This window comes from Rhizobium centroccidentale, from assembly GCF_030182565.1.
Classification (GTDB): domain Bacteria; phylum Pseudomonadota; class Alphaproteobacteria; order Rhizobiales; family Rhizobiaceae; genus Rhizobium.
Map to the genome: position 1 here is coordinate 1 of NZ_JAQJCG010000024.1, position 56,279 is coordinate 56,279.

At 60.8% G+C, this 56,279-nt stretch carries 54 protein-coding genes and 2 tRNA genes (1 of these 56 running past the window's edge); 34 read left to right on the top strand and 22 right to left on the bottom strand.

The annotated features are described in order from the left end of the window. Positions 1-271 precede the first annotated feature (271 nt). Both PH562_RS24930 and PH562_RS24935 read right to left on the bottom strand, forming a co-directional pair. Positions 272-1,180, bottom strand: coding sequence for an MBL fold metallo-hydrolase (locus PH562_RS24930; protein WP_285176409.1), 909 nt, complete (start codon positions 1,178-1,180; stop codon positions 272-274). Continuing rightward, the gene (locus tag PH562_RS24935) at positions 1,177-1,479 is read right to left on the bottom strand and encodes a cupin domain-containing protein (RefSeq protein WP_112341239.1); all 303 of its coding nucleotides are present in this window, start codon (positions 1,477-1,479) and stop codon (positions 1,177-1,179) included. Before PH562_RS24935 ends, PH562_RS24930 begins: the two co-directional genes overlap by 4 nt. Positions 1,480-1,637: 158 nt before the next feature. On the opposite strand from PH562_RS24935, the gene PH562_RS24940 reads away from it, so the two are divergent. From PH562_RS24940 to PH562_RS24950, 3 genes are all read left to right on the top strand, one after another. Beyond that, positions 1,638-1,712, top strand: a tRNA-Gln gene (locus PH562_RS24940). A 176-nt stretch (positions 1,713-1,888) separates the two neighbouring features. Beyond that, positions 1,889-2,962: a glycosyltransferase gene (locus PH562_RS24945; protein ID WP_285176410.1), complete on the top strand. Its 1,074-nt coding sequence runs from the start codon at positions 1,889-1,891 to the stop codon at positions 2,960-2,962. Then, positions 2,962-4,680 (top strand): hypothetical protein, encoded by a 1,719-nt coding sequence (locus tag PH562_RS24950; RefSeq protein WP_285176411.1) that lies wholly within the window; start codon positions 2,962-2,964, stop codon positions 4,678-4,680. The genes PH562_RS24945 and PH562_RS24950 overlap by 1 nt, the downstream gene beginning before the upstream one ends. Before the next feature lie 135 nt (positions 4,681-4,815). Here PH562_RS24950 and PH562_RS24955 read toward each other — a convergent pair whose 3' ends face one another. Continuing rightward, a complete protein-coding gene (locus PH562_RS24955) occupies positions 4,816-5,223 on the bottom strand; it encodes a hypothetical protein (RefSeq protein WP_113232305.1) in 408 nt (135 codons plus the stop codon). A 301-nt stretch (positions 5,224-5,524) separates the two neighbouring features. Between PH562_RS24955 and PH562_RS24960 the strand changes: the two genes are divergently transcribed. From PH562_RS24960 to PH562_RS24985, 6 genes are all read left to right on the top strand, one after another. Further along, positions 5,525-5,601 (top strand) — tRNA-Pro (locus PH562_RS24960). Between the two features lie 440 nt (positions 5,602-6,041). Beyond that, positions 6,042-6,746 (top strand): pentapeptide repeat-containing protein, encoded by a 705-nt coding sequence (locus PH562_RS24965; protein ID WP_440477616.1) that lies wholly within the window; start codon positions 6,042-6,044, stop codon positions 6,744-6,746. Positions 6,747-6,783: 37 nt separating this feature from the next. Continuing rightward, on the top strand, positions 6,784-7,281 hold the full coding sequence (locus PH562_RS24970; RefSeq protein ID WP_285176413.1) for a GAF domain-containing protein: 498 nt from the start codon (positions 6,784-6,786) through the stop codon (positions 7,279-7,281). 171 nt (positions 7,282-7,452) lie between these two features. Continuing rightward, the gene (gene msrB, locus PH562_RS24975) at positions 7,453-7,902 is read left to right on the top strand and encodes a peptide-methionine (R)-S-oxide reductase MsrB (protein ID WP_113232307.1); all 450 of its coding nucleotides are present in this window, start codon (positions 7,453-7,455) and stop codon (positions 7,900-7,902) included. After that, positions 7,899-8,426 carry a peptide-methionine (S)-S-oxide reductase MsrA gene (gene msrA / locus PH562_RS24980; RefSeq protein ID WP_112335537.1) on the top strand — a complete coding sequence of 176 codons (528 nt, stop codon included), beginning with the start codon at positions 7,899-7,901 and terminating at the stop codon, positions 8,424-8,426. Before msrB ends, msrA begins: the two co-directional genes overlap by 4 nt. Next, on the top strand, positions 8,423-8,839 hold the full coding sequence (locus PH562_RS24985; RefSeq protein ID WP_285176418.1) for a DUF6314 family protein: 417 nt from the start codon (positions 8,423-8,425) through the stop codon (positions 8,837-8,839). Before msrA ends, PH562_RS24985 begins: the two co-directional genes overlap by 4 nt. A 32-nt stretch (positions 8,840-8,871) precedes the next feature. Here the strand turns inward: PH562_RS24985 and PH562_RS24990 are convergent, their stop codons facing one another. The 4 genes from PH562_RS24990 to PH562_RS25005 form a co-directional block, all read right to left on the bottom strand. Beyond that, the gene (locus PH562_RS24990; RefSeq protein WP_285176419.1) at positions 8,872-9,930 is read right to left on the bottom strand and encodes a 3-deoxy-7-phosphoheptulonate synthase; all 1,059 of its coding nucleotides are present in this window, start codon (positions 9,928-9,930) and stop codon (positions 8,872-8,874) included. A 426-nt stretch (positions 9,931-10,356) separates the two neighbouring features. Then, positions 10,357-11,397: a porin gene (locus tag PH562_RS24995; protein ID WP_285176420.1), complete on the bottom strand. Its 1,041-nt coding sequence runs from the start codon at positions 11,395-11,397 to the stop codon at positions 10,357-10,359. A gap of 415 nt (positions 11,398-11,812) precedes the next feature. Then, a complete protein-coding gene (locus PH562_RS25000; RefSeq protein ID WP_285176421.1) occupies positions 11,813-12,160 on the bottom strand; it encodes a hypothetical protein in 348 nt (115 codons plus the stop codon). A 238-nt stretch (positions 12,161-12,398) separates the two neighbouring features. After that, positions 12,399-13,964: an MFS transporter gene (locus PH562_RS25005; protein ID WP_285176422.1), complete on the bottom strand. Its 1,566-nt coding sequence runs from the start codon at positions 13,962-13,964 to the stop codon at positions 12,399-12,401. Positions 13,965-14,144: 180 nt separating this feature from the next. Here PH562_RS25005 and PH562_RS25010 point away from each other — a divergent pair, with 180 nt between their 5' ends. Continuing rightward, the gene (locus PH562_RS25010; protein WP_285176423.1) at positions 14,145-15,068 is read left to right on the top strand and encodes a LysR family transcriptional regulator; all 924 of its coding nucleotides are present in this window, start codon (positions 14,145-14,147) and stop codon (positions 15,066-15,068) included. A 165-nt stretch (positions 15,069-15,233) separates the two neighbouring features. Beyond that, a complete protein-coding gene (gene hisC / locus PH562_RS25015) occupies positions 15,234-16,292 on the top strand; it encodes a histidinol-phosphate transaminase (protein ID WP_285176424.1) in 1,059 nt (352 codons plus the stop codon). Between the two features lie 143 nt (positions 16,293-16,435). On the opposite strand, the gene cysN is transcribed toward hisC, so the two are convergent. The 3 genes from cysN to PH562_RS25030 form a co-directional block, all read right to left on the bottom strand. After that, positions 16,436-17,938 (bottom strand): sulfate adenylyltransferase subunit CysN, encoded by a 1,503-nt coding sequence (cysN, locus tag PH562_RS25020; RefSeq protein ID WP_285176426.1) that lies wholly within the window; start codon positions 17,936-17,938, stop codon positions 16,436-16,438. Between the two features lies 1 nt (position 17,939). Continuing rightward, a complete protein-coding gene (cysD, locus tag PH562_RS25025; protein WP_285176427.1) occupies positions 17,940-18,893 on the bottom strand; it encodes a sulfate adenylyltransferase subunit CysD in 954 nt (317 codons plus the stop codon). A gap of 126 nt (positions 18,894-19,019) precedes the next feature. Then, positions 19,020-19,760: a phosphoadenylyl-sulfate reductase gene (locus tag PH562_RS25030; protein ID WP_285176428.1), complete on the bottom strand. Its 741-nt coding sequence runs from the start codon at positions 19,758-19,760 to the stop codon at positions 19,020-19,022. Between the two features lie 488 nt (positions 19,761-20,248). Between PH562_RS25030 and PH562_RS25035 the strand changes: the two genes are divergently transcribed. Continuing rightward, positions 20,249-20,695 (top strand): RrF2 family transcriptional regulator, encoded by a 447-nt coding sequence (locus PH562_RS25035; protein WP_285176430.1) that lies wholly within the window; start codon positions 20,249-20,251, stop codon positions 20,693-20,695. Positions 20,696-20,757: 62 nt separating this feature from the next. Here the strand turns inward: PH562_RS25035 and PH562_RS25040 are convergent, their stop codons facing one another. After that, the gene (locus tag PH562_RS25040; protein ID WP_285176432.1) at positions 20,758-22,119 is read right to left on the bottom strand and encodes a chloride channel protein; all 1,362 of its coding nucleotides are present in this window, start codon (positions 22,117-22,119) and stop codon (positions 20,758-20,760) included. Between the two features lie 192 nt (positions 22,120-22,311). On the opposite strand from PH562_RS25040, the gene PH562_RS25045 reads away from it, so the two are divergent. Next, positions 22,312-22,584 (top strand): YlcI/YnfO family protein, encoded by a 273-nt coding sequence (locus PH562_RS25045; protein WP_113232319.1) that lies wholly within the window; start codon positions 22,312-22,314, stop codon positions 22,582-22,584. Then, complete coding sequence (locus PH562_RS25050; protein ID WP_113232320.1) at positions 22,581-22,880, top strand: type II toxin-antitoxin system RelE/ParE family toxin; 300 nt, start codon at positions 22,581-22,583, stop codon at positions 22,878-22,880. The genes PH562_RS25045 and PH562_RS25050 overlap by 4 nt, the downstream gene beginning before the upstream one ends. A 12-nt stretch (positions 22,881-22,892) precedes the next feature. On the opposite strand, the gene betA is transcribed toward PH562_RS25050, so the two are convergent. The 4 genes from betA to betI all read right to left on the bottom strand — a co-directional run bounded on the left by betA (position 22,893) and on the right by betI (position 27,404). Continuing rightward, positions 22,893-24,545 carry a choline dehydrogenase gene (gene betA, locus PH562_RS25055; protein ID WP_285176434.1) on the bottom strand — a complete coding sequence of 551 codons (1,653 nt, stop codon included), beginning with the start codon at positions 24,543-24,545 and terminating at the stop codon, positions 22,893-22,895. Between the two features lie 162 nt (positions 24,546-24,707). Continuing rightward, a complete protein-coding gene (betB, locus tag PH562_RS25060; RefSeq protein WP_285176435.1) occupies positions 24,708-26,171 on the bottom strand; it encodes a betaine-aldehyde dehydrogenase in 1,464 nt (487 codons plus the stop codon). Then, on the bottom strand, positions 26,171-26,812 hold the full coding sequence (locus PH562_RS25065; protein ID WP_285176437.1) for a glutathione S-transferase family protein: 642 nt from the start codon (positions 26,810-26,812) through the stop codon (positions 26,171-26,173). Before PH562_RS25065 ends, betB begins: the two co-directional genes overlap by 1 nt. 4 nt (positions 26,813-26,816) lie before the next feature. Further along, positions 26,817-27,404 (bottom strand): transcriptional regulator BetI, encoded by a 588-nt coding sequence (gene betI, locus PH562_RS25070; RefSeq protein ID WP_285176438.1) that lies wholly within the window; start codon positions 27,402-27,404, stop codon positions 26,817-26,819. Between the two features lie 154 nt (positions 27,405-27,558). Between betI and PH562_RS25075 the strand changes: the two genes are divergently transcribed. The 4 genes from PH562_RS25075 to PH562_RS25090 all read left to right on the top strand — a co-directional run bounded on the left by PH562_RS25075 (position 27,559) and on the right by PH562_RS25090 (position 31,681). Then, on the top strand, positions 27,559-28,107 hold the full coding sequence (locus tag PH562_RS25075) for an HdeD family acid-resistance protein (protein ID WP_285176441.1): 549 nt from the start codon (positions 27,559-27,561) through the stop codon (positions 28,105-28,107). Between the two features lie 227 nt (positions 28,108-28,334). After that, positions 28,335-28,592, top strand: a complete 258-nt coding sequence (locus PH562_RS25080) for a ribbon-helix-helix domain-containing protein (protein ID WP_285176443.1) — start codon at positions 28,335-28,337, stop codon at positions 28,590-28,592. A 205-nt stretch (positions 28,593-28,797) separates the two neighbouring features. Continuing rightward, on the top strand, positions 28,798-30,603 hold the full coding sequence (locus PH562_RS25085) for a bifunctional diguanylate cyclase/phosphodiesterase (protein ID WP_285176444.1): 1,806 nt from the start codon (positions 28,798-28,800) through the stop codon (positions 30,601-30,603). Between the two features lie 79 nt (positions 30,604-30,682). Beyond that, on the top strand, positions 30,683-31,681 hold the full coding sequence (locus tag PH562_RS25090) for an NAD(P)H-quinone oxidoreductase (protein WP_285176445.1): 999 nt from the start codon (positions 30,683-30,685) through the stop codon (positions 31,679-31,681). Here the strand turns inward: PH562_RS25090 and PH562_RS25095 are convergent. Beyond that, entirely contained in the window at positions 31,662-33,086 is a 1,425-nt protein-coding gene (locus PH562_RS25095; RefSeq protein ID WP_285176447.1) for an MFS transporter, read from the bottom strand. The two genes, PH562_RS25090 and PH562_RS25095, sit on opposite strands and share 20 nt — an antisense overlap. Positions 33,087-33,187: 101 nt before the next feature. On the opposite strand from PH562_RS25095, the gene PH562_RS25100 reads away from it, so the two are divergent. Together PH562_RS25100 and PH562_RS25105 are read left to right on the top strand one after the other, a co-directional pair. Further along, complete coding sequence (locus tag PH562_RS25100) at positions 33,188-33,814, top strand: helix-turn-helix transcriptional regulator (RefSeq protein WP_285176449.1); 627 nt, start codon at positions 33,188-33,190, stop codon at positions 33,812-33,814. Positions 33,815-33,914: 100 nt separating this feature from the next. Continuing rightward, complete coding sequence (locus PH562_RS25105; RefSeq protein WP_285176451.1) at positions 33,915-34,922, top strand: asparaginase; 1,008 nt, start codon at positions 33,915-33,917, stop codon at positions 34,920-34,922. Positions 34,923-34,934: 12 nt separating this feature from the next. Here the strand turns inward: PH562_RS25105 and PH562_RS25110 are convergent, their stop codons facing one another. Further along, positions 34,935-35,423, bottom strand: coding sequence for a DUF2127 domain-containing protein (locus tag PH562_RS25110; RefSeq protein ID WP_285176453.1), 489 nt, complete (start codon positions 35,421-35,423; stop codon positions 34,935-34,937). An 80-nt stretch (positions 35,424-35,503) separates the two neighbouring features. Then, positions 35,504-36,259, bottom strand: coding sequence for a DeoR/GlpR family DNA-binding transcription regulator (locus PH562_RS25115; RefSeq protein WP_285176454.1), 756 nt, complete (start codon positions 36,257-36,259; stop codon positions 35,504-35,506). Positions 36,260-36,385: 126 nt separating this feature from the next. On the opposite strand from PH562_RS25115, the gene PH562_RS25120 reads away from it, so the two are divergent. Both PH562_RS25120 and PH562_RS25125 read left to right on the top strand, forming a co-directional pair. After that, on the top strand, positions 36,386-36,742 hold the full coding sequence (locus PH562_RS25120) for a DUF4406 domain-containing protein (RefSeq protein ID WP_168805012.1): 357 nt from the start codon (positions 36,386-36,388) through the stop codon (positions 36,740-36,742). Between the two features lie 154 nt (positions 36,743-36,896). Then, on the top strand, positions 36,897-37,517 hold the full coding sequence (locus PH562_RS25125) for a glutathione S-transferase family protein (protein ID WP_285176455.1): 621 nt from the start codon (positions 36,897-36,899) through the stop codon (positions 37,515-37,517). Between the two features lie 4 nt (positions 37,518-37,521). Here PH562_RS25125 and PH562_RS25130 read toward each other — a convergent pair whose 3' ends face one another. After that, positions 37,522-37,878: an MmcQ/YjbR family DNA-binding protein gene (locus PH562_RS25130; protein WP_285176457.1), complete on the bottom strand. Its 357-nt coding sequence runs from the start codon at positions 37,876-37,878 to the stop codon at positions 37,522-37,524. 28 nt (positions 37,879-37,906) lie between these two features. Then, entirely contained in the window at positions 37,907-38,092 is a 186-nt protein-coding gene (locus PH562_RS25135; RefSeq protein ID WP_285176459.1) for a hypothetical protein, read from the bottom strand. Positions 38,093-38,241: 149 nt separating this feature from the next. Here PH562_RS25135 and PH562_RS25140 point away from each other — a divergent pair, with 149 nt between their 5' ends. Further along, complete coding sequence (locus PH562_RS25140; protein ID WP_285176460.1) at positions 38,242-39,138, top strand: LysR substrate-binding domain-containing protein; 897 nt, start codon at positions 38,242-38,244, stop codon at positions 39,136-39,138. 2 nt (positions 39,139-39,140) lie between these two features. On the opposite strand, the gene PH562_RS25145 is transcribed toward PH562_RS25140, so the two are convergent. Then, positions 39,141-39,800, bottom strand: a complete 660-nt coding sequence (locus PH562_RS25145) for a glutathione S-transferase family protein (RefSeq protein ID WP_285176461.1) — start codon at positions 39,798-39,800, stop codon at positions 39,141-39,143. A gap of 304 nt (positions 39,801-40,104) precedes the next feature. Between PH562_RS25145 and PH562_RS25150 the strand changes: the two genes are divergently transcribed. The 7 genes from PH562_RS25150 (at position 40,105) to PH562_RS25180 (ending at position 50,514) form a co-directional block, all read left to right on the top strand. Beyond that, complete coding sequence (locus PH562_RS25150) at positions 40,105-43,578, top strand: indolepyruvate ferredoxin oxidoreductase family protein (protein ID WP_285176462.1); 3,474 nt, start codon at positions 40,105-40,107, stop codon at positions 43,576-43,578. Positions 43,579-43,664: 86 nt separating this feature from the next. Continuing rightward, positions 43,665-44,828 carry an isovaleryl-CoA dehydrogenase gene (locus PH562_RS25155; protein WP_285176463.1) on the top strand — a complete coding sequence of 388 codons (1,164 nt, stop codon included), beginning with the start codon at positions 43,665-43,667 and terminating at the stop codon, positions 44,826-44,828. A gap of 35 nt (positions 44,829-44,863) precedes the next feature. Then, the gene (locus tag PH562_RS25160) at positions 44,864-46,471 is read left to right on the top strand and encodes a carboxyl transferase domain-containing protein (protein ID WP_113232339.1); all 1,608 of its coding nucleotides are present in this window, start codon (positions 44,864-44,866) and stop codon (positions 46,469-46,471) included. 10 nt (positions 46,472-46,481) lie between these two features. Then, positions 46,482-46,865, top strand: coding sequence for a RidA family protein (locus PH562_RS25165; RefSeq protein ID WP_113232340.1), 384 nt, complete (start codon positions 46,482-46,484; stop codon positions 46,863-46,865). Positions 46,866-46,874: 9 nt separating this feature from the next. Next, positions 46,875-48,863, top strand: coding sequence for an acetyl/propionyl/methylcrotonyl-CoA carboxylase subunit alpha (locus PH562_RS25170; RefSeq protein ID WP_113232341.1), 1,989 nt, complete (start codon positions 46,875-46,877; stop codon positions 48,861-48,863). Beyond that, entirely contained in the window at positions 48,860-49,729 is an 870-nt protein-coding gene (locus PH562_RS25175) for a hydroxymethylglutaryl-CoA lyase (RefSeq protein ID WP_113232342.1), read from the top strand. The genes PH562_RS25170 and PH562_RS25175 overlap by 4 nt, the downstream gene beginning before the upstream one ends. Further along, positions 49,726-50,514 (top strand): crotonase/enoyl-CoA hydratase family protein, encoded by a 789-nt coding sequence (locus tag PH562_RS25180; protein ID WP_285176464.1) that lies wholly within the window; start codon positions 49,726-49,728, stop codon positions 50,512-50,514. The genes PH562_RS25175 and PH562_RS25180 overlap by 4 nt, the downstream gene beginning before the upstream one ends. Here the strand turns inward: PH562_RS25180 and PH562_RS25185 are convergent. Continuing rightward, complete coding sequence (locus tag PH562_RS25185) at positions 50,511-51,881, bottom strand: TIGR03808 family TAT-translocated repetitive protein (RefSeq protein ID WP_285176465.1); 1,371 nt, start codon at positions 51,879-51,881, stop codon at positions 50,511-50,513. The genes PH562_RS25180 and PH562_RS25185 overlap by 4 nt on opposite strands. A 207-nt stretch (positions 51,882-52,088) precedes the next feature. Between PH562_RS25185 and PH562_RS25190 the strand changes: the two genes are divergently transcribed. From PH562_RS25190 to PH562_RS25205, 4 genes are all read left to right on the top strand, one after another. Continuing rightward, entirely contained in the window at positions 52,089-52,823 is a 735-nt protein-coding gene (locus PH562_RS25190) for a carbon-nitrogen hydrolase family protein (RefSeq protein ID WP_285176466.1), read from the top strand. Between the two features lie 65 nt (positions 52,824-52,888). Continuing rightward, positions 52,889-53,899 carry a ligase-associated DNA damage response exonuclease gene (locus PH562_RS25195; RefSeq protein ID WP_285176467.1) on the top strand — a complete coding sequence of 337 codons (1,011 nt, stop codon included), beginning with the start codon at positions 52,889-52,891 and terminating at the stop codon, positions 53,897-53,899. After that, positions 53,899-55,536, top strand: a complete 1,638-nt coding sequence (locus tag PH562_RS25200; protein ID WP_285176468.1) for a cisplatin damage response ATP-dependent DNA ligase — start codon at positions 53,899-53,901, stop codon at positions 55,534-55,536. Before PH562_RS25195 ends, PH562_RS25200 begins: the two co-directional genes overlap by 1 nt. An 89-nt stretch (positions 55,537-55,625) precedes the next feature. Next, positions 55,626-56,279, top strand: partial view of an alpha/beta hydrolase family protein gene (locus tag PH562_RS25205; RefSeq protein WP_285176469.1) — the 5' portion only. It continues 330 nt past the right edge of the window; 654 of the gene's 984 nt are visible here — the first part of the coding sequence; its start codon is at positions 55,626-55,628; its stop codon lies beyond the right edge, outside the window.

Genomic DNA, 56,279 nt, shown 5'->3' on the forward strand with positions numbered 1-56,279 from the left:
GCCGTCAGGCGGATGAGGGGGTGCCCGCCAAGACTACGAAAATCCATGAATTCAAATCGATAGCCCCCTCATCCGACCCTTCGGGCCACCTTCTCCCCGCAGGGGAGAAGGAATTTCCGGTGCCGAGCCACCCCATATGCGATACCCCTGCTCCCCGAGGGGAGACGGAGGTCTGCCGCAACCACTTCATTCTCAATGGCCCAGGCGAGGAGAGGACGGTCGTAGCGCCTATTCAAACCTTGAGAAGCGACCGTAATTCTGCCGCTCTTGCTCAAGCCGGGCGATAAGCCCCCAGCAGCGCCGGCGGTCCATCGGTCTCCACCTGACCCTTCTCGACCAGATCTTCTAGATGCGCCAGCACCGAAAGTGCCGCCGCCCCATGCAGGCGCGGGTCCGTGTCGCGATAGATGGCTTTCACCATATCAGGGATCAGCCGGTCGCCGGCCTTGATGCGCTCCAGCACGGCGCGCTCGCGCATGCGGCGATGGGTTCTGAGGCCGCGCATGAAGGAGGCCGGCTCCTTCACGGGGCCGCCGTGGCCGGGCAGGAACAGCCGGTCCTCACGGGTAAGAAGCCGCTCCAGCGAAGCCATATAATCCGCCATCGAACCATCGGGCGGCGCGACGATCGAGGTCGCCCAGGCCATGACATGATCGGCGGAGAAGACGATGCCGGTGCCATCGAGCGCGAAGCAGGCGTGGTTGGCCGTGTGGCCGGGCGTCAGCAGCGCCGTCATCGTCCAACCGTCTCCGGAGACGCTTTGGCCATCGGCAAGAACGATATCCGGCTGAAACTCCATGTCGGAGCTTTCGGCAAATGGATTGACCTCGCCCTGATGGAGTGGGCGTGCGGCGCGGTGCGGCCCTTCGCCGACGGTCAGCGCCCCCGTCGCCTCCTTCAGCCGCTTCGCCAGCGGCGAGTGATCGCGATGGGTGTGGCTGACAAAGATATGGGTGACCTCGCGCCCCTTCAGCGCCGCCATAAGGGCGGCGAAATGTTCCTCGTTCTCCGGGCCGGGATCGATGACGGCGACGGAGGAGGTGCCGACGATGTAGCTGTTGGTGCCGTGAAAGGTGAAGGCGCTGGGATTGTTGACCGTCATCCGCTCGATGCCGAGCACAATGGGAACGGCGCGGCCATAGGCGGGTTCGAAGGCAAGATCGAAGTCAGGCGTGCTCATGATTGCTTGTATTCGATTTCGATAAAGGACATCGGCTCCGAGCCGGCATTGACGACATTGTGTTCGACACCCGCTTCGCGCCGATAGGCGGCACCCTTGGCGATATCGACACGCCTGATGCCGCCGGGCTCCTCCAGCAGAAACTGGCAATCGGTCATCGGCACCACGACATAGCCGAGGCCATGGACATGATGCCCGGTATCGGCGCCGGGCTCGAAATCCCAGCGCGTGATGCGGCAGACGGCATCATCGAGAAGCACGGTGGGCACGGCCGGCGGGCGGGCGCGAAACTGGCTCATCAAGCCTCCTCATTTCGAATGCAGTGCAGCAAGACCTATCATAGCCGCCCGAAAAGCACACAGAAATATGCGTCCGCGCATCACTTAGTCATTGTAGCGGCAAGCGACCTTTGCTAATCAGACGCCGATTTGGCTGGCATGACAGCCATTTTCTCTGTTGGGGCGTCGCCAAGCGGTAAGGCACCGGTTTTTGGTACCGGCATTCCCAGGTTCGAATCCTGGCGCCCCAGCCACACACCCTAATCCTAGAGTCCACCAACGCTCTGCTCCTTGGCGGCAACAATATCTTTGCTGCGTTGGAGATATTGCCCTGCGAAGTTCTCGGCTGGCAGCATCGTTATTTCATCCCTTAAATCTTGTTTGACCTTTCTCCTTCATTCTGACCGCCATCATCTCGATACAGGCGACCATGAACCACACTTCTCCCGAATTGCTGCTTTCCATCGTTGCCCCCTGCCACAATGAGGAGGAGGGGCTTGGCGAATTTTACCGGAGAGCGGTGGTGACGGCGCGGGGGATTGCCGGTGAGGCCTTCGAGATCATCCTGGTGGATGACGGGTCGACCGACGGTACCTGGGAGGTCATCACCGCGCTCGCGGCTGAGACGCCGCAGGTGCTTGGTGTACGCCTCATGCGCAATCACGGTCACCAGCTTGCGGCAACCGCCGGTCTTGCCGCCTCGCGCGGCGAGCGGGTGCTGCTGATCGATGCCGATCTTCAGGACCCGCCGGAATTGTTGCTCATGATGATGCCGATCATGGATCGCGGCGCGGATGTCGTCTATGGCCAGCGCATGCGCCGGCAGGGGGAAAGCTGGTTCAAGCTCGCCTCCGCCTCGCTCTTTTATCGGCTGCTGTCGAGGCTCGCCTCGGTGGCGATCCCGCGCGATGTCGGCGACTTCAGGCTGATGCGCCGCCGCGTTGTCGACATCCTGCTGGCGATGCCGGAGCGGGATCGCTTCATCCGCGGCATGGTGAGCTGGATCGGCGGCCGCCAAGTGGCGCTGCCCTATGAGCGCGATGCGCGCTTTGCCGGCACCACCAAATATCCGCTGCGCAAGATGATCAATTTCGCGCTCGACGCCATCACCAGCTTCTCCACCGTGCCGCTGCGCATCAGCACCTGGCTCGGCCTTGCCAGCGCCGGCTGCGCCGCCTTGCTGCTCGTCTACACGCTTATCCGCTGGTTTGCCGGCGAGACCATTGTCGGCTGGTCGAGCATCATGGCGGCGATCACCGCCTTCAGCGCTATCCAGCTCATTTGCATCGGCATTATCGGCGAATATGTCGGCCGCCTGGTGCAGGAGAACAAACGGCGCCCGATGTTCATGATCGAAAGCCTGCTACAGGGCGGCCGTTCGCTCGAGATTCCGAGCGACTTCTCCGATCTGGACGCGGCGGGCAAACGGCATGCGCTCAAACGCGCCTTGAGCGGCTCCGGCGAGACGGCTGATGGCGCGGAGCAGGTGAGGGCGATCCGCTGATGCCGCAGCCATCAGCAAGCGCGCCATCACCGGAAGATGCGGCTGTTTCCGCGACCGCGCGCGAAACAGCCGATACGGATGCCGCCATCGCCAAGCAGAAACCGGGTCTGGCGATTGCAGCCTTTCTGATCCTGGTCGCGATTTTCGTCGCCGTCTTCAAGTTTCCGCCGATCCTCGACTATCCCAACCATTATGCGCGCATGTGGCTGCTGGCCGGCGGCATCAACACGCCGCCCTTTCATGAGATCTATGCGATCGACTGGAACAGGACGTTCACCAATGTCGGCATCGATTTCGCCGCCTATTGGCTGGGGCCGCTGATCGGCGTTTCGCTGCTGGCGCGCGGCCTTCTTTTCCTGGCGATCGTGCTGCCGCCTCTCGGAGCGATCGCCCTGCACAGGCGTTTGTATGGCGGCGGCTATTACTGGCAGATCGGCATATTGTATTTCGCCTGGTGCGCGACGCTGATTGGCGGCTTCGTCAATTTTCAGATCGGGCTCGGCATGGCGCTGTTCTTCGCGACCGCCGACCACGCTTTGCAGTCCCGCAATGCAGCCGCATTGTTCGGCTGGCGTCTGCTGGCGGGTCTGCTACTGACCGTCATGCATCTTTTCTCGCTTGGCTTCTATATGGCGCTCGTCTGCGGTCTCGAGTTCTCGTCGACGACGGCGGCATTGAAGTCGCCCCGCGATTTCCTGCACCTGTGCGGCAGGCTTATTGCCGCAATGCTGGCTTGCACTCTGCCCGCGATCTGTCTTTTCCTTTACCAGCCTGTCTTACCCGGCGCCGGCAACAGTATCGATGCAGCCTGGAACGATACGCCGCTCCTGATCTTCGCCAATTTGGCGTCGGCGTTTTGGAGCTACATGCTATCGGCCGATATGCTGCTCCTGATCCCCTTCGTGCTTGTCGTCGTCAATGCCGTTTGCACCCGCCGGCTGCGTCTGCATGCAGGCCTGGCCGTCACCGTCATCGGCTTGCTGATCCTCTCCTGCCTTTCCCCGCGCCATGTTCTGGGAACGGGTTGGATCAGCTGGCGCTTCCCCATCATGGCAGCGCTTGCGGCCATGGTCATGGTGTGTCCTTTGCCAAGCCTGCCTCGGCGCCAAGCGGTTCTCCTGGCCGCCGTACTGGTAGCCGTCGCACTCGGCAGAACAATCTGGATCGGAGCCAACTGGTGGCATGGCGAGGCCGATGTCGTCGACATCCGTACCGTGCTTGCAAATGTTCCGGAGGGAGCGGCAATTTTGCCGATGGCTCATAAACCCGCGAATATGCCAACAGACATAAGCGCACGATATTATGCCTGGAACGAGGATACATTCCGGCACCTGCCGACCCTCGCGATCCCTTACGCCCATGCCTTCGTACCGACGGTTTTCACCGCTGCCGGCAAGCAGCCGCTGACCGTCATGCCGCCATGGCGGGATATCGCCGTGCCGGAGGGCAATCTCGTCTCCTCCGGCCTGCTGAATTGTCCCGCAGAGCTAAAGGCTTTCATCGAGGTAGCGCCGTATCTCGTCGATTGGCGGCGCCGCTTCGATTTCCTTTTGATTGTCAATGCCGATATGCCCGATCAATACAGCGACAAGCTTCCCGATGGCCTGAGGCTCGTTGCCGACACACGGTTTGCCAAACTCTATGCGATCGACAAAGCGTTTATGCCCGCAGCCGATGGTTCGTCATCGCAGGGCTGCTCGCCTCCGCCAAAGACCTGAAGCGCACTGCGGCCTTTAAGACCGCTTCGAGCGCTTCAGGTCCTTGATTGCGTAGCTTGTTCGCGGATTTCATAAACGCAACAGGCAGCCTTCGCAGACCGCCCGCTGGCATTGTTTCGTGATGAAGCTTCGCTGTCAGCTTGCCTTTTCCGGCGGCGCCAGAAGCTCGGCGCAGTAGGACGGGCCATTGACGCCGGGCTGGTCGCCGAGGATTTTAACCGAGCGGATTTCGTAGCTCTGGTTGGTGACGATGTCGGCCTTGCAGCTCAGGGAGCGCTTGCCGCTCTTCTTGCCGTCCTTGGTGACGATGGTCACGTTCTTGTAGCCGCCGCGCCAAGTATAGACGCGATTACCGCTTTCGTCGCGGTCGGAGAGCGGCGGGCCGTAAGCCGCGAAGAAGCGGCCTGCAGACTGGCCCTGCCAGCGATCCTGAACGGGGTTCTTGGCAAGCAGCGGAAGGGCCGCTGTCGTTGTTGTCGTCGTGGTGCTGCAACCGGCCAGCGCCAGCAACAGTCCAGCCGCGGTGATCATGCGGATATTCATCGTGTCGTCCTTGAGCTTCTGTCACGCATAAGGTTGCGGAAAAGCCGCTGTCCCACGACGTTTCCACCTGTCCCGCATAGGGCTTTAGCGCCAAAGCCGGCAAAAGAAAATTCCCATCCGCGTGTACAAACGGGATTTTACTTGATCTGTTGCGCCTTTTGCACGCTGGCATTTTCGACAGTTGTTTCCTGCCGATTTTACAGGCAGTTGAGGCTGTAATTTTTTCGTCAAAAATCAAAAGGTTTTTGAAATTGGTGCTTGTGCATCAAAAATGGCTGGTCTATAGAAGCGCCGCTGGTCACGGAGTGTAGCGCAGTCTGGTAGCGCACCACGTTCGGGACGTGGGGGTCGAGTGTTCGAATCACTCCACTCCGACCAGCTTAAAATATTGATCTTTTTCCCGAAAAGCCTCCCATTGAAAATGCCATTTGACGGATTTGTGCACGGTTCGGCCGTGTTTCGCCGATATGCGATAGCGGCGTTTCCGCCTCAATGTGTCAGTTGCTCAAGGCTGAGTATTTGTGGCTTGCAGAAGCCGTTCTGACACCGCTAAGCCATTCTCGATCCACATCGACCAAGATCTAAACCCGCTTCAAACATGCTTTTATAAAACCGGCTCTTTTTGTCGCCCGAAGCACCATATACAAGGAAGAGGGACGTGCATCCGACTCAGGCGAGGGTTCGGCTGGCAGGTGCTGAAGCGGAGTAATGGAATGGATCTTGTTGACGGGGTGGCCAGATTGGCTGGGGAGACGATCATGGGGCGGCGGCAGCCTAGCGGCGCTTTGCGAGGTCATGCCGTAGGGAAGAGATCGGGGATCGCAGCCGGCTTTAGTGTCCTGGCGTTGAGCGCCGCATTTCTTCTAAGCTCCAGCAGCAATGCTCTGCGTGCTGCCGATTGTGGCAATGTCGCCGGACCCGGGCTCGACTGGAGCGGCTGCAGCAAGACCAATATCATGCTGCAGAGCAGCGATCTTCACGCTGCTAACCTTGCAGGCGCGCATTTCGACAGCACCGATTTGAGCGACACCAACCTGACCTCGGCCAATCTCGAAAAGGCTACCCTCGTGCGTGCCTGGCTGAAGAATGCCAAGGCCGATGGCGCCAACTTCGCCAAGATCGAGGCGTATCGTTCCGATTTCAGCAACGCCTCTGCCAATGGCGCTTCGTTTGCCAATGCCGAATTGCAGCGGGCCGAATTTGCCGGCGCACAGCTTAACAATGCCGATTTCCAGAAGGCGGAGCTCGGCCGCGCCGATTTCGACAAGGCCGTGCTGACAGGGGCGAATTTCGCCTTTGCCAATCTCTCGCGCGCGACTCTGAATGGCGCGGTGATGGATGGCTCGACCTCCTTCAGCGGCGCCTTCATGTATCTGACGCGCATCGAGGGTCTCGATCTGTCGAAGGCTAGCGGTCTGCAGCAGGCGCAGATCAATTTGGCTTGCGGGGACAATACGACCATATTGCCGTCCTGGTTGAAGGCGCCCTCCAGCTGGCCTTGCCCGCCGGATGAGAAGGACTGATAGCCTTTTCGCGCCAGAACTTCGAAAGAGCAAACCCATGTTCGTAGAAAAAGCGATCCAGCACGACAGCAAGCCCGAATTCTATCGCGAGCTGGCCGATCAGTTGAAAGCCTTGCTTGATGGCGAGCACGATCCGATCGCCAACGCGGCAAATACCTCCGCGCTGATCTTCCAGATGCTGCCGGACCTCAATTGGGCGGGCTTCTATTTCCTTCAGCGGGAAGACGAGCTCGTGCTGGGGCCATTCCAGGGCAAGCCGGCCTGTGTCCGCATTGCTGTGGGTCGCGGCGTCTGCGGGACGGCGGTCGAAAGGGCGCAGTCGATCCTCGTCGAGGATGTGCATGCCTTTCCCGGGCACATAGCCTGCGATGCCGCCTCGCGATCGGAGTTGGTCGTGCCGCTCTTTCGCGGTGGAAAGGTCTTCGGCGTCATCGATCTCGACAGCCCGCTTCCCGGCCGTTTCGATGGTGACGATCAGGCTGGCATCGAGGCGCTCGCAGCGATTTATGCCGCCTCGGCCGAGGCGAATGGGTAGGGTACGGCGTCACGCAGTCGTGATCGATATGGCAAATCGATCACGCGATGCCTATATTGGCTCTGCAACCATTCCCTCAGCGCTGATCGAGCAACATTCGGCCCTTTCGAGCCCTCATCGAGGACGTCAGGCCAAGCTCGGAAGGTGTGCCAAGGGGCAAGGAGAACAACAATGGGCAAATACAGCAAGACGGCAGAGGCCATCGCCAAGCTTACCCCTGAGCAGTATCGCGTGACGCAGCAGAGCGGCACGGAACGTCCCGGCTCCGGTGAATATCTCTATAACAAGCAGCCCGGCATCTATGTCGATATCGTCTCCGGCGAGCCGCTTTTTGCCTCCGCCGATAAGTTCGATTCCGGCTGCGGTTGGCCGAGCTTCACCAAACCGATCGAACCCGCCAATGTCAGCGAACTGACAGATGTGTCGCACGGCATGGTGCGCACTGAAGTGCGTTCCGCCAATGGCGACAGCCATCTCGGCCATGTCTTCCCGGACGGACCGATCGATCGCGGCGGACTACGCTATTGCATCAATTCCGCCTCGCTCCGCTTCGTGCCGCGTGACCGCATGGAGGCGGAGGGCTATGGTGCCTATATCGATCAAGTGGAGGATGTAAGATGACAACGGAACGTGCAGTTCTCGCCGGCGGTTGCTTCTGGGGCATGCAGGATCTCATCCGCCGTTACAACGGCGTCATCTCGACGCGCGTCGGCTATAGCGGCGGCGATGTTCGCAATGCCACTTACCGCAACCATGGCACCCATGCCGAGGCGATCGAGATCATCTTCGATCCGCAGAAGATCAGCTATCGCGATCTGCTGGAATTCTTCTTCCAGATCCACGATCCCTCTACGCGCAACCGCCAGGGCAACGATGTCGGTTTAAGCTATCGCTCGGCGATCTTCTATACCAGCGAAGAGCAGAAGCAGGTCGCCTTGGATACGATCGCCGATGTCGACGCTTCCGGCCTGTGGCCCGGCAAGGTCGTGACCGAGGTCGCCCCCGTCGGCGATTTCTGGCAGGCTGAACCGGAGCACCAGGATTATCTGGAGCGCTATCCGAACGGCTATACCTGTCACTTCGTCCGGCCCGGCTGGAAACTGCCCCGCCGGCAGGCCGACGCAGCGCAGCGCGCCGCCTCATGATGAAGGGATCGGCCGGCGCTGACCGGCTGAACCTCTATCTCGGCACATGGGAGGTGAAGCGGCGGATCCTCGATCGCTTCAACCACTCTCTCGTCACTTTCGAAGGGCAGGCGTTCGTCACGCCTGTCCAGTTCGAGGAACATGGCGATACGCGAAGCGATCACGCGACGCTCAGAAGCAGCCGCACCTATCGGCTCGATGATACGCGCGACGAGCTCGTCGTGCGTTTCCCCAATCTTTCGGAATTCATTCGCGTCGGTGAAGGCGCCTCGCAGCGCATCACCCATCACTGCGGTCCCGATCTTTATCGGGGCCGTCTGTTCTTTCGCTCGCCGGATACTTGGGCGGAGATGTGGCGTGTGCGCGGGCCGAGAAAAAACTATCTGAGCCTCGCGCACTACCGACGTATTTAACCTGAACCCATTCTCCTGAATAAGAGACGGTGTTAGCGTGCCTGGCGCCGTGCCCAAACGGCCTTTGCCAGATCTTCCAGCGTACGGACCGATGTCGGCCAGTCGATGCAGCCATCGGTGATGCTCTGGCCATAGACCAGCGGCTTGCCCGGCACGAGATCCTGGCGGCCGGCCACCAGATTGCTCTCCATCATCATGCCCTTGATCCGCTGGTCGCCTGTCGAGACCTGCTCGGCGACTGATGTGACGACGAGCGGCTGGTTTTCCGGGTTCTTGCTGCTGTTGGCGTGGCTGGCGTCGATGATGATGCGCGGCTCAAGACCCACCTTGAGGGACTGTTCCGCCGTCGACTGCACGCTAGCGGCGTCATAATTGGGCTCTCTGCCGCCGCGCAGGATGATGTGGCAATCCTCGTTGCCGCGGGTCGAGGCGATAGCAGCAAGACCCTCCTTGGTCACGGCCGGGAAGTGATGCGGCTGCGACGCCGCGATAATCGCGTCGAGCGCGATCCGCACGTCGCCATTCGTGCCGTTCTTGAACCCGACAGGGCAGGAGAGGCCGGATGCCAGCTGCCTATGCACCTGGCTTTCCGTCGTCCTCGCTCCGATCGCGCCCCAGCTCACTAGGTCGGAAATATATTGCGGCGTGATCGTATCGAGATACTCGCAGCCAGCCGGCAGGCCGATCTCGTTGACATCGAACAGGAGCTTGCGGGCAATGCGCAGACCTTCCTCGATGCGATAGCTGCCGTCGAGATGCGGATCGTTGATCAGGCCCTTCCAGCCGACGGTCGTGCGCGGTTTCTCGAAATAGACCCTCATGATGATTTCGAGATCGTCGGCGAAGCGGTCGCGCTGTTCCTTGAGGAGTGCTGCATATTCGTGGGCCGCAGCCGGATCATGGATGGAGCAGGGGCCGATCACGACGATCAGCCGGTCGTCTTCGCCGTGTAGGATGTTGTGAACGGCATTGCGGGCGCCGCTAACGGTCGCCGTCACGGCCTCGTCGCGGGGAATTTCATCTATGATCCGAGAGGGCGGCGTCAGCGCCGTGATCTCGACAATGCGCAGGTCGTCAGTGGAATTCAACACGGTATCGGTTCCTTTTGGGGTCATACCGTGGCGACAAAAAAGCCGCCAGGTAGAACCAGCGGCTGTTCGGGTCTTGCTGTCGTGTCTTTTCTAACTACGCACAGGCCCGCCTCCGCTGAGAGCAGCGGTACGAATAAAATCGTGCGGAATATGCGTGAGCGAAAGACATAGGCTGTCTCTACGATAAAAAATGCCTGGTGTCGATGAGGAAGATTGAGTTTCAGACGGCGCTGCGGAAACGCCATTAGGCAGCCAACTATCTATCTGCCGGGCTTCCGTTCCTGTTTCACCCAAGTTTCTCCCTGAGCCGGCCCTCAGAAAAATGACGAACCCCTGGCTCGGAAGGATCGGCCCGACTTCGCTGGAAGTAAGGCCGATCCCCATCCGATCAGGGGTCAAGTCAGATCAGATCTCGTAACCGAGCGATTAGAAGCTACGCTGGAAGCGGAGAACGCCAGCCCACTGGTCCTGATTGATGGAGTCCCAGTTGGTGTAGGAAACTTCCGGCGTGATCTGAAGGTTCTTGACCGGGTTCCAGCGGACGTTTGCGGTGGCTGCGAAGATCTTCGAGTCGGTGTAGGCAACCTGAGCGTTCGCCTGCAGCTTTGCGTTGATCGGAACAGTGACGCCGCCCCAGACAGCCCAGTCGCCCCAGCCGATACCCTTGGCAGAGCCGGCTCCGTTGGCGTTTGCGTACTTGTTCAGCTTGTCGCCATCGGTGTTCCAGCCGCCCATCAAGAAGGCCTTGAAGACGCCGAAGTCGGCATCGACGCGAGCCTTGATAGCGCCTTCTTCAACGATGGAGTCATAACCACCGACGATCTTGAAGCCGAAGTTGCCAGCCTTGTAGCCAGCACCGGCAACGACGTCAGGCAGGTAGTGGTTGGTGCTGTTTTCGCCGTTGGCGCCCGTGGCGCCCGAACCGGAGTTGCTGTCTTCAACCGAGATCACAGCCGTGAAGCCGTTGCCGGCGTCATAGTTGTAGGTCAACTGGTTGAGTTCGTATGGGCCGTCGTTGACCACGTCGTCGTTGATGACGTTGCCGGCGTAACCGATGTACGAGTTGTACTGGGAGTCAGCCTTACCGACCAGGAAGCCGCCGAGGCTGATGTTGGCGAACAGCAGCTTCGTGGTGGTCGCGCCGCCATCCTGCCAGTCCCAACGGATGACCGTGTTGGTCTTCAGCGGACCATATTCGGTGTCGGTCGCGGTGTCGAGGCTCAGATGAGCGCGGGTATGCCAGAGCGTGCCATTGTGGCTGTTCGGGTTGTAGGCATCGTACCACTTGCCTTCGGTACGGACATAACCGCCGATCTTGAGGCAGGTTTCGCTGCCCGGGATGAAGAAGTAGCCAGCGCCATATGCGTCGCAGATGCGGACGTATTCGAGCGGTTCCGGCTCGGCAGCAACGATAGCGTCGGCTGCCTGAGAAGAAGGCTCTTGATGTTCATAAAAACTCCAATCCAATATAGATTGGGCATAGGCAATCGCGCCGAAAATCGACGTGCCTTAACCCTATCCCTGTTTAAAAACCCCGACTCGGGAGAAACGGGCCCCACCCGCTTCTGGTCGCTATTAAAGACGAATTCCTGCAAAGTTATATGATATATTTTTCTCGGGATGACTTTTTCGTGAAATTTAAGTTCAAGTTGCAAGAAAGCAACAGGCGCTAACAAAATGCTAAGTGCTGCATAATATTGGCTACGTAATAGTCATTTTATGGTATAATTTTTTTCTTCATCTTATTCGAATATTATTTGATAATATTTGTTGCGCGTGCTCGGCCAAATGCAATTCCCTTTTGATGGCTTACACCACATCATCGCCCTCCCGCGGCAGCCGAGGGGTGCCTGTTCAGGCCATCGCTAGCTCTTTCGGTCGATTAGTATGAGGCTGGCCGCCTCGAGGCTGAAACGATGAGCTTGCTCAAGATAGAGCCGATCATGATGCCCCAGAGCCCGCTGGTCATGCCGACGATGATATCAAGCGGCGACCCATAATTGCCGCTTGCCAACAGATGCGAAACGGAAAGTGCCAGCACGCTGCCGATCATCAGGAGGCAGGTGAAGGAGGGAGACTGCGGGTAGGCGAGACGGGCAAGCATGCCTGCTACGCAAAGCGCAACGGCGCGAAAGATGTCAAACGGATTGCCGAATGTGGCTTGCCAATTGAAATGCGCAAGCGTTACGCCGATAAGCGCCGCAATGTAGGTCCAGGCAACAATCTTCAAAAACCGGTCTGATATCATGGGGATATGATATAGCAGCGGCGAATACAAACGCCAGCCTGACGCCGCTGCGAAGATCGTTGGCGCACGAATCCGGTGCGCACATTTTATGTGGTTTCGAAATATTCTGTTGCGGTGCGGTGTGGTTTTCGGCCGTGTTCGGCCTTCGATTCGCCTTCTTGCTGTGCCGCGGGCGGCGAGCGGACCGGCCGCGTTACTTTCCGCCAGTCATCAATGCCACTTAAGCTTTCGATACGCGAAGCGCCTCTCCATCCTCGTCCAATTGCTCCGCATCTTCTTCCGCGGCGGTAGTCGATGATGAGCGGCCCAGGAAGGAAAAGACGACAATGGCCGTCAGGACAGTGATGCCGGTCAGTAGCCAGAGCAGTGTGCTGAAGGCGTCGCCATAGCCCTGGATAAGAGTGCCGTGCCCTATTGCGGGCACATTCGATGCTGCAGCGGCCAGGTTGCCGGTTACGAGCTGCTGCGCGGCCATCGCGGCGTGCTCGCCAGCGGATACGCCGAGGTTCGAGTGAACGAAGGCGGAGAGAATGGCGCTGACGACGGCAAGCGCGACCCCTTCGCCGGCGACGCGAGTGGTGCTGAAGATGCCGGTCGCCATGCCGGCCCGCTCCCTGGGGACGACGCTGACAGCAAGCCCGTCCATCAGGCCCCAAGGCAAGCTGATGCCGACTCCGATCGTCAGCAGTGGACCGATGAGAGCGGCTGGGGCCGAGCCGACGGCAAAATGGCTGAGCCAGAAAAGGCCCGTCGCCGAGATGATGAGGCCGGTGCCGCAGATCGTTGCGGGGCTGAACCAGCGGGTGAGAAGCCCGGCGACGATCGGCAGGATGAGCAGCGGCGCCGAAAGCGCGACCATCATCCGCCCGGCGGCGATCTCGCTCATGCCTTCGATGCCGACGAAACGCACGGGCAGCAGGATCAACAAAACGACAAAGGCGTAGGCAGGTGCTGCCGCGAGCAGCTGCACGCCGACGAAACGCGGATAGCGAAACAAGCTGAGATCCAGCATGGGCCGCTTCACGACCCGCTCGATAATACCGAAGGTGAGAAAGAGCAGTGCGGCGCCGGCCAGCAGGGCGAGAACGAGCGAGTCGCTCCAGCCAGTTTCCGGCGCGCGCAGCACGCCATAGGTGAAGAGTGTCAAGGCTAGCGTGAAGCTCAGTGCGCCCGGCCAATCCAGCCCTGCCGCATCGGGATCTTTGGATTCGCGCAGAAAGCAGGCGCCGAGCCCAAGTGCGAGCAACGCCAGGGCAACTACGAGGATGAAGATGGACGGCCAGCCGAAAGCATCGATCATCAGGCCGGATGCGATCGGCCCTAAGGCGAGACCGACGCCGAAGCTGGAGCCGACGATGCTGAAAGCACGCATCCGCGCTGTGCCGTCAAACTCCTGAGCCAGCGAGGCCATGCCTCCGGAAAAAGCGGCGGCTGCGCCAAGGCCCTGCAGTGCCCGCAATATATCGAACCAGACGATGTTGCCGGCTAGCGCCAGTCCGGCCGAGAACAGCGCGAAGCAGCCGACGCCAGCCAGGAAGATACGCCGCCGGCCAAAGCTGTCTGCCAGCGCGCCTGATGCCATCAGGCAGCTGCCGAAGGTCAGCATGAAGGCGTTCGTGACCCAGTTGAGCGCGATCGGACTGCCGCCGAGCGTGCGGCTAATGGCTGGCAGAGCCACGGCGGGGCCGGTGAATGTGAGCGGCATCGCCGCTGCGGCGCAGCAGACGGCGACGAGGACGAAGAATTTCTCGGTCGCACTTGCGACCTTTGTCTGGGGAGAGGTCATGGGATTACCGTTGAGTTTGAGCAAAGGGGAAGCGGCGGGCAATCTTGGGAGTCGCGCTGGCCAAAGGCCGGCGCCCGCGCGCTTCAAATGATCCAAGCAGGATATATTTGCTGTAATCGGATGATAATTGCGCTAGTTATCCATATATACCGGAACAAAACTCTCGAATGGAATGTGCCTATGGATCGTTTGAGCGGCTTGACGGCTTTCGTTCGCACGGCGGATCTCGGCAGCTTTGCTGCCGCCGGACGCGTGCTCGGCCTTTCGGCATCCGCTGTCGGCAAGGCGGTCAGCAATCTGGAGCATCAGCTTGGCGTTCGGCTGCTGCAGCGTTCCACACGGAGCATCCGGTTGACCGAGGAGGGGCGTCTCTTTCACGAGCGTTGCCGGCGGGTGCTCGACGATCTCGAGGATGCGCAGGCCTCACTTGCGCAGGCGGTTGCCGTGCCACGCGGGCGGTTGCGCGTCAGTGTGCCGATCGTCAGCTACCACTTCCTCTTGCCCGTCGTGCCGGAATTCGTGGCTCGCTATCCCGAGGTCGAGCTCGACATCGATTTCAACGACCGCATCGTCGATATGATCGAGGAGGGAGTCGATGTCGCGATCCGCAGCGGCGATCTGCCGGACTCTCGGCTGATATCGCGCACCTTGCGGCCGTTTCAGATGTTGCTCTGCGCTGCGCCCAGCTATCTCGAACGCTTCGGTATTCCCGGTTGCCCGCGTGATCTCAACGAGCATCTGGCCGTCAGGTTTCGCTTTCCCAACAGCGGCAAGCTGCAGGATTGGCCGCTGACCATGCCGGAAGGCGAGCCGGAGCTGCGCATGCGAACGGCCTTCTCCTGCAACAATATGGAGGCAGTGCGCGGCGCGACTGTTGCCGGTCTCGGCATCGGTTGCATGCCCGATTTCCTCGTGCGCAGCACGCTTGCGGAAGGAAAGCTCAGAACCGTTCTCGACGATTTCATCGACGAGCCCGCCCATTTCCATCTGCTCTGGCCATCCAATCGTCATATGTCGCCCAAGGTTCGGGTTTTCGTGGATTTTCTGAGCGAAAGGCTTTTCGCGAAAAGCTGCGATGTTTTGCCGGCGACGACCGCTGCCTGAGACACAGACCATCGTATCGGCTCGAGGTCCGCTTGCCTGCCGAGCGAGATAATTTCAGAATTGCCCGGGAGGCAGTTGTCGCGGGAGCTCGAGTTTGCGACGGTGTTTGCTCATATGCAGACTTGCCGCACGATCGGTCTGCAATCGCTAACTTTGGAAATCACGATGAGCCGCTTCTGGAGCCCTATTGTTCATTCCTTGATCCCCTATGTCGCCGGCGAGCAGCCGACCACAGGCGGCATAACCAAGCTCAACACCAATGAGAGCCCTTACGGTCCTTCGCCGCTTGCCCTGGAGGCGATCTCGAAGGCGACGTCCGATACGCTTCGGCTCTATCCGGATCCGACTGCGCGGGAGTTGCGTGTTACAATCGCCGACAGCTTCGGGCTCGACAAGGACGAGGTCTTCGTCGGTAATGGATCGGACGAGGTTCTCGCTCATACGTTCCAGGCGCTGCTGAACCATGATGAGCCTTTGCTTTTCCCCGACATCAGCTACAGCTTCTATCCGACCTATTGCCGCCTCTTCGGCGTGGCGTACCGGAAAGTTCCGGTCGATGCCGAAATGCGGGTCCGCCTCGAGGATTATCGCCAGCCCTGCGGTGCAATCATTCTGCCCAATCCCAATGCGCCGACAGGCATCGGTCTGCCTCTGGCTGATATTGAAACTCTTCTTAGGGATCATCCCGATCAGGTCGTCGTCATCGACGAGGCCTATGTCGATTTCGGCGGCGAGAGCGCGGTTCCACTTGTCCGGACATATCCGAACCTCTTGGTAATCCAGACCCTGTCGAAGTCGCGCGGGCTCGCCGGTCTGCGTGTCGGCTTCGCTGTTGGGCAGAGACCGCTGATCGAGGCACTGGAAAGGGTCAAGGACAGCTTCAATTCCTATCCTCTCGATCGGCTCGCGCAGACAGGTGCCGTCGCGGCCTGGAAGGATCGGGACTGGTTCGAACGCCATCGCGTCATGATCATCGCCAGCCGGGAACGGCTGGCCGCCAAACTCGAGGAGCTGGGCTTTTACGTTCTGCCGTCATCCGCCAATTTTGTGTTCGCGCGGCATCCGAGTAGGCCGGGTGTGGAACTGGCGGCAGAGCTGCGGAGCAGGAACATTCTGGTAAGACGGTTTTCCGCCGAGCGCATCAGCGACTTCCTGCGCATCACCATTGGAACGGATAAGGAGTGCGACCGGCTAGTGGCGGCGCTTGGCGAGATATTGCATTGACACTGGCAGCTCGGAAGGATTGCTTCAAAACTGTCAAAAAAGAACGAGTGGCCTCTACCGCAGCCGCAACGGCGCCACCAAGCGGCAAATGAAAAAGGCGGCTGAGCCGAGCTCGCCGCCTTATTTTTCAGATGCAGTAGCGATCAGATGTCGCTTGCCGCGTTCGCCCAGATTTCCGCGGCCTGCGCGGCGGTGACGCGGCGCACATCCGTTTCATCGCGGCGGCTGGCGAAGAGTTCGCTTGCCATGATCTGCTCGGCGAGATCGGCGGGCAAGGACAGCAGGACGCGCTGGCCATCCTTGTGGATGCCGCCGACATCGGAACGCTTGCCGGTGATCATGCCGCCGGCGACCGTGTTGTTGCTTTCAGGGTCGATCAGGATGAAGGAGCCGGTCGAGCGGTTCTGCTCATAGGGATCGAAGATGGCGCTCTCGTCGAAGGTCAGGCGAACCTTGCCGATGGCGTTCATCCAGAGTGCCTGCGCCGGAGCCCATGCGCCGGTCTTCAGCTCGAGCTGGGCGATCGGCTGCACCTGCACACGCTGGCGGCGGCTGCCGCTCTTCAGCCAGTAGCGCTTGCCGGGTTCGATGCCTTCCGGCTGCAGCGCGACGATCTGCGCATCGAAGGAGAGGCCGGTCTGCGGCTGGCTATCGATGGCGACGATCATGTCGCCACGCGACACGTCCACCTGGCGGTCGAGAACGAGGGTGATGGCATCGCCTGCGACCGCGGCGTTGCGCACGAGATCGAAGGTGACGATCTTGGAGACATTGGCGACCATGCCCGACGGCAGGATCATGACGCTGTCGCCCGGCTTCACCGAACCGCCGGCAACCGTGCCCTGATAGCCGCGGAAGCTCTCGCCGGGACGGGAGACGCGCTGCACCGAAAGGCGGAAACCGACCGTCTGGGCCGAGCGAACGGTCGCCAGTTCCAGCGTTTCGACCAGCGTCGGGCCGGTGTACCACGGCATGGCAGCCTGGCCGGAATAGACGACATTTTCACCCTTCAATGCCGACATCGGGATGGCGGTGATCTGCTTGACGCCGAGCGACAGTGCGAATTCGCGGAAGTCGTTGGAGATCTTTTCGAAGCCTGCGCGGTCGTAGTTCGTCAGGTCGATCTTGTTGACGGCAAGCACGAACTGCTTGATGCCGAGCAGCGACGCGATCGTCGCATGGCGGCGGGTCTGCTCAAGGATGCCCATGCGCGCATCGACCAGCAATACAGCGAGGTCGGCGGTGGAGGCGCCGGTTGCCATGTTGCGGGTATACTGCTCGTGGCCGGGTGTGTCAGCGACGATGAAGGAGCGCTTGTCGGTCGAGAAATAGCGATAGGCGACATCGATGGTGATGCCCTGTTCGCGCTCGGCCTGCAGACCGTCGAGCAGCAGCGCGAAGTCGGGCAGGCCGAGATCGTTCTGCTTGCCGGTGGAATCGCGCTGCAGCGTGGCAGCCTGGTCTTCCTTGACCGCCTTGGTATCCCAGAGGAGACGGCCGATCAGCGTGGACTTGCCGTCATCGACGCTGCCGCAGGTAATCAGGCGAAGCGGGCGTGAGTCGCGAAGGGCCTTGGCCGGTTCGGAGGCGGACCCAACAGCAGGCCCAACAACGGGCATCGTGACGACGTTGGCGTTTGCGGTCATCTCAGAAATATCCTTCACGCTTCTTCTTTTCCATGGAGCCGGACTGGTCGCGGTCGATGGCGCGGCCCTGTCGCTCGGAAACCGTGGCGATTTCCAGCTCTGCAATAATGTCTTCAAGGGTCGTGGCGGTGGAACGGATGGCCCCGGTCAGCGGGAAGCAGCCGAGCGTGCGGAAGCGGATGAGCTCCTCGCGCTTGGCTTCGCCGGGCAAGAGTTCCAGCCTTGGATCTGCCGCCATGATCATCATGCCGTCGCGCTCGACAATGGGACGCTTCGCCGCGAAATAGAGCGGCACGATCGGAATATCCTCGGCCTGGATGTAGCGCCAGATATCCACTTCGGTCCAGTTGGAGAGCGGGAAGACGCGCACGCTTTCGCCCTTGCGGATCTGGCCGTTATAGACGTTCCAGAGTTCCGGGCGCTGGTTGCGCGGATCCCAGCGATGGTCCGGCGTGCGGAAGGAATAGATGCGCTCCTTGGCGCGTGAGGCTTCCTCGTCGCGGCGAGCGCCACCGAAAGCCGCGTCGAACTGGCCGGCATCGAGCGCATGACGCAGCGCTTCCGTCTTCATGATGTCGGTGTAGCGGGCCGAGCCATAGGTGAAAGGCGTGATATTCTCTGCCTTGCCACGCGGGTTGATATGCTCGATGAGGTCGAGATCATACTTCTTCACGATCTCGTCGCGGAAGGTGATCATCTCGGCGAATTTCCAGCCGGTGTTCACATGCAGGAGCGGGAAGGGGACGCGGCCGGGATAGAAGGCTTTGCGCGCCAGATGCAGCAGCACCGACGAATCCTTGCCGATCGAATAGAGCATGACGGGACGCTCGAACTCGGCCGCAACCTCACGGAAGATGTGGATCGCCTCGTTTTCCAGCGCCTTCAGATGCGGATCGAGCGGTGGCTTGGCGCTTTGCGGATGGGAGATTTCCGTATCCGGACGGCTATCAGGCATTTATCACTCCAGAACTTTCAAATGTCCCGACCGAAACTTGGCCGGAAAGAATGGATGCGTTGGTTCCCGGTTGAACAGCGGCGTAGGAAACGCGCTTCGGATCGGTGTCGGGAGCCGGCGGGCGTATTATTGTGCTGGTGCGGCAGCACCTTCTTCGTGGACATGCAGGCCGCATTCGCGTTTTTCATCGTTTTCCCACCACCAGCGGCCGGCCCGCTCGGGCTCGCCCGGCTTGATGGCACGGGTGCAGGGTTCACAGCCGATCGAGGGATAGCCGCGCGCATGCAGCGGGTTCACCGGAACGCTATTGTCGGCGACATACGCGCGGATAGCATCGATGTCCCAATCGGCAAGCGGGTTGATCTTGATCAGGTTGCGCTCGGGATCGAATTCCGCAAAGGGCGTATCGGCGCGATTGGCGGACTGGCCGCGGCGCAGACCGGTGATCCAGATGGTGGCGCCCGAGAGTGCACGCGCAAGCGGCTTCAGCTTGCGCACGCCACAACAGGCATGCCTGGCTTCGACGCTCTCATAGAAACCGTTCAGACCGTATTTTTCGGCATAGGCGTCGATATCGGCCTGTTCCGGCTCGTAGCGGACGATCTTGATATCGTATTGGTTTTCCGTCTCGTCGATCAGAGCGAGCGTTTCCGGGAAGAGGCGGCCGGTCTGCAGGGTCGCCACTTCGATCGGCAGGCGGTGATTGCCGATCTCTGCCGTGATCACCTGATCCTCGATCCCGAGCGACGTCGTGAACACGGCACGGCCACCGAGGCCGGCCACAAGAGACAGGCGGCCGACAAGATCGAGCGATGCGAGCTGGCTGTTGAGCGTCGCGGCATCTTCAATAAGGGTAATGGCAGTCATGGGAATCCTGTCCTGATGTTGCCGGGAGTATCGCAGTTCGCAACGGCAGCGGACAGAAAAATAGATTTCGAAAGGGAACGCAGGAGAGTAAATATCTCCATGAAGCAGCGCCGATAAGAAAAAGCGACCGCCTCGGCTGTTAACCAAGGCGTTTTGCCGCCGGAAGCGGCCCTTCGGAAGCACCTGATATGGCTGACCATGTTTAAGTGCTTGCTTTAATGTCTATAGAAATAGTAGAGTTACACATAGCTTGTCAAACGGAAATCGGAAGTGATGCCCGAAATGATGCGCTGCGGCGGATTTTGCGCTAAACTATGGGCATAGCAACGAAGAATGATAACAAGTCTGGGTTGCTAACGTTTCCTGGCCGTGCGCCAAGGGTGTGAGTGCTTCGACATTGCCCCGGGGACGAGGGCTGAGAAGTTCTTTAGCGGACCGGCCGAATCGCTCGACCGGACGTATCGCATGTGTGTGTGAAGCGGTTCGAAATGATTACTCAGAAAGCAAAATATGCGCTGCGGGCGCTGTCTGCCTTGGCCCAATCCGAGGCGGGTGAGCCGATGATGATTTCCGACATCGCCGCCCAGCAGAAGATCCCGAAGAAATTCCTCGAACAGATCCTTCTCGACCTGAAGCATCAGGGTGTCGTCATCAGCCGTCGCGGCAAGCAGGGCGGTTATCTCCTGCGCAGACCGGCGGACGAGATCACCTTTGGCGAAATCCTGCGGGTCATCGATGGACCGCTGGCGCCGCTGCCCTGTCTCTCACTGACAGCCTATCGCCGATGCGACGATTGCGACGGTGAGCAGACCTGCGAAATCCGCCACGTCTTTGCCCGGGTGGCAGATGCGACCCGCAAGGTGTTGTTCTCGACGACCATCGCCGATGCCATCGCTCAGCCTGACGGTGCGGAAGTCGCCAGGCTGATGGCATAGGCAGGTCAAGGCGGGGAGGCCATACGGGGTGCCTTCCTCCGGAAACCGCGGAGCTTCGGCATTCAGCGGGTGGCGTGTTCCTCGCTGCCTTCCTTTTCTATAGCGCGCCGGGCGCGGATCGCTGCCGCGATGAAGACGCGGGACAGGCCATGATATAAGGGCTCGCGCGACAGCAACCGCGAGGTCACATAGCCGATCATCGATACCGCCATGATCGGGATGACGGCTTGATGGTCGCCGGTCATTTCCAGGATGATGACGAAAGCGGTCATCGGCGCCTGCACCACGCCGGCGAAATAGCCGGCCATGCCGAGGATTGCCGCAAGCGCCACGCCGCCGCCGATCAGCGTGCCAACCGTGCTGCCGAAGCCGGCGCCAACGGCAAGTGAGGGGGCGAAGATGCCGCCGGGAATGCCCGAGATCATCGACAGAAAGCTTGCCAGTAGCTTCTCGACGAAGAAGAGCAGGGGCAGGGCATGTCCTTCCACCGCGCCGCGGGCTTGCTCGTAACCGGTGCCGAAGGTCTGCCCGCCGGAGAGCACGCCGACGGCGGCAACGACAAGACCGCAGAGGCCGGCAAGGATCAGCATGCGTTTCAACGGCTGCGGTTGTGCCCAGCGGCGGATGCGGATACCGGCATAGAGCGCCAATCCACTGAAGGTGGCGCCGAGCGCGCCGCCGCCGACACCGCAGATCAGCATGACAATCCAGTCCCGAAGCATCGCCGGCGCGGCGTCGGCCGTGCCGAAGTAATTGTAGCTGCCGGAAAGGCCGAGTGCGGCAAGGCCGGAAAGAATAACGGCAGTCAGAACCAGACCGTTGGCGCGGGATTCATACGTGCGGCTCATCTCCTCGATGGCGAAGACGATACCAGCAAGCGGCGTGTTGAAGGCGGCAGCGATGCCGGCCGCGGAGCCGGCAAGGATCAGCCCCTTGGCCTGCGCCATGCCGCCGAAGCGGGCAACGGCCAGCATGAAGGACGCACCGACCTGGACCGTCGGTCCTTCGCGGCCGATCGAGGCGCCGCTCAAGAGGCCCAATATGGTCAGCACGATCTTGCCGAAAGCCAGCCTGAGCGAGAGCAGCTTCGTTCGATCCTCTTCATGATGCAGATGTCGCGCAGCAATCGCCTGCGGAATGCCGCTCCCTTGCGAATTGGGAAAGAGCGTCGCTGCAAGATAGGCTGATAGCACGAAGCCGAGCGGCGTCAGCACGAGCGGCAGCAGCCACATCCACTCGCCCGATTGCGTGACGCCGGTAAAAGTCCGCTGTGCCAGATCGGCGAGCTTGGCGAAACCGACACTGATGACGCCGATCGCCAGGGCACCTGTCCAGAACACCAAGCGCGGGCGCCAGAGATTGAAAGACCCCCAGAAAACGCGGGAACGGCGGAGGAGTTTGGATTTGCGGTAGATAGGGGGCATGGGATGTGTGACCGTTATGCTGGCCCGCATGCCCTTTAGAGGCATTTTTCCGGGCCGCTCACCTCGTGGGGAGAATTGCGATATCAATCTTTGTTACAGAATTTCCTTTTGCGGCCAAGGCTTAATCCACGTGTTGACCGTTTCGAGCGATCGAATAGAATGTATCGCAATTGCAATGCAAAGGGCCGATGAATGAAATCCGCTTCCATACCCCCCTTGAGGGTTGATCCCGCCTTGCGCGCCGCTGCTGAAAGCGTGCTGCGAGAGGGTGAGTCGTTGTCAGCATTTGTGGAAAGTTCGCTACGTGCGCAGATTGAACACCGCCGAACGAGGGCCGAATTCATCGCTCGCGGCCTTGCTGCGCGGGAGGATGCAAGGAAAACAGGCGTGTATCACAGCGCTGACAACGTGTTGGGAATGCTGAAGCGCAAACTTGAAGCTGCAAAAGCGTCCGGACGAAAATGACCTTTGCAGTGCGTTACTCCCAAGGCGCGCTCGATGATCTCGAACGACTCTATGACTATCTCCTGGTGAGAGACATCGAGCTTGCGGAAAAAGCCTATCAGGCGATTGCCAAGGCAACGGGATTTCTGGAGAATTTTCCGTTCAGTTGCCGCAAAGCGTCGGCGGACAATGCATTTCTCCGCGAACTCGTCATTCCTTTCGGCTCGTCAGGCTATGTCGCTCTATTCGAAATCGAGGATAGCGAGACGGTGACAATACTGGCGATCAGGCATCAGCGAGAGGAAGACTATCACTGATGCCCATCCATCCTACCGATCGCTCGTCTCCCAACGCGGATTGATCCAAGGCTCCTGGTTCGAACGGGCCAGCCGCGGCTTGCCGAGAATGTGGTCAGCCGCCTTTTCGCCGGTCATGATCGAAGGACCGTTCAGATTGCCATAGGTCACATGCGGGAAGATCGAGCTGTCGGCGACGCGCAAGCCATCGACGCCGATGACGCGGGTGTCGGGGTCTACGACCGCCATCGGATCGTCCTTCGCGCCCATACGGCAGGTGCCGCAGGGGTGATAGGCGCTTTCCAGATGCTCACGCAGGAAGGCATCGATCTGGTCGTCGGTCTGGACGGTTGCTCCTGGCTGGATTTCCGCGCCGCGATATTCGTCGAAGGCCTTCTGCCCGAAGATCTCGCGGGTGAGGCGCACGCAGTGGCGGAATTTCTCCCAGTCCTCCGGATGGCTCATATAGTTGAAGCGGATGACCGGATCGGCCTTCGGGTCGGAGGAGCGCAGCGTCACGTTCCCACGCGATTTCGACAGGTTGTAGCCGACATGCACCTGGAAGCCGTGGCTCTTGGCCGCCGCCTTGCCGTCGTAGCTGATGGCCACGGGCAGGAAGTGATATTGAATATCCGGCTGCTTGACGCCCGGCGCGGAGCGCAGGAAAGCGCAGGCTTCGAACTGGTTGGACGTGCCGAGCCCCTTCTTGAAGAAGAGCCACTGCGCGCCGGCGATCCCCTGCATGTACCAGGGCAGCCAGGAATAGAGCGACACCGGCTTCAGGCTCGTCTGCTGGAAATAGAATTCCATATGGTCCTGCAGGTTTGCGCCGACGCCTGGCCTGTCGACCTTCACCTCGATCCCCATGTCGCGCAGATGCTGGCCCGGCCCGATGCCCGAAAGCATCAGCAGCTTCGGCGAATTGAACGAAGAGGCGGAGACGATCACCTCCCGGTTTGCCTTGATGATCTCGATCTTGCCGTCACGCTCCACTTCGACGCCGGTCGCGCGGCCGTTTTCGATGACGATCTTGCGGGCGAAGCAGCGGATGAGCGTCACGTTAGGCCGCTTCAGGGCAGGCTTGAGATAGGCAGTCGCCGCAGACCAGCGCCGGCCCATCCAGGTCGTCTGCTCCATCAGGCCGAAGCCTTCCTGCTTGCTGCCGTTGTAATCGTCCGTCGCTTCGAAGCCCGCCTGCTTGCCGGCTTCGATGAAAGCGTGGAAGAGCGGATTGCGGGCATCGCCTCGGCGCACGTGCAGCGGGCCATGCGTGCCGCGCCATCCCTCTTCGCCGCCATGCGAATGTTCCATCCGCTTGAAATAGGGCAGAACGTCGGCATAGGCCCAGCCTTGGGCGCCGAGCTCTTCCCAGCGGTTGAAGTCTTCCGCATGGCCGCGCACGTAGACCATGCCGTTGATCGAGGAGGACCCGCCGATCACCTTGCCGCGCGGGGCGGTGATGCGTCGGTTGTTGAGCTGCGGTTCCGGCTCGGAAAGATAGCCCCAATTGTAGCGATCCATGCTCATCGGCCATGCAAGGGCCGCCGGCATCTGGATGAAGGGCCCGAAATCGCTGCCGCCGAATTCCAGAACGATGACCGAATGCTTGCCGTCTTCCGACAGGCGGTAAGCCATGGCGGAGCCGGCTGAGCCTGAGCCGACGATGACGAAATCTGCCTGTTCCATATCCATCTCCTGTGGCCGTCTCGATCCTTCGAGGCTCGCCTTTGGCGAGCACCTCAGGATGAGGCGGATCATCGTCCGTGCTTGCGGTTAACAGCTCTCGACCTCACCCTGAGGTGCCGCCACAGGCGGCCTCGAAGGGCGAGGTTGAGCCCCGAGGTTGCATCAATAAGGCGCCTGTACCGGCCCCATGCCGACATAGACCGTCTTCAGTTCCGAATAGTGCTCCAGCGCCGCCAGCGAATTCTCGCGGCCGAAACCGGATTGCTTGGAACCGCCGAAGGGGATTTCGACCGGGCAGAGATTGTAGGTGTTGATCCAGAGCGTGCCGGCTTCGAGCTGATCGACCACGCGGTGGGCGCGGGTGAGGTCGGCTGTGAAGACGCCGCCGGAAAGGCCGAATTCGGTGGCGTTGGCGCGGGCGATCGCCTCGCCCTCGTCATCGAAGTCGAGAACGCACATGACCGGCCCGAAGATCTCTTCGCGCGCGATCGTCATGTCGTCTGTGACGTCGGCAAACACCGTCGGCTGGATGTAGTAGCCTTCGCCGGAGACATTGTTCGGAATGCCGCCGCCGGTCAAAAGCGTCGCACCCTCGGCCTTGCCCTTTTCGATATAGGCGAGAACCTTTTCGCGCTGCGCCCAGGACACCATCGGGCCGATCTGCGTCGCCTCGTCCATCGGGTCGCCGATCAGCATGGCGTCGGTGCGGGTCTTCAGGCGCTTCAGGAATTCGGACTTGATCTTACGGTTGACGAAAACGCGGGTGCCGTTCGAGCAGACCTGGCCGGTCGAATAGAAATTGCCGAGCATCGCCCCGCCGATGGCGCTGTCGATATCGGCATCGTCAAAGACGATCAGCGGTGACTTGCCGCCGAGTTCCATGGTGACATGCTTGAGGCTGCCCGCAGCCGAAGCCGCCACCTTGCGGCCCGTCGGCACGGAGCCGGTCAGCGATACCTTGGCCACATCCGGATGGTTGATCAGCAGCGGCCCGGTTTCGCGGTCGCCCTGGATGACATTGTAGAGACCTTTCGGCAGACCGGCCTCGATGAGGATTTCAGCAATCTTCAGCGCGCCGAGCGGCGTGTTTTCCGAGGGCTTGAACACCATGGCGTTGCCGGCAACCAGCGCCGGCGCACCCTTCCAGCAAGCGATCTGCTGCGGATAGTTCCATGCGCCGATGCCGACGCACACACCGAGCGGCACGCGCTTGGTATAGGCGAAATCGCCGCCGAGCGGGATATAGGAGCCGTTGAGGCCGGCTGCCGCGATACCCCCGAAGAATTCGAAGCTGTCGGCGCCGGAGGTCGGATCGGCGACAATGGTTTCCTGGATCGGCTTGCCCGTATCCAGCGTTTCCAGTTCCGAAAGCTCGCGGTTACGCTCGCGCATGATGTCGGCCGCCCGCTTCAGGATGCGGCCGCGCGCCGTCGGGCTCATGGCAGCCCATTCCGGCTGCGCCCGCTTGGCGCTAGCGATCGCCTTTTCGACGATATCAGGCGTCGCCGCGTGCAAGCGGGCGATCACTTCGCCGGTTGCCGGATAGATGCTTTCGATAAGAGTGCCGTCGGTGTCCTCGACATATTCCCCGTCGATGAAATGCGAGGCTTTCGGTTGTGCGCGCATTATAGAACCCTCAATTCTTCGTAGGACACCATGACATGCTCTTGGAAAGCAGGCCGCTCGGTGAGGTTTTCGTAGTAGCGCTGCAGCCGCGGATGGGCAGGGCGCTTAATGTCGATGTCGAAATAGCGATAGAGAACATGCCCGAATTGTATGTCGGCCAGCGTCAGATTATCGCCGGCGAGGAAGCGATGCCGTCCGAACTGCGACTCGGCGATGTCTAGCTTCGCAGCAAGCGCGGCAACAGCGGCCACAATGGCCTTCTCATCCTTGAGAGCAGGGGCCGTGCGCACCGCGCGCCAGAATACCGGTCCGATGAAATTCAAGGCGATGTTGATCTTGGCCCATTCGGCCCATTTGTCGATCTGGGCGCGCCGCCGCTCGTCCTTCGGCCAGAAGGCATCCTCGCCATATTGGGCGGCGAGATAGCGCAGGATGGCGCCCGTTTCCCAGAGCGGCTCGTCATCGCCATCCCGCAGCGTCGGAACCGTGCCGTTCGGGTTCATCGCCAGGAATTCAGGCGTGTCGTTGACGCCATAGGTAAAGCCGGCATCGATGCGCTCAGAGGTAAGACCCAGCTCGCCGATGCACCACATCAGCGCCTGCACATTGGATGACGATTTGCGGCCCCAGACGGTCAGCATGTTCTCAGCCTTTCAACGCATTGAGATGGGTCGTCAGATAGTCTTCCGTCAGCGCGATCGAGGCCTCGGTGCTGATCGGCGCGGATCTGAGACCCTGCCGTATATAGAGCCCGTCGATCATCGCAGCCGCGCCCTCGGCGATGCGCCCTGCGTCGCCGACTGGGCACAGAGCCTTGAGATTGGCGACGAGATTCGAATGCAGGCGGCGTGCGTAGATGACGAGAAAGCGCCGCGTCTCTTCCGAGCGCTGCGCTTCGGCATAGAAGGCGAGCCAGGCAGCGATCGTTTCCGGTGCGAACTGATCTGCCTGAAAGCTGACGCGGATGACGGCGGAGAGCTTTTCGCGCGGCGTTTTCGCCTCGCGGAGCGCCGTCACGACGCTGTCGCGCAGCCGCTGTAGATGCACGCGGACGGTCTCGATCAGCAGCTGTTCCTTGCTGCCGAAGTAATGATGCGCAAGAGCGGGGGAAACGCCCGCCTGCTTGGCAATTTCGGACATGGTGACGGTTAGCGAGCCGTGATCGCCGATCACGCGCATCGCAGCATCCACCAGCGCCTTGCGGCGCACCGGCTCCATTCCGACCTTCGGCATAGCGTCAATCCCCAAGACTGAAGACGAGTGTATTTTTGATTGACTGATCAATCAATAAAAAAATCACGTGGCCGGTATTACCTGACGAAAAATCCGCAACCTCTTTCCGCACGGCATTTCTGTGCCATACTTCCTCATAGGAGGAGGTGCAGTCATGGTTGATATTCTTGATGAAGTTCCCCCATCCGCGATGCGCGACAAATGGGGTTGGTTTGTCGGACTTGGCATATTGCTGCTGATCTGCGGCGGCATCGCCCTTGGCAATCTGTTCATCGCCACGGTGGCTTCGGTCTATTACGTCGGCATGCTGATGCTGATCGGCGGCATCGTGCATCTGGCCCATGCCTTTCAGGTGAGGGGCTGGGAGCATATCCTGTTCTGGGTGCTGAGCGGCCTGCTCTATACGATTGCCGGCATCCTTGCCTTCGCCAATCCGCTGTTGGCTTCCGAGGCATTGACGCTGTTCCTTGCCCTAGCGCTTCTCATCGCCGGCACGTTCCGCGTCTGGGTCGGCCGCAAGCTGAAGCCCGAGCGCGGCTGGGTTTGGATCGTCATCAGCGGTCTTGCGACCGCCGTTGCAGGCATCGCCATCGCTCTCGGCTGGCCGGTCAACAGCCTTTGGATCCTCGGCCTTTTTCTGGCCTTCGATCTGATCTTCCAGGGCTGGACGCTGGTGGTCTTCGGCCTCGTGCTCAGGCGGTAGTGCATCTCCCAAAAGGGGTAACGCACTGCTACTTTTTGACAAGAAGCGTGAGCGGCGTTACTCTTTACGCCTCTGCCATATCAGGCAGAACGGCGTTGCGTTGATGTAATGGCAGTATCTTCATCTGGAAGTCCGCATGTCGAGGGACATGCTCGAAGAAACTGGTCCAAGCCGCGGAACATGGTTCCAGACAAATTTCCGCTAGATAACGTCAAGGGAGGAATATCATGCCAATGGTAACGGTTTCCATCTCTCCGCTTCAGGCTGCCGGCATCCGGGCAGCGGTCGACACCGGCACCTATGCCTCGAGCAGCGAAGTCGTGCGGGAAGCTCTTCGCATGTGGGATGCGGCGCGCAAGCGCGGTGACATTTGCGAGGTGCCGCGTGCTGCCAACGATGGCGCTGAGACGGCAAAGAGCGGCCGCTGCGTCGCCGATATGTTTGCCGACTACGAGGCAGAGCGGCACTCGAGCAATCAGCACTGAACCCCACTCGTGACGGCAGCCGCTCGGCTGCCGTGTGCTGGGTCTGCGCCCCGGCGAATGGTTAATATTGCTTTACCATTCATGAAACTTTCACATAGGGAAAAGGTTTCGTTGACGCTTTATGGCGCAATCTTGGGTCGAAAACGCGGTAAATCCAAAGTTTTACTTAAATAAATTAGATTAGAATCCGCAAGTGGAGATGGGCATGTCCCTGACTGCCGCAGTCGAGCCGGGCGTATTGCGCCGATATGCCAGCGACCAGATCGTCACTCTCGCCAAACTCGTCATCGAAAACGCATTCCAGCCGATCGTAGAGGCCGGTACGGGCACCGTTTTCGGCTACGAATCCCTGATGCGCGGCCAGGAACGCATCGGTTTCGGTAGCCCAGTGGAGATACTTGACGAAGCCGAGCGGAGCGGCCAGCTTCTCGGGCTGGAGCAGATGGTCACGAGCCGCGCGCTGGCAAAATTTGCGACCATGCCCAATATCGCCACCACGACGCTTTTCCTCAACCTGGATGTCCGGCTGATTGCGCAAGGCACCATCCTGGTCGACGGCCTGCTGCAGCATATGAGAAAGGCCGGTATCGCCCCTTCCTCCATCTGCTTCGAATTCTCCGAACGTTTCGACAATACCATCGTGCCGGAGTTTTCGACACTGGTTGCCAAGATGCGCAATGCCGGCTTCAAGCTCGCGATCGACGATTTCGGCGTCGGCTGTGGCGAGATGAAGCTGCTGTCCGATTATCCGGTCGACTATCTCAAGATCGACCGGCATTTCATCGTCGATATCGACCGCAGCGCCCGCAAGCGCCATATCCTTCGAAATCTCGTCAATATCGCCCATGTCCTCGGGACGCGCGTCATCGCCGAGGGCATCGAGACCGAGGCGGAGTTCCTGACCTGCCGCGAATTCGGCGTCGATCTCGTACAGGGCTGGTTCATTGCCCGCCCGACCGTACTGGTCAACGAGCTGAAACAGAGCTTTCCGCATCTGCAGGATCTCGGCAAGACGGCGCGCAACAGCCAGTCGCTCGATGAAATCCTTATCCGCAAGCAGATTGAAGTGCTGCCGACCATCCGCGAGAGCGATAGCATCGACAGCGTCTTCGAACTCTTCCGCCGCAATCCGCGCCGGGCTTATTTCCCAGTCGTGAATGCCAATGACGAGCCGCGTGGGATCATCCACGAATACCAGCTGAAGGAATATATCTATCAGCCCTTCGGCCGCGACCTTTTGAAGAACAAGGTCTACAAGCGTTCGATCTCGCATTTCGTCGAGATGGCGCCGATCGTCGGCCTCGATTCCGATGCCGATACGCTGATGACGATCTTCGCCAACATGGAAAGCAGCGATTGCCTGATCGTCACCGAAGGCACGCATTATGCCGGCATCGTCTCCGCTGCCTCTCTCATCAAGGTCATCAACGAAAAGCAGCTCAAGATCGCCCAGGACCAGAACCCGCTGACGGGCTTGCCGGGCAACAGGGCGATCCACGATTTCATGCAGAGCGCCGGCCGCGATGGAGATGAAATCAGACATTTCTGCTATTGCGACTTCGATAATTTCAAGCCGTTCAACGATGCCTATGGTTTCCATCTCGGCGACCATGCCATTTCGCTGTTCGCCGCCTTGATGCGCCGCTATTTCTTTGCCGAGCGCCATTTCCTCGGTCATGTCGGCGGCGACGATTTCTTCATCGGCGTCACCGGCTGGAGCATGCAGGAACTGCGCGAGGTTCTGGATCGGCTGCTTGCCGATTTCCATGCCGATGTTCTCGAACTCTATTCGGCTGAAGACCGTGCTGCCGGGCGCATTCATGGTCACGACCGCAGCGGCGCGGTCGCGGAGTTCCCGCTGATGCGTTGCTCGATTGGTATCCTGCAACTGCCGGAAGGGTTGGTGATCGACAACATCAACCGGGTCAGCACTTCCATCGCGGGTATCAAGGCGAAGGCAAAGGAAAGCGCCATTGGCGTAGCATTCCTCGGCTTGGCCGAGACGAATTGACGCCCTCCGGCACTCGGTCCTTTTCAAGCGCTTTGCGCTAAACTATCTCCACTGCTTTGCTGGGAGAGGAGATTGCGCCATGCCCTTGCCGTCTGAAATGCGTTTCGTGGATTTGCCGTCCTTTGGCGGGCCTGAAGTCATGACCATCGCCCGAAAGCCTCTTCCGGTGTTGAAGCCAGGCGAGATCCTGGTCCGCGTCGAGGCCGCCGGCGTCAACCGGCCGGATGTGGCGCAACGGCAGGGGACCTATCCGCCGCCGAAGGAAGCAAGCCCGATTCTGGGCCTCGAAATATCAGGCGAGGTCGTCGACGTCGCGCCCGGCGTGACGGAATTTGCCATCGGCAACAAGGTCTGCGGTCTCGCCAATGGCGGCGGCTACGCCGAATATTGCGTGCTTCCCGCCGGCCAGGCGCTGCGCTTCCCGAACGGTTATGACGCCGTCCGCGCGGCCGCCGTCCCCGAGACCTTCTTCACCGTATGGGCCAATCTCTTCCAGATGGCCGGCCTCACCGAAGGCGAAAGCGTGCTGATCCACGGCGGCTCCAGCGGCATCGGCACGACGGCGATCCAGCTCGCCCACGCTTTCGGTGCGACCGTTTATGCCACGGCTGGGTCGAAGGAAAAGTGCGAGGCCTGCGAGAAGCTCGGCGCCAGGCGGGCGATCAATTATAAAGACGAGGATTTCGCCGAGGTCATCAAGGCCGAAACGGAACATGGCGTCGATATCATCCTCGACATGATCGGCGCCGCCTATCTGGAGAAGAACCTCGCCTCGCTTGCCCGCGACGGCTGCCTCTCCATCATTGCCTTCCTTGGCGGCGCGGTGGCGGAGAAGGCCAACCTTGCGCCGATCATGGTCAAACGGCTGACCGTGACCGGATCGACCATGCGTCCACGCACGGCTGAGGAAAAGCGAGCCATCCGCGACGATCTTCTCGCCCAGGTCTGGCCGTTGCTCGACCAGGGCACCGTCGCTCCGGTCATTTATCAGACCTTCTCTTTCGACGACGTGGTCGAGGCGCATCGCTTGATGGAAACGAGCGATCACATCGGCAAGATCATGCTGAAGCTGGCTTGATCGTGAAGGACAGGATGACCGCGATCAGGCCGGGTATCGCCATCAGCGCATAGAGCCATGTCGCTGCAGAGAGGCCGCCGCTGATACCGCCAGGATGGGTCAGGCCCGCGCCATTGACGATGACGCCTGCGAGCGCTGCACCGAATGCGCCGCCCAGCGACTGCGTCATCGAGATCGCCGCCGAAGCCTTGTCCTGTTCGGCTCTGCGGGCGATGCCGATGATCCTGGTCACAAGATGCGCCCATCCTAAGCCGACGCCGAAGCCCATCAGGAACATGGCGATCACAGCCGGCGCGAATTCCGCGAGGTCGGAGAAAGGCATCGTGGTCGCCAGAAACGGGATCAGCGATGCCGTGGCCGCCGTTTCCAGAATGCAGCCGACAATGATGGCGACGGCCGCTGGCCTGCCCGAGAAAGAATTGCTGAAGAAGGCCGCGATGGTCCAGCCGAGCGCTACCAGCGCCACGAGATAGCCCGAGACCAGCGGCGTCACGCCATGGAGCGTCTGCAGGAAGTAGGGGATATAGATGTCGCTCGTCAGCACCAGCATCATCGTGAAGATCGTCAGATAGAGCCGCGCGATGGGATTGCTGAGCATGACGGCGCCATAGGGTAGCAGCCGCACTTCGCTCTTGCGCTCGATCAGCACCATTGTTGCGACGAGCACGATCGAAGCTGCGATCAGCACCGTCTTGTAGGATCCATGTTCGATCGTACCAGCGATGCTGACGAACAGGACGGCAATCAACAGAAGCCCGATCTGGGCGAGCGGCGTCCTCGTATCGATCCGGTCATCCGCAACATCGGGCAGCAGCCGGCGCGAGGAAAGCGCCATGACGACGGTCAGCGGCACGAGAATGATGAATGCCTCGCGCCATGCGCCTCCCGCGGCGAAGAGGCCGCCGAGGGTCGGCCCGAGCACGGTCGCCACACCCCAGATGGCGGCATAGAGGGTAGAGGCCTTGCGCCACAATATCTCCGGATAGACGAAACGGATGAAGGCATAGGCGAGGCCGGAGAGCATGCCGGCCCCATAGCCCTGGATGGCGCGACCCGCAAGCAATACAGGCATCATCGGTGCGATAGCACAGGCCAGGCTGCCGATGCCGAAAGTAAGCGCCGCCCCGACATAGACCGTGCGCAGGCCCATGCCCTTCGGCCGCGTGGCAACGGTAATCGAGCCAAGCACGCCAGCGGCGACGAAGAGCGTTGTCATCCATGAGAACAGTTCAAGGCCGCCGATGTCCCGGACGATTGAGGGCGCGATCGTCGCCGTGATGTAGGACTCGACGGCATAAAGCGTGACACCTCCGCCGAGCATCAGCGTCGCGGGCAGAAGTTTCGGCGAAAACAATGTGAAGACGGAAGAGGATGAGGCAGGGGCGGTGTTTTCGATGCTGGACATCGGGCGATCCTCGGTATTTTCCCTAGCGGTTGATTATTTTCCAAGTTATAATTTGGAAAATTACATCCCTGTCGGATTAAAACAAGAGAAAACTTGGAAAAATGCGCCAGTCACCTGCCAATCGAATTCTGATCCTGTTGAAAACCGACGGGCCGCAATTGGCGGCAGCCGTTGGCGATGCGCTTGGTATATCGTCGGAGGCAGCCCGTCAGCAGCTGACGAAGATGGCGGAGGAGGGATTGGTCGAGCCGGTGGCGGAAGCTGCCGGCGGCAGGGGCAGGCCGCGCCAGTTCTGGCATCTGACGGTGGCCGGCAATCGTCAATTTCCCGATGGCCATGCCGATCTCACCGCCACCCTGCTTGCGACCATGGCCAGTCAACTGGGGCAGGGTGCCGTCGACGCTGTCATCTCCGCCCGGGAAACGGAGACGCTTCGACGCTACCGAAGCGAAATCGACCTTTCGGCCGATCTGCCGTCGCGCGTCGCAAGCCTCGCTGCCATCCGCACGCAGGAAGGTTATATGGCCGATCACTGGCGGGACAAGGATGGCTCGCTGGTGCTGGTGGAGAACCATTGCCCCATTTGCGCTGCCGCATCTGCCTGTGCCGGCTTCTGCCGATCGGAGCTGGAGACTTTCCGCATGGTGCTTGGTGCTGATGTCGAACGGGATGAGCATATCCTGCTCGGCGCACGGCGTTGCGCCTACAGGATCCGCGACGCAGCCTGAGAGATCGCTTTTTGATGTTGCCTGCCGGCATCGGCGATTGGCAATCCCGGGGGCAGCGGCTATCACTGGCCGTCTAGCAAATCAGAGGCTGCATTCCGTCATGTCCAATCCCATCTGCGTCGAAGTCACCCGTGGCAATCAGGTGGAAAGCTATCATCGCGGCTCCGTCGTTGTCGTCGATGGCGATGGGAAGCTGGTCTTCTCGCTCGGCGATATCGAAAGCGGCGTCTTTCCACGCTCGGCCTGCAAGGCGATGCAGGCCCTGCCGTTGGTCGAAAGCGGTGCCGCGGATGCCTATGGTTTCGGTCATAAAGAATTGGCGCTCGCCTGCTCCTCGCACAATGGCGAGGATGAGCATGTGGCGCTCGCCGCCTCGATGCTGGCGCGTGCCGGCCGCGATGTCGGCACGCTCGAATGCGGCGCGCATTGGTCCTTCGATCAGAAGACATTGATTCATCAGGCCCGCACGCTCGACAAGCCGACGGCGCTGCACAACAATTGCTCCGGCAAGCATGCCGGCTTCGTCTGCGCCTGCTGCCATCAGGACATCGATCCCCAGGGCTATGTCGGTTATGACCATCCGCTGCAGCAGCATATCCGCGACACGATGCAGAGCCTGACCGGCGCTATTCTGGCGCACGACAATTGCGGCACGGACGGCTGCTCGATCCCGACCTATGCGGTGCCTCTCAAGGGACTGGCGCATGGCTTTGCCAAAATGGCGACCGGCGTCGGACTGGAGCCCTTGCGCGCCAAGGCATCACTCCGGCTGTTCGAGGCCTGCATGGCCGAGCCCTTTTACGTTGCCGGCACCGATCGCGCCTGCACCAAGCTCATGCAGATCGCTCCCGGCCGCATCTTCGCCAAGACCGGCGCCGAGGGCGTGTTCTGCGCTGCAATCCCGGAACAGGGCATTGCCATCGCGCTCAAATGCGACGATGGCACCACTCGCGCGGCGGAGATCATGGTGGCCGCAACATTGGCCCGCTTCTTCGAGAAGGATGGCGCTGTTCACTCCGGCCTGATGGCGATGGCCGACAGGTCCTTCAAGAACTGGAATGGCATCCATATCGGCGATATCAGGCCGGCAGCGGCGTTGAGGGCATAGCTTATCTTCGTCTCAACCGTTCGTTTTCTGAGCCGGTACATGGTGCCGGACGACTTTATATTCCTGCCAGATGAGAACCATGACCACGAGGTCGAAGATGGTGAGGATGATGAGCCCGATGCCATGCGTGTCGGTGAAGCGGTAAAGCTGGTAGACGATGAAAAGACCCAAGGCGACCAGCGAGGCCGGATAGGCCCACATCTTGCCCCGGAGCAGGCCGATGACCAGCAGCACCTTCACCAGCCCGTGGCTCAGCAGGTAATAGGCATAGAAGTTCTTCGTACTGACCGAGAAATCCTGCGCCCACATGAGCAGGTGCGTCGCGATGAAATCATTGGGGTCGTTGAGCAGCTCTGGCTGTGTGAGCCTGTTTGCGAGACGAAGGATCGATTCGGTGCTGACGAGCGCGAGCACAAGGCCGCCGAGGCATTCGATCAGGGCATGCGCGCCCTTCAACAGGACGCTGATTTCGAAGAGCTGATGAATGCGGCGTTCGTTCATGGGCGATCACAACCTCTGAGGCCTATTCAGGTAGGCTTGATCGGTGGCGGCGACAAGGTATGCCGATCTCCGGCTGTCGATCAGGCCAGGAAGATCGGCACGTCCATATCTCGATAGGGTGCCAGCCTCTCCTTTTGAATATCGGAGGGCACAATCACGCCGGAGATGCCCGTTATTGGAAGGATTTGGCATGGCGACGCGGCGTCGAGCTTCTCGACCGTCGCCAGCACATAGGTTTCCGCCGAGCATTGCGCGATATGCCGCTTGATGGCCGCTTCCTCAAAATCGCCGGTCGAAAAGCCGCGGGCGGGATGGATGGCGGTGACGCCCAGAAAGAAAACGTCAGCTCTTATCGATGCGATGGCTGCCATGGCGACGGCACCCGTTGCCACCATCGAATGCTTGTAGAGCTTGCCGCCGATCAGGATCACGTCGGCCAGCGGATGATACTCCAGCTCGCCTGCGATCGTCGGGCTGTGGGTGACGATCGTGACGGGGAGATCCTTCGGAAGCTGGCGGGCGATCTCGGCATTGGTGGTGCCGCCATCGAGAAACACGGTCTGGCCCGGCTGGATCATGTTGACCGCATGTGCACCGAGCCGGCGCTTCTCATCGGATGAGACCGTCTGCCGCGCGGTAAAATCGGGCAGCTCCGGTGACAGCGGCAGTGCGCCGCCATGCACCCGCTTCAGCAATTTTTCCGTCGCCATCTCCCGCAGATCCCTACGGATCGTATCTTCGGATAGCCCGAGATCATCGGCCAATGCCTTGGCGATTACCTGGCCGTCTCGGCGCAATCTGTCGAGGATGAGGGTTTTCCGTTGGCTGGTCAGCATGCCGATCTCTGCACGATATGTCACGAATAATCGTGAATTTATCAGAATCGATTCGACATTCAAGAAAATATGCGCATATTCGTGCAAATTCCTGCAGCAAGCAGGAGCTAAAAACGGAGACAAGACATGTTGATCCTGATCGCGGGGCCTTATCGCTCCGGTACTGGTGATGATCCGAAGAAGATGGCTGAAAACCTCAAACGCCTTGAGGAGCCATCCTACGCGCTGTTCAAGGCCGGGCATCTGCCGATGATCGGCGAATGGGTCGCGCTGCCGGTCTGGCACGCTGCCGGCGGCAAGAGCATCGGCGACGATCTCTATGAGGAGATTTTCCACCCGACGGCCGGCCGCCTGCTGCAGCTTTGCGAAGGGGTTTTGAGATTGCCGGGTGATTCCAAGGGCGCGGACAATGATGTCCGCATCGCCCGCGAGCGCGGTATTCCCGTTTGGCACAGGCTGGAAGACGTGCCCGGCTGCGCCTAAACACGTGCCGCCCATCCCCATCGCGCCAGCCCATAGGGATGGGCGTGCCTGCCCGATTGATCAAAACCTTTTGTGGCGCCCATCAGCATCAGCCACTTCCGTATCGGCCGGGTTCGCTTTAGCTTCCTCGCAGAATTCAATCAAGGAACGGAACATGCTGACATTTTATTATGCGCCCGGAAGCTGCGCGCTCGCCAGTCTCATCGCCCTGGAAGAATCCGGCCTTGCCTACGAGCACCGACGCCTCAACCTCGCCAATGGCGATCAGCGCCAGCCGGATTATCTGGCTATCAATCCCAAAGGCCGCGTCCCGGCGCTGGTGACCGATCGCGGCGTCCTCACCGAGAATATCGCGATCATGGCCTATATCGCCCAGATCGCACCAGCCGCGAAGCTGGCACCGCTCGACGACCCCTTCGAATTCGCGCAGATGCAATCCTTCAACAGTTACATCGTCTCCACCGTTCATGTGAACCACTCGCACAAGGGACGCGGTTACCGCTGGACCGACGATGCCGCCGCCATCGAGACGATGAAGGCCAAGGTGCCGCAGACCATGACCGAAAGCTTCGCCTTGATCGAAGACAAGATGCTAAAGGGTCCCTGGGTAATGGGCGAGCAATATACCGTCGCAGACGGCTATCTCTTCACCATGGAGAAGTGGCTGCCGGGAGATAATGTCGATATCAAACAGTTCCCCAAGGTCAGCGCGCATTATGAGCGCATGCTCGAGCGCCCGGCTGTTCAGAAGGCGCTTGCCATCGAACAGGGCTGATCGATCAGCCGAATGTTGCCAGAAGTTTTTTCGGGGCGCGGTATCGCCACGCCTCGATCAAGCGCAGCTCCAGTTCCTCGTCGCCGATCGCGTTGATGCGCAGCGGCACGGAGGGCCAGCCGATATAGTGATCCGTCTGAAAATAGATCTCCGGCGCCATTTCCATCAGCTGCTCCTTGCGGTCGATCGGCAGCGACAGCACGATGGTCTCGTTATTCTTGACGGTCACGAACGCCTTGCCGCCGACTTTGAAGGCCGGCAGTCCATAATGAAGGCCAGGCTCGACCTCGAGGAGCCGGGCTTGCGCCGCCAGCCGCTGCAATCGTTCCGCTATGGCGTCCATACTTACGTGCGATGTCATGCGCGTTTGAGTGCGATGATTAACTCTCTTATGCGCATTCTTCCGGCTGAACGGTCCGCTTGTCCATAGGCCGCCCCAGATTTTCCGGCATCAGCGGCAGGTCGGCCAGTTCTTCCAGCGACATGGCGGCAAGCATGGGATGCTGCAACGGATCGCTGTTCGGTTCGCGATCCTCATCGAGAAGATGACTGAAGAAAAGCTTCAAGATCGACATGGTGTGCCTCCTCGGATGCTCGCATCGATGCAACCATGAGGGCATCAGCCGAGCGAGCGGCGACGGTCTTCAATTTCATGGTGCATAATCGCGCGAATATGCGCTCGATGCAATTGAGAATGCAGAGATGCTGATATAGATATTCTATAATGAGAAACCTCAACAACGTTCATCTGAATGGCTTGCGCGCCCTGGAGGCGGTCGGCCGGCTCGGTTCGCTGCAGGCGGCAGCCGACGAACTCGGCGTGACGGTCGGCGCGGTCAGCCAGCAGGTCATCAAGGCCGAGGCGCAACTCGGTCGGCCGCTGTTCGAGCGGACGCCTAAGGGCATGACGGTGACGGCATCGGGGCTGGCGATATTGACGAGGCTTAACGAGGGCTTCCAAGCGCTTACGGCCGCAGTCGCGCTTGCGCAGCACGAGGATGAGAATATCCTTACGATTTCGGTCGCGCCGGTCTTTGCGGCCCGCTGGCTCGTGTACCGGCTCGATCGCTTCGCCGGCCGCCATCCGGATATCCGCCTGCGCATCGACGCCACGACACGGCTGATCAACCCGGCGACGTCCGATGTCGATATCGGCATTCGGGTCGGCGGCGGGCAATGGCCCGGTGTCAGGTCCGAGCTGCTGCTGGCGCAGGAAGTGTTCCCGGTCGTCACACCACAGATTGCCGCCACGCTTCGGGAGCCTGCCGATATACTGAAAGTCCCCGCCGTCATCGACGGACATGCGATGTTCGGCTGGGAGGTTTGGCTACGCGAGGCCGGGCTCTCGGGCCATTGCATGGAAGAGCGGCACATCTTCAATGATGCATCGCTCTGCCTGGATGCCGCCATAGCGGGGCAGGGGGTAATGCTCGCCTGGCAGACGCTAGCTGGCTATGCCCTCCAGCAGAAATGCCTTGTCGATCCCTTCGGCATCCGCGCTAAAACCGGTTTCGGCCATTATTTCGTCACGGCTGCCGGCGTGCGGGAACCGAAGAAGGTGACCGCCTTCAAGGCCTGGATCCGTGAGGAAATGCAAGAGAGCATGCGTCTCTTCCAATAATGTCAGACCGGTTCCTTGCCGCGGATCGCCTGCATGGCCTTATAGGCGTCGCGTGACTGGCAGCGCTCGATCCAGGCCTTCATCTTCGGCCGAGCGTCGAACAATTCCTGTTCGGTCTGAGCATAGCGCAGCACTTCGGCCAAGTTGAGGTCGGCGGCGGTGAAACGATTGCCGACGAGATGGTCCTGGTTTTGCAGGTGCTTTTCGAGCACGTCGAGTGGTTTCTTCAGCGAGCGGCAGGCGACGGCGATCCCGGCCTTGCCCGCGTCGCTGTTTTCCTGGGCATTGTCATAGATGCGAACCAGCGCGACGCTATAAGGTTCGACTTCCGTTGCCGCCCACATCGTCCACATGGCCATCAGCCCTTCTTCCTCTACCGTCTTGCCGGCAAGCGGGCAGCCATATTTGCGGGCGAGATATAGATTGATGGCGAGCGATTCGTGCAGGATGAGATCGCCATCCTTGATGCAGGGGATCATGCCCATCGGATTGACGGCCAGAAACTCCGGCGACATCGTATTGATTGGGGCGTCGGCGGCGAGCGGATTGGCAAGCCGGCTGGCCTGGATAACGGGCACGGATTTGAACTCGATGCCGAGTTCCTCGGCCATCCAGTAATTGCGCGAGGCGCGCGAGCGATAGACACCGTAGATCGTCAGCATGTGGGTCTCCCAGATTCGAGTCGGCGCGACCTTATTGGGCAGGTTGGGCGAGTAAAAGACCCTGCCGTTGATATCTGCAATGAAAGCTCGTGATGGATGGCGGATGGCCGGCGCCGCGCGAGCACGAAAATATCCGCCAACCCGCCGAAATCTTTGCAAATCATGCTGCCGAGGCCTAGCCTTCGTTCAGAAATTAGCGTCGCTGCATGTTACCGTTCGATCATGGCTTTCGTCGGATGCGGTAGGAGGCATCCGGTGAAATGCACATGGGCAATCGGTAACTGCGATCTCGGGAGGAGAGCAGATGCTTGCGACCGGCGTTTCGCTAGACGACAAATATACCGCTGAGGATGGCCGCGTTTTCATGACCGGCCTGCAGGCGCTGGTGCGGCTGCCCATGACACAGATGCGGCGCGACCGCGCCGCCGGGCTCAATACGGCAACGTTCATTTCAGGCTATCGCGGCTCGCCGCTCGGCGGCTACGACCAGCAGCTTCTGAAAGCCAAGACTTACCTCCACGCGCATGACATCACCTTCCAGCCCGGCATCAACGAAGACCTTGCAGCTACGGCCGTGTGGGGCTCGCAGCAGGTCGGCCTTTCTCCCGGTGCCCGCAAGGATGGCGTACTCGGCATCTGGTACGGCAAAGGTCCCGGCGTTGACCGTTCCGGTGACGTGCTGAAGCACGGCAATGCCGCCGGCACCTCCAGGCATGGCGGCGTTCTCTGTTTTGCCGGCGACGATCATTCCGCCAAATCCTCGACCATTCCGCACCAGACCGACCATGAATTCATCTCGGCGGTCATGCCGGTCATCTATCCCTCGTCGATCCACGAATTCCTCGAATACGGCCTGCTCGGCATTGCCATGTCGCGTTATTCCGGCTGCTGGGTCGGGATGAAATTCATCGCCGATACGGTCGAGACGACGGCGGCCGTCGATCTCTCGGGGGAAAAGCGGCAATTCATGTTGCCGACGGATTTCGAACTGCCTCCCGGCGGCCTCAACCTGCGCTGGCCCGATCCGCCGCTGGCGCAGGACGATCGCCTGCAGAATTACAAGGCCTATGCGGCCATCGCTTTCGCCCGCGCCAACCGCGTCGACGAAATCACGCATGATGTTCCCAATGCTCGCTTCGGCATCATCTCCTCCGGCAAGGCCTATGAGGATGTGCTGGAGGCGCTGCGCGAGTTGGAGATCGGCCCGCGGGAAATGGCTGATATCGGCCTGCGTATCTTGAAGGTGCGTATGCCCTGGCCGTTGGAGCCGGAGGCCGTGCGCCATTTCTCGGAAGGGCTGGACGAAGTTCTTGTCGTCGAGGAGCGGCGCGAGATCATCGAAAACCAGATCAAGCAGCAGCTGTTCAACTGGCGCGCCGATGTCCGCCCGCGCATCGTCGGCAAGTTCGACGAGCATGACAAGCCCTATCTCAGCCTGTCTTCGGCGCTGACAGTCGGCGCCGTCGCGAGAGCCATCGCCGGGCGCATCGTCAAGCTCGATCTCGATCGGGGCCTGCATGACCGCATTGCAGCCAAGCTTTCCTATCTTGCCGAGCGTGGCCAGATCAGTCGCAGCCATGTTGCGCCGCTGAACCGTACGCCCTTCTTCTGCTCCGGCTGTCCGCACAATACATCCACCCGCGTTCCCGAAGGCAGCCGCGCCATCGCCGGCATCGGCTGCCATTACATGGCCACCTGGATGGACCGCAGCACCGAGACCTTTACGCAAATGGGCGGCGAAGGCGTGCCGTGGACCGCGATCGCCCACTACACCGACGAAAAGCACATGTTCGTCAATCTCGGTGACGGTACCTATTTCCACTCCGGCATTCTCGCCATCCGCCAGTCCGTCGCCGCCAAAGTCAACGTCACTTACAAGCTGCTCTACAACGATGCCGTTGCCATGACCGGCGGTCAGCAGATCGACGGCCACCTGACGCCGCAGCTGGTGACGAAACAGCTGCATGACGAAGGCGTCAGGCCGATCTATCTGCTGTCGGACAATCCCGATGCCTATCGCGCATCCGAACTGGCGCCTGGTGTCAAGGTTCTGCATCGCGACCACATCGATCAGGTGATGCTGACGCTGCGCGAAACCGAAGGCTGTTCGGCGATCGTCTATGTCCAGACCTGTGCGGCCGAGAAGCGCCGTCGCCGCAGCCGCGGCCTGATGGAAGATCCGGCCAAGCGAGTCTTCATCAACAAGGCTGTCTGCGAGGGCTGCGGCGATTGCTCGGTGCAATCCAACTGCATTTCCATCGAGCCGCTGGAGACTGAGTTTGGCCGCAAGCGCCAGATCAACCAGTCGAGCTGCAACAAGGACTTTTCCTGCGTCAAAGGCTTCTGCCCGTCCTTCGTGACGGTTCACGGCGGCAAGCGCCGCAAGCGAAAGCCGCTTGATCACGCCGACATCGACGTGCCGATGCCTGAAATTCCCGTCATCGCCGATCGCCCCTGGAACATCGCGATCGCCGGCGTCGGCGGCACCGGCATCCTGACCATCGGCGCCATCCTCGGCATGGCTGCGCATCTGGATGGCAAGGTGCCGATGATCCTCGACATGGCCGGCCTTGCTCAGAAGGGTGGCGCGGTCATGAGCCATCTGCGCATCGGCCATAATCAGGCCGATGTCACCTCGTCGCGCATCGTCAACGGCGGCGCGGATCTGCTGTTATCAGCGGACGAGGTCGTGGGCGCCTCCAAGGATGCGATCACGCTTTGCTCGCCGACGCGGACGACCGCCATCGTCAACACCGGGTTGATGCCGGTTGCCGATTTTGTCCGCAACCGCGATTTCGATTTCAAGACCGGATCGATCCAGCACACGATCGCCAAGACCGTCAGCGACAAATCCGTCTTCCTCGATTTCGGCCATATCGCGACAGAAGTGACCGGCGATGCCATATCGACCAATATCCTGCTGACCGGCTTTGCCTGGCAACGCGGCCTGCTGCCGCTGTCGCTGGAGGCGATCGAAAGGGCGATCGAACTCAACGGCGTCGCCGTCAAGGCAAGCCTTTCCGCGTTTCATTGGGGCCGGCTTCTGGCGCATGATCCGCAGGCCGTGCATGCCATGATGGCCGAACCCGAGACGGGTAAGACACTGACGGAGATGAGCCTCGATGAACTCATCAAGCACCGCAAGGCGCATCTGACGGCCTATCAGAATGCAGCGCTTGCCGAACGCTATGGTGCTTTCGTCGCCCACGCCAATGCTCTGGCGGCGAAAGAGCGGCTTTCGGACAAGGTGCCCTTTGCCGTCGCCGTCACTTATGCGCGGGTCCTGGCCTACAAGGATGAATATGAGGTCGCCCGGCTGCTCACCGATCCTGCTTTCGAAGCGCAATTGCGTGAGGAGATGGACGGAGATTTCAAGCTGGCCCTCAATCTCGCGCCGCCCATCCTTAGCGGCAAGGATCCGAACGGCCGGCCAAGGAAGCGCGAATTCGGCGCCTGGATCCTGCCGCTGCTGCGGATGCTTGCACCAATGAAGCGGCTGCGTGGCACCGCTTTCGATCCCTTCGGCTATATGGCGGAGCGGCAAATGGAACGCCGCCTGATTGCCGAATACGAAGAGATCGCCGGGCGTGTGCTTTCCGGTCTGCGCCACGACAACGAGGCAGAAGCCCTTGCCATTCTCTCGCTGTTTGATGAGATAAGAGGCTTCGGCCCGGTCAAGGAGGAGGCTCGCCGGAAGATCATGGTGAGGATCGCGGACGGACTGAAAGCCTATGAGATGCCGAGGGAGGCGCAGCATGTACCCGCAGATGCGGCATGACGCCCGAGGTGGAAACTTGAAGCAGGCATAACAAGACATACGTTCAAGGAGATTGGACGTTCGGAGAGATCGGGAGGAGAAGCCGGATGTTTTCTGGGGGATTGAACTTCGCGCTGGGCGAGGACATCGATGCGTTGCGCGAGCAGGTGCGCCGCTTTGCCAGCAACCGCATCGCACCCTTTGCCGACGAGATCGATCGCAACAATAGTTTCCCGATGCATCTGTGGCGGGAGATGGGCGATCTCGGCGTACTCGGGATCACGGTTGACGAAGCCTATGGTGGCGCCGGCCTCGGCTATCTCGCTCACACGGTGGCGATGGAGGAAATCAGCCGTGCTTCGGCTTCCGTCGGCCTGAGCTACGGCGCTCATTCCAACCTCTGCGTCAACCAGATCTACCGCAACGGTACCACGGCGCAGAAGGAGCGCTACCTGCCGAAGCTGATATCGGGCGAGCATGTGGGGGCTCTCGCCATGTCGGAACCGGGCGCGGGCTCCGATGTCGTCTCCATGAAGCTGCAAGCGGAGAAACGCGGCCATCACTATGTGCTGAACGGCAGCAAGATGTGGATCACCAACGGTCCGGATGCCGATGTTCTCGTCGTGTATGCCAAGACGTCTCCTGATGCGGGCCCGCGGGGGATCACCGCCTTCCTCGTCGAGAAAGGCTTCCCCGGCTTCTCCGTCGGCCAGAAGCTCGACAAGCTCGGCATGCGGGGTTCCAACACCTCGGAGCTGATCTTCCTCGATTGCGAGGTGCCGGAGGAGAATGTTCTCGGTCAGGTGGATGGTGGTGTCCGCGTGCTGATGTCGGGTCTCGATTACGAGCGCGTCGTGCTCTCGGGTGGCCCTGTCGGCATCATGGCCGCCTGCATGGATGTGGTGCTGCCCTACATGCATGAGCGCAAGCAGTTCGGCCAGTCCATCGGCGAGTTTCAGCTGATGCAAGGCAAGCTGGCCGACATGTATGTCACCATGAATGCCACGCGTGCCTACGTCTATGCGGTGGCCGCCGCCTGCGATCGCGGCGAGACGACGCGCAAGGATGCGGCCGGCTGCATTCTCTATTCCGCCGAGAAGGCAACGGCACTGGCGCTCGAATGCATCCAGGCGCTCGGCGGCAACGGCTACACCAATGATTATCCTGCCGGCCGGCTGCTGCGCGACGCCAAGCTCTACGAGATCGGCGCCGGCACATCTGAAATCCGGCGCATGCTGATCGGTCGCGAGCTGTTCGGCGAAACGGCCTGACTGCGAAATTCCATTCCCATCAACCGGTGAAGCGCATGACCGTCCTGAAATCAGAGATATCGACGCATTCGGACCGCTTTCGCGATAATCGCGCCGCGTTGCTGGAGGCGATCGGCGTCGCCGAGACTGCAGCGTCGCAGGCAGTGGAAGGCGGTGGCGCGCAGGCGCGTGAGCGCCATGTCAGCCGCGGCAAGATGCTGCCGCGCGATCGTGTCGCCGGGCTGATCGATCCCGCCACGCCGTTTCTGGAAATCGGCACGACCGCCGCGCACGGTCTCTACAACGGCGACGCGCCGGGAGCCGGCCTGATCGCCGGCATCGGACGCGTTTCCGGCCGCGACTGCATGATCGTTTGCAACGACGCCACGGTCAAAGGCGGCACCTACTATCCGATCACGGTGAAGAAGCATCTGCGTGCGCAGGAAATTGCCGCGGAAAACAATCTCCCCTGCATCTACCTCGTCGATTCCGGCGGCGCCAATCTGCCGAACCAGGACGAGGTGTTTCCCGACCGCGATCATTTCGGCCGCATCTTCTACAATCAGGCCAATATGTCGGCCGCCGGCATCCCGCAGATCGCTGTCGTCATGGGCTCCTGCACGGCCGGCGGCGCCTATGTGCCGGCCATGTCGGATGAAACCATCATCGTCGAAAAGCAGGGGACAATCTTTCTCGCCGGTCCGCCGCTCGTCAAGGCGGCGACGGGGGAGGTGGTCTCGGCCGAGGATCTCGGCGGCGGCGATGTTCACACGCGCCTTTCCGGTGTTGCTGATCATCTGGCGCGCGACGATGCCCATGCGCTTGCGCTCGCCCGCCAGGCGGTCGCCAATCTCAATCGCCGCAAACCCGAGAGCGTCGAGCTTCGCACGCCCGAGGCACCGCTCTACGATCCCGAGGATATTCTCGGCATCGTCCCTTCCGATCTGCGCACGCCCTATGATGTGCGCGAGGTTATCGCCCGCATGGTGGATGGCTCCCACCTCGATGAGTTCAAAGCGCGCTACGGCACGACGCTGGTCTGCGGCTTTGCCCATATCCACGGCATCCCGGTCGGCATCATCGCCAACAACGGTGTTCTCTTCTCGGAGTCGGCGCTGAAGGGCGCCCATTTCGTCGAGCTTTGCTCGCAGCGCAAGATCCCGTTGGTCTTCCTGCAGAACATCACCGGCTTCATGGTCGGCCGCAAATACGAGACGGAAGGCATCGCTAAGAATGGCGCCAAGCTGGTGACGGCTGTCGCCACGACCAAGGTCCCGAAGATCACTATGCTGATCGGCGGCTCCTTCGGCGCCGGTAATTACGGCATGGCCGGCCGGGCCTATTCGCCGCGTTTCCTCTGGACCTGGCCCAACAGCCGCATATCGGTCATGGGCGGAGAGCAGGCGGCGGGCGTGCTCGCCACCGTGCGCGGCGAGGCGCTGGCGCGGGGCGGCAAGCCTTGGACGCCGGAAGAAGAGGCCGCCTTCAAGGCGCCGACGCTCAAGATGTTCGAAACCCAGAGCCACCCGCTCTATGCCTCGGCCCGCCTTTGGGACGACGGCATCATCGATCCGCGCAAGAGCCGCGACGTGCTGGCTCTCTCGCTTTCAGCAGCACTCAACGCACCGATCGAAGACACACGCTTCGGTCTGTTCAGGATGTGAGGAGACGGAGATGAAACGCGATACCATAAATGCCAAGAATGCGCCGCAGCCGCGCGGCGGCTATGCCCAGGCCGTGAAGCTCGAGAATTTCGAGCGACTACTTTTTATCAGCGGACAGATACCGACCGATGTCGATGATGCCTTGCCGGAGGGTTTTAAGGCGCAGGCCCGTCAGGTCTGGCACAACATCGATGCGCAGCTGAAGGCGGCCGGCATGACGAAGGACGATATCGTCAAGGTCACCACCTTTCTCGCCGATCGACATCACACGATCGAGAACCGCGAGATCCGCAGCGAATATCTAGGCTCGCTCACGCCGGCCATGACTGTCGTGATCGCCGGTATCTTCGACACGGCCTGGCTGCTCGAAGTCGAAGTCATTGCCGCGCAATAGGGTCTGCCGATGTTTTCGAAGATACTGATCGCCAATCGCGGCGAAATCGCCTGCCGGGTCATCCGCACCGCAAGGCGGCTGGGCATCCGCACGGTCGCCGTCTATTCCGACGCCGATCGGGATGCCCTGCACGTGGCGCTGGCCGACGAAGCCGTGCATATCGGCCCGGCGGCTGCGAGCGAGAGCTATCTGTCGAAGGAGAAGATCATCGGGGCCGCGAAGCGAACCGGCGCGGAGGCCATCCATCCGGGCTACGGCTTTCTCTCGGAAAATGCAGGTTTTGCCGAGGCCGTCGAAGCTGCCGGCCTGGTCTTCATCGGCCCGTCGCCGGCCTCCATCCGAGCGATGGGGCTCAAGGATGCGGCCAAGGCGCTGATGGAGCGGGCAGGGGTGCCGGTCGTGCCAGGCTATCATGGCGATAGGCAAGAGCCCGGCTTTCTTGCCGCACAGGCCGATGGCATCGGCTTTCCCGTTCTTATCAAGGCGAGGGCCGGCGGCGGTGGCAAGGGCATGCGCCGCGTCGACCGGCCGGAGGATTTCGAGGCTTCGCTGGAGGCAGCGAAACGCGAGGCGAAATCCGCTTTCGGCGACGATGCCGTGCTGATCGAGAAATATCTGACCAAACCGCGTCACATCGAGATCCAGGTCTTCGGAGACAGCCATGGCAATGCCGTGCATCTTTTCGAGCGCGATTGCTCGCTGCAGCGCCGGCACCAGAAGGTGATCGAAGAGGCGCCTGCGCCTGGTATGACGGAAGAGATGCGTAGCGCCATGGGCGAAGCGGCCGTGCGCGCCGCTCGCGCCATCGATTATCGCGGCGCCGGCACCGTCGAATTCATCGCCGATGTCTCCGAGGGCCTGTCGCCGGATCGCTTCTTCTTCATGGAAATGAATACACGCCTGCAGGTCGAGCACCCCGTGACCGAAGCGATCACCGGCGTTGATCTGGTGGAATGGCAATTGCGCGTTGCGAGCGGCGAGCCGCTTCCGATGAGGCAAAATGAGCTCACCATAAACGGCTGGGCCTTCGAAGCGCGCATCTACGCCGAAGATCCCTCGCGCGGCTTCCTGCCGGCAACCGGCACGCTTTCCCACCTTCTCTTTCCCGAAGGCGATGTGCGCATCGATTCAGGCGTGCGCAAGGGCGATACCATCACCCCGCATTATGATCCGCTGATTGCCAAGCTGACCGTGCACGCGCCGGATCGGGCGGCCGCCCTGGCGAAGCTTACGCGAGGCCTGGAGCAGACGCAGGTTGCCGGAACCACGACAAATCTCGATTTCCTCATTCGCCTCGGCCACCAGCCGGATTTCGCCGCCGGCCAACCGGATACTGGATTGATCGATCGCGATGTGGAGGCGCTGACCTCGGCGCGGCAGCCCGACGATGCGGCTCTTGCCATTGCTGCCATTGTCGAGGCGGGTGGGTTCGCGCAAGCCGCTGACAATGATCCTTGGCTGTCGCTCGGTGCTTGGCAGCTCTGGGGCGAAGCAAGTCGTCCCGTCACGCTGCATTTTGCCCATGGTCAGCAAAATTGCCGCGTAGCTGCAAAGGGTCGGTCGCTGTTCAGCGTCGCCTTTGACGGTCGCGCCATTCTCGTCCGCCTGCTCGCAGGTGAGGGCCTTTCCCGTCATGTCGAGATCGACGGCCGGCAATCCCACGTCGATATCTTCGAGACATCGTCAGGTCTGACTTTGTTCCTCGATGGGCAGACGCATCATTTCCATCGCCTCGATCTTCTCGACGGAGGAGAGGAGGCGGCCAGCGGCGGCGACCGCGTCATCGCGCCGATGCCGGGCCTCGTCAAGATCGTGCGCGTGCGCGAGGGTGACACGGTGGCGAAGGGTCAGGCGCTGATCGTCATGGAAGCCATGAAGATGGAGTTGACGCTGACGGCGGCACGCGACGGTATCATCGAAAGCCTGCATGTCGGCGAGGGCGATCAGACCAGTGAAAGCGCAGTGCTTCTGTCGCTTCGCCCGGAGGATGCGGCATGACCGACAAGCCTTCCAACCACGTCACCATCGTCGAGATGGCGCCGCGCGACGGCCTGCAGAATGAGAAGCAGCAGGTCGATACCGAACGCAAGATCGAGTTGGTCGACCTGCTCTCCGATTGCGGTTTCGAGCGCATCGAGGTGACGAGTTTCGTTAGTCCAAAATGGGTGCCGCAGCTCGCCGATGCTGCCGATGTCATGACGGGCATAAGACGACATCCCGGTGTTCGTTACGCAGCGCTGGCACCCAACATGCAGGGCTTCGAGGCAGCCCTTGCCGCCGGCGCCGATGAAGTGGCGATCTTCGCCTCTGCCTCGGAAACCTTTTCCATGCGCAATATCAACTGCTCGATCGCCGAGAGCATCGAGCGCTTCCGGCCGGTGGCCGCTGCCAGCCGGGATCGCGGTGTCCCGTTGCGCGGCTATGTCAGCTGCGTCGTCGAATGCCCCTATGAAGGCGCGGTGCCGCCACAAAATGTCGTCAGCGTCGCCTGGCAATTGCGGGCACTTGGCTGCTACGAGATTAGCCTCGGCGACACGATCGGCAAAGGCACGCCGGAGGCCGTCGACCGGATGCTTGCCGCAGTGCTGGGCGAGCTGCCCACGGCAGTCCTTGCCGGCCATTTTCATGACACGTCCGGACGAGCGCTCGATAATATCGGCGTCGCGTTGGAGCGCGGCCTGCGGGTATTCGATGCGTCAGCGGGTGGCCTCGGCGGTTGCCCCTTCGCTCCCGGCGCCAAGGGCAATGTCGATACCGTTTCTGTTCAAGATTATCTATCGGTGCGGGGTTTTGAGACTGGTCTCGACCAGGACAAGCTTGCGGCCGCCGCCGCCTTCGCCCGCAGCCTCAGGAGTACCGCATGATATCGCAAACGATCCGCATCACCACAGACGAGCGCGGTGTCGCCTATCTGACGCTGACGCGCGCCGAAAAGCACAATGCCCTTTCGGCTGAAATGATCGATGATTTGATGGTGGCTACAGAAGACCTTGCTCACGATAGGGCAGTCCGGGTCGTCGTGTTGACCGGCGAGGGCGCCAGTTTCTGTGCCGGCGGCGATCTCGGTTGGATGCGTGCCCAGTTCGATGCTACGCGGGACGGACGTATGGCCGAAGCGCGGCGGCTTGCCATGCTGTTCAAGACGCTGAACGAATTGCCGAAGCCGCTGATCGCCCGCGTCCAGGGCAATGCTTTCGGTGGCGGTATCGGTATCCTCAGCGTCTGCGACATGGTGATATCGGCATCGACGGCCCGTTTCGGCCTGACGGAGGTGCGCCTCGGCATCATTCCGGCCACGATCAGTCCCTATGTCGTCGCGCGCATCGGCGAAGCGAATGCGCGCCCGTTGTTTCTCTCCGGCAAAATCATCGATGCCTGGCAGGCGCATGCCGCGGGCCTCCTGTCACGGGTCGTGGCGGAGGAGGCACTGGATGAGGCCGTAGAAGCCGAAGTCCGCCATTTCCTGGGCGCGTCACCGCAGGCAGCGGCCCGCGCTAAGGCCCTGGCGCGCTCCGTCGGTAGGCCGATTACCGATGGCATGATCGATCACGTCGTCGAACAATTGGCAGATGCTTGGGAGACCGACGAGGCGAAGGAAGGCATCACCGCCTTCTTCGAAAAGCGGCAGCCGAACTGGCGATCGGCCTAAACGAGCCTGTTGTTTGCGATGGTCAGCTGCGGGAATTGCGTGCCTCCCTTGATGAGATCGCCGGATGCCGGCTTGTCCCAGCGAAAGCCCATGATCGCGGCTTGCTGCATCTCCTGGAAAAGGTTGCCCGCAATCACCGCCGAGCCGGCGCCATCCGCGACCGAGACCACGCAGCCAATGCCGGCGTGCCTGACTATGTTGCCTGTCGCGACGACGTTGCGGAGATATTGACCCCAGCCGAGCCTCATGCCCCAGAGCGGCGCATTCTCGATGACATTATCGGCAACAAGCGTATCGGCCTCGGCCGAGATGCCGATGCCGAAACCGCCATCCTGCGCATAAGGGGCGGTGAGCGACAGATTGCGGATGACATTGCCCGTCACCGAAGCGAGCCTTCCGCCCCTGTCGAAATTGGTGACTGAAATGCCGTTGGCGGCGCCATCGACAAGGTTGTTGCTGATCGTGGCGCCGACGAATTCGAATTCGCAGTAGATGGCCGTTTCGCCGGAGCGCAGGCACTGATTGTTCGAGATCTGCACATTCGACGCCGAGTTGGCTCGGATGGCGGTGAAGGCGCAGTCGGTGATCTGATTGCCCGAAACCGTGACGCCATCGGCGCGGAAAACGTTGATGCCATTGCCGTTCTGGCCGGTGCCGCCGCCGTTGGCGCGGATGCGAGCAATGCGGTTGTTGGTGACGCTGCTGCCATCCTCGGCCTTGTCCCAGCGATGGATGAGGATACCGCCATTGCCGCAATCCTCGACGCGATTGCCTGTCGCCGTCAATCCGGTTGACTGGACGGAATAGATGCCGGCTTCCGCCGCGCCGGAGATGCGGCTGCGCTCGATCCGGCCGCCGCAGCGCTCAAGCTGCAGAGCATGCTTGCGGCTGCCGGTAACTTCGCAATTGTCGATCAGCACCTCGTCGACACCGGTAAATTGCAGGAGGCCGCCGGCATAATCGGCGAGCCAGCGATTGCCGCCATCGAGCACAAGGCCGGAAAGCTCGATACGCCTGGCTTTATCCGTATTCATCAGATGACCGTCGCCGCTATAGACCAGCCGTGAAGCACCGGGAACGCCGGTGATACGGGTGTTATCAGGCAATGTCAGGTTGGAAATATTGTAGGTGCCCGGCGGCAGGAAGAGCGGCATGTTGGTGCGCGCCGCATTGTCGATCATCGCCTGCAGCTTGCCGCTCTTGAAGTCGCTGGCGCCCGGTGTCGTCTTAAGCGCAACGGCGTCGATCGGTCCGCGTAGCTCGGCACGGGCCATCTTGGCCAGCGGCGCGGCGAAAACGCGCGGCGTAAGCAGGCCGGCCGTTGCCGAGGCGGCGATGGAAGCGACGAAGGCGCGGCGTTGGATCATTGCGAGCTCCTGGAACGTCGCTCCCGAAGCAGAAATCGTGCCAGGCCTATCTGTGCCATTTTGATACGGCGGCCGCTCGTCAAACGCTTTCGATTGGCCAAGGGCCTTGACCTCTTTCTATTTCATTTACCAGTCCCGTACAGGCGATGACCCGCACCTAATCCATTTGCGCTAGGGGCGACTCGCCGCGCATGTTATCCCTGCCGCATGCGGATCGCGGCCTTTCAACGTCTGGCACTTTTCGACGCCGTCGAGCAGGCAGCCGAGGTTTTGGCACGCGATCTCGCTTGGGCGGAAGCTGAAGGTATCGATCTCGCACTCTTTCCGGAATGCTATCTGCAGGGGCACAGCTATAACGAAGCCATCGCCAGACGCCGCGCGCTCTCCCTTGACGATCCCGGGTTGAATGCGCTTGTCGCTCGTTTCGCCTCGGGCAAGACGACAGCGATCATTGGCTTCTTCGAGAAGAGGCGCGATGCGCTCCACAACAGCGCCATGGTCGTCAAATCCGGCCGGATAGCCGGGGTCTATGCCAAGGCTCATCCGCTCGAAAGCGGCTGCACGCCCGGAAGGGATTTTCCGGTCTGGCAGGAGGGCAATTGGCGTTTCGGCATCAATATCTGCGCCGATCTCCGATATCCCTACACGTCGGCCCGTCTGGCTAAACAGGGAGCGGGCCTCATCTGCAATCCCATCAATCTGATGCTGCGACCCCACAAGGCCGAGAAATGGCACAGGCCGGGCATTTCCGGCTTACAGATATGCGCCAAGCATACGGGATGCTGGGTCATGGCGTCCGATGTAGTCGGAAGCAACGAGGATGGCTGGGTGAGCTATGGTACGAGTGCAATCGTCGATCCGAGCGGCGTCGTCGTGGCAAAGGCCAAGCCGCATAGCGAGGATGTCCTCGTCTTCGATCTGCCGGATCGGCAACCCGAATGACGATTCGCTCAAAAAGCTGCTGTCGTCGCTACCTAATCGTGCAAATCGCGCTATCCTCATAAGTCATGAGACCCGATCAACTGCTTTATCCGGCGCCCGAGGGCCTGTTCTGCCCGATCGGCGGCTTCTATATCGATCCCGTACAGCCGGTCGAGCGAGCGCTCGTTACGCATGGTCATTCCGATCATGCCCGCTCCGGCCATGCCCATGTGCTCGCCACCCGCCAGACCCTCGATATCATGCGTATTCGTTACGGCGATGATTTTGCCGGCTCGGAGCAAGCAGTCACTTTCGGCGAGGAGGTGACGATCAATGGCGTAAAGGTGCGGTTCCATCCTGCCGGTCACGTCCTTGGCTCCGCTCAAATCGCAGTGGAGAAGGATGGGCTGCGCATCGTCGTCTCAGGTGATTACAAGCGCCGGCCGGACCCGACCTGTGAAGCCTATGTGCCGGTCCCCTGTGATGTCTTCATCACCGAGGCGACCTTCGGTCTGCCGGTCTTCCATCATCCCGATCCGATGGCCGAGACACGCAAGCTCCTGGGTTCGCTTCGCCAGTTTCCGGAACGAACGCATCTGATCGGCGCCTATGCGCTCGGCAAGGCGCAGCGAGTCATCCGTCTGCTGCGCGATGCCGGATATGACAAGCCGATCTATATCCATGGCGCATTGGAAACTCTCTGCGATTATTATGTCAGCCAGGGCATCGCGCTTGGCGAACTCAAGCCGGCCACCCTCGAAAGCCGCGATCAGTCGATCTTCCATGGCGCCGTGGTCGTCGGCCCGCCCTCCGCTTTCCAGGATCGCTGGGCGAGGCGGTTCCATGATCCGCTGCCGGCCTTCGCCTCCGGCTGGATGATGGTGCGCCAGCGCGCCAAGCAGCTCGGTGTCGAGCTGCCGCTGGTCATCTCCGATCATTGCGACTGGCCGGAGCTGACGGAGACGATCTCCGATCTGAAGCCGAGCGAGGTCTGGGTCACCCACGGCCGCGAGGAAGCGCTGGTGCGCTGGTGCGAGCTGCAGGATATCGCCGCCAAGCCGCTGCATCTCATCGGCTATGAAGACGAGGGCGATTGATGAAAGCCTTTGCCGACCTTCTCGACCGCCTGGTGCTGACGCCGAGCCGCAACGGCAAGCTGAAGCTGCTGACCGATTATTTTCGCGATACGCCAGACCCAGATCGTGGCTATGGTCTGGCCGCCATCGCCGGTACGCTCGAGGTGCGCAACGTCAAGCCCGCCATGCTGCGCGAACTCGTTCTCGAGCGCATGGACGAGGTGCTGTTCCGCTACTCCTACGACTATGTCGGCGATCTCGCCGAAACGATCTCGCTGGTATGGGACAAGGAGAGCGAGATCGAGCGTCCCGCCGGCGAGCAGCCGAAGCTCGGCGAGGTTATCAGGCGCATGAATGCGCTTGGGCGGACCGAAGTACGCAGTTTCGTCCGCGATCTCCTTGATCGGCTGGATACGTCAGGCCGTTTCGCATTCTTAAAGCTCGCGACCGGTGCGATGCGCATCGGTGTCTCGGCCCGGCTTGCCAAGCAGGCGCTGGCTGAGATGAGCGGCAAGGATGTAACGGAAATCGAGACGTTGTGGCATGGCCTGCAACCGCCCTATGAAAGCCTGTTCCACTGGCTTGAGGGCAAGGGCGAGAAGCCGATTCTGGCGACACCCGCGATCTTCCATTCCGTCATGCTCGCCAATCCCGTCGAGCCGGGCGATCTCGATGGGCTCGACCCCCACGATTTCGCCGCCGAATGGAAATGGGATGGCATCCGCGTCCAGCTTTCGCGCTTCGGGGAGACGAGCAAACTCTATTCTCGCTCCGGCGATGACATATCCGGCGCCTTTCCCGACGTTGTGGACGCCATGAACTTCGAGGGCGTCATGGATGGGGAGCTGCTGGTTGGCGGCACCGTGCGATCCAACAGCCCGACACGCAGCTTTTCAGATTTGCAGCAGCGTCTGAACCGTAAGACTGTGACTTCGAAGATGCTGGACGAGTTTCCCGCCTTCATCCGCGCCTACGATCTTCTCTTTGATGGCGCGGAGGACGTGCGCGCCCGTGGCTTCCTCGATCGGCGCGAGCGACTGACGGAGATCATCGATGCCGCCCCGCATGATCGTTTCGATCTATCGCCGCTCGTCGATTTCACCTCGTGGGAGGAGCTTGACCGGCTGCGCTCTTCGCCGCCCGATCCTGTCATCGAAGGCGTGATGATCAAGCGCAGGGACAGCGCCTATCTCGCCGGCCGGGCCAAAGGCCCCTGGTTCAAGTGGAAGCGCGATCCCTATAATGTCGATGCCGTGCTGATGTATGCGCAGCGCGGCCACGGCAAGCGCTCCAGCTACTATTCCGATTTCACCTTCGGCGTTTGGTCGATGACGCCTGAGGGCGAGCAGCTGGTTCCGGTCGGCAAGGCCTATTTCGGCTTTACTGACGCCGAACTGGAGGTGCTGGACAAGTTCGTGCGCAACAATACGGTCGATCGTTTCGGCCCCGTGCGCGCCGTACGCGCCGATCGGGATTTCGGTTTCGTGCTCGAGGTCGCTTTCGAGGGCATCAATCGCTCCACTCGCCACAAATCCGGCGTTGCCATGCGCTTTCCCCGCATTGCAAGGCTACGGCCAGACAAGCCGCCCTACGAGGCCGACAGGTTGGAAACTTTGATCGCGATGATTGACGCCAAGGCTCCGGTTGTCGATGAATAGGCGAGGGCGATTCCTCACCACAAAGTGAGTTGGCCTTGCCTTTCAACCCGTGCAGATTTGCCCTGCGCCGGGACATTTAGACAGAGCTCATGACCATGTCTGACGACAACGCATTTCGTCCCAATCGCCGCGGCGTTCTTGCCGGCATCGCCATCACGCTTTTTGCGCCCTCCATCGTCCGGGCGGCTGATGACAGCACTACCGGCGGCAAGCCCTCTGAGACAAAGGCGATCGCCCGGAGTGATGAAAAGGCCGAGGATGCGCCGCCACAGCTTTCTGGTGACTATGCCAAGGAGCGCCATCTCTTTCGCACCGACCTTGTGAGCAAGGGGCCGGCTCCCGATATCTACGAACCGCTGGCGACGCCATCGACCGCCGAACGGCTTTTCTATCGCAGCGGTGTCGGCGAAGAGCTGGAGCTCGTCGCCTGGGTTTCCCGCTACACACGCTCAGAGAAGCCGAAGCCGGCCGTGCTTTTCCTGCACGGCGGCAACGCCATCGGCCAGGGACATTGGCAGCTGATGAAGCCCTATGTCGAGGCCGGCTATGTCGTCATGATCCCCTCCATGCGTGGGGAAAACGGCCAGAAGGGCAATTTTTCGGGTTTTTACGACGAAGTTGCCGATGTGCTGGCCGCGTCTAACCGGCTGCGGCATCTGCCTGGGGTTGATCCGCACCGCATGTTCCTGGCCGGACACAGCATCGGCGGTACGCTGGCCATGCTGGCAGCCATGTCGACCCAT

Coding starts and splice junctions, on each gene's coding strand:
- PH562_RS24930 (WP_285176409.1), bottom strand. CDS start 1,180: ATGAGCACGCCTGACTTCGATCTTGCCTTCGAACCCGCCTATGGCCGC.
- PH562_RS24935 (WP_112341239.1), bottom strand. CDS start 1,479: ATGAGCCAGTTTCGCGCCCGCCCGCCGGCCGTGCCCACCGTGCTTCTC.
- PH562_RS24945 (WP_285176410.1), top strand. CDS start 1,889: ATGAACCACACTTCTCCCGAATTGCTGCTTTCCATCGTTGCCCCCTGC.
- PH562_RS24950 (WP_285176411.1), top strand. CDS start 2,962: ATGCCGCAGCCATCAGCAAGCGCGCCATCACCGGAAGATGCGGCTGTT.
- PH562_RS24955 (WP_113232305.1), bottom strand. CDS start 5,223: ATGAATATCCGCATGATCACCGCGGCTGGACTGTTGCTGGCGCTGGCC.
- PH562_RS24970 (WP_285176413.1), top strand. CDS start 6,784: ATGTTCGTAGAAAAAGCGATCCAGCACGACAGCAAGCCCGAATTCTAT.
- msrB (WP_113232307.1), top strand. CDS start 7,453: ATGGGCAAATACAGCAAGACGGCAGAGGCCATCGCCAAGCTTACCCCT.
- msrA (WP_112335537.1), top strand. CDS start 7,899: ATGACAACGGAACGTGCAGTTCTCGCCGGCGGTTGCTTCTGGGGCATG.
- PH562_RS24985 (WP_285176418.1), top strand. CDS start 8,423: ATGATGAAGGGATCGGCCGGCGCTGACCGGCTGAACCTCTATCTCGGC.
- PH562_RS25005 (WP_285176422.1), bottom strand. CDS start 13,964: ATGACCTCTCCCCAGACAAAGGTCGCAAGTGCGACCGAGAAATTCTTC.
- PH562_RS25010 (WP_285176423.1), top strand. CDS start 14,145: ATGGATCGTTTGAGCGGCTTGACGGCTTTCGTTCGCACGGCGGATCTC.
- hisC (WP_285176424.1), top strand. CDS start 15,234: ATGAGCCGCTTCTGGAGCCCTATTGTTCATTCCTTGATCCCCTATGTC.
- cysN (WP_285176426.1), bottom strand. CDS start 17,938: ATGACCGCAAACGCCAACGTCGTCACGATGCCCGTTGTTGGGCCTGCT.
- cysD (WP_285176427.1), bottom strand. CDS start 18,893: ATGCCTGATAGCCGTCCGGATACGGAAATCTCCCATCCGCAAAGCGCC.
- PH562_RS25030 (WP_285176428.1), bottom strand. CDS start 19,760: ATGACTGCCATTACCCTTATTGAAGATGCCGCGACGCTCAACAGCCAG.
- PH562_RS25035 (WP_285176430.1), top strand. CDS start 20,249: ATGATTACTCAGAAAGCAAAATATGCGCTGCGGGCGCTGTCTGCCTTG.
- PH562_RS25040 (WP_285176432.1), bottom strand. CDS start 22,119: ATGCCCCCTATCTACCGCAAATCCAAACTCCTCCGCCGTTCCCGCGTT.
- PH562_RS25045 (WP_113232319.1), top strand. CDS start 22,312: ATGAAATCCGCTTCCATACCCCCCTTGAGGGTTGATCCCGCCTTGCGC.
- PH562_RS25050 (WP_113232320.1), top strand. CDS start 22,581: ATGACCTTTGCAGTGCGTTACTCCCAAGGCGCGCTCGATGATCTCGAA.
- betA (WP_285176434.1), bottom strand. CDS start 24,545: ATGGAACAGGCAGATTTCGTCATCGTCGGCTCAGGCTCAGCCGGCTCC.
- betB (WP_285176435.1), bottom strand. CDS start 26,171: ATGCGCGCACAACCGAAAGCCTCGCATTTCATCGACGGGGAATATGTC.
- PH562_RS25065 (WP_285176437.1), bottom strand. CDS start 26,812: ATGCTGACCGTCTGGGGCCGCAAATCGTCATCCAATGTGCAGGCGCTG.
- betI (WP_285176438.1), bottom strand. CDS start 27,404: ATGCCGAAGGTCGGAATGGAGCCGGTGCGCCGCAAGGCGCTGGTGGAT.
- PH562_RS25075 (WP_285176441.1), top strand. CDS start 27,559: ATGGTTGATATTCTTGATGAAGTTCCCCCATCCGCGATGCGCGACAAA.
- PH562_RS25080 (WP_285176443.1), top strand. CDS start 28,335: ATGCCAATGGTAACGGTTTCCATCTCTCCGCTTCAGGCTGCCGGCATC.
- PH562_RS25085 (WP_285176444.1), top strand. CDS start 28,798: ATGTCCCTGACTGCCGCAGTCGAGCCGGGCGTATTGCGCCGATATGCC.
- PH562_RS25090 (WP_285176445.1), top strand. CDS start 30,683: ATGCCCTTGCCGTCTGAAATGCGTTTCGTGGATTTGCCGTCCTTTGGC.
- PH562_RS25095 (WP_285176447.1), bottom strand. CDS start 33,086: ATGTCCAGCATCGAAAACACCGCCCCTGCCTCATCCTCTTCCGTCTTC.
- PH562_RS25100 (WP_285176449.1), top strand. CDS start 33,188: ATGCGCCAGTCACCTGCCAATCGAATTCTGATCCTGTTGAAAACCGAC.
- PH562_RS25105 (WP_285176451.1), top strand. CDS start 33,915: ATGTCCAATCCCATCTGCGTCGAAGTCACCCGTGGCAATCAGGTGGAA.
- PH562_RS25110 (WP_285176453.1), bottom strand. CDS start 35,423: ATGAACGAACGCCGCATTCATCAGCTCTTCGAAATCAGCGTCCTGTTG.
- PH562_RS25115 (WP_285176454.1), bottom strand. CDS start 36,259: ATGCTGACCAGCCAACGGAAAACCCTCATCCTCGACAGATTGCGCCGA.
- PH562_RS25120 (WP_168805012.1), top strand. CDS start 36,386: ATGTTGATCCTGATCGCGGGGCCTTATCGCTCCGGTACTGGTGATGAT.
- PH562_RS25125 (WP_285176455.1), top strand. CDS start 36,897: ATGCTGACATTTTATTATGCGCCCGGAAGCTGCGCGCTCGCCAGTCTC.
- PH562_RS25130 (WP_285176457.1), bottom strand. CDS start 37,878: ATGACATCGCACGTAAGTATGGACGCCATAGCGGAACGATTGCAGCGG.
- PH562_RS25135 (WP_285176459.1), bottom strand. CDS start 38,092: ATGTCGATCTTGAAGCTTTTCTTCAGTCATCTTCTCGATGAGGATCGC.
- PH562_RS25140 (WP_285176460.1), top strand. CDS start 38,242: ATGAGAAACCTCAACAACGTTCATCTGAATGGCTTGCGCGCCCTGGAG.
- PH562_RS25145 (WP_285176461.1), bottom strand. CDS start 39,800: ATGCTGACGATCTACGGTGTCTATCGCTCGCGCGCCTCGCGCAATTAC.
- PH562_RS25150 (WP_285176462.1), top strand. CDS start 40,105: ATGCTTGCGACCGGCGTTTCGCTAGACGACAAATATACCGCTGAGGAT.
- PH562_RS25155 (WP_285176463.1), top strand. CDS start 43,665: ATGTTTTCTGGGGGATTGAACTTCGCGCTGGGCGAGGACATCGATGCG.
- PH562_RS25160 (WP_113232339.1), top strand. CDS start 44,864: ATGACCGTCCTGAAATCAGAGATATCGACGCATTCGGACCGCTTTCGC.
- PH562_RS25165 (WP_113232340.1), top strand. CDS start 46,482: ATGAAACGCGATACCATAAATGCCAAGAATGCGCCGCAGCCGCGCGGC.
- PH562_RS25170 (WP_113232341.1), top strand. CDS start 46,875: ATGTTTTCGAAGATACTGATCGCCAATCGCGGCGAAATCGCCTGCCGG.
- PH562_RS25175 (WP_113232342.1), top strand. CDS start 48,860: ATGACCGACAAGCCTTCCAACCACGTCACCATCGTCGAGATGGCGCCG.
- PH562_RS25180 (WP_285176464.1), top strand. CDS start 49,726: ATGATATCGCAAACGATCCGCATCACCACAGACGAGCGCGGTGTCGCC.
- PH562_RS25185 (WP_285176465.1), bottom strand. CDS start 51,881: ATGATCCAACGCCGCGCCTTCGTCGCTTCCATCGCCGCCTCGGCAACG.
- PH562_RS25190 (WP_285176466.1), top strand. CDS start 52,089: ATGCGGATCGCGGCCTTTCAACGTCTGGCACTTTTCGACGCCGTCGAG.
- PH562_RS25195 (WP_285176467.1), top strand. CDS start 52,889: ATGAGACCCGATCAACTGCTTTATCCGGCGCCCGAGGGCCTGTTCTGC.
- PH562_RS25200 (WP_285176468.1), top strand. CDS start 53,899: ATGAAAGCCTTTGCCGACCTTCTCGACCGCCTGGTGCTGACGCCGAGC.